We start from the raw sequence: 57671 nt of genomic DNA on the forward strand, positions 1-57671 counted from the left end.
TCGCCCATCTCGCGGAAGATGGCCGGGTCGGTCTTCTCGTGGCGGAAGGCCTCGGTCACGCGGGGCAGCAGCTTTTCCTGGCAGTAGGCGCGGGCGGCGTCCTGCACCTGGCGCTCGTCGTCGGTCAGCTGGGCGCTCAGGTGGAACGGGTCTTCCCAGTTGAAGGTGTTTTTGCTGGTGGCCATGGGGTGTCTCCGGGGCGGGTTGGAAGAGGGGATGGTGCGCGATTGTCGGCGGCCCATGAATAGCTGTCTAATATTGATTGCCGATTGATCAATACAAACCCTGTATTCATGGAATTCCGTCACCTGCGCTGTTTCACCGTGCTCGCCGAGGAGCTGCACTTTGGCCGCGCCGCCCAGCGGCTGGCCATGACGCAGCCGCCGCTCTCGCTCAACATCCAGCAGCTCGAAGCCTCGGTGGGCGCGCGCCTGTTTGAACGCAACAGCCGCGGCGTGGCGCTCACGGCCGCCGGGCTGACCTTTCTGCCGCGCGCGCAGGCGCTCTTGGAACAGGCGGCCACGGCCGCCCGCGAGGCGCGCGACGTGGGGCAGGGCCTGGCGGGGCAGCTGCAGATCGGCTTTGCCGGCACGGTGCTCTACCGCGGCCTGCCGCAGGTGCTGCGCGACTTCGCCGCGGCGCACCCCAAGCTGCGGCTGGCGCTGCGCGAACTCAGCAGCAGCGAACAGCTGGTGGAGCTGGTGCACGACCGGCTGGACCTGGGCTTCGTGCACACCACGCGCGTGCCAGCGGGCTTCTCTCAGATTCTCGTGTCCAGCCAGCCGTTCATGGCCTGCCTGCCTTCAAGCCATCCGCTGGCGGGCGAGGCGGTGTTGTCGCTGCAGCAGTTGAAGGGCGAGGCCTTCGCCATCGTGATGCGCGCCGTCTCGCCCGACTACCACGACCGCATCCTCGCCGCCTGTGCGGACGCGGGGTTTGAACCGGCGCTGGCGTTTGAACTGCGGCACTGGCTGAGCGTGGTCTCTGTCATCGCTCAGGGCCTGGGCGTGGGCCTGGTGCCGGCCGCGCTGCAGCAGGCGGGCCTGCCCGGCGTGGCCTTCGTGCCACTGGCCCAGCCGCTCGCGCCCTACGACACGCACTGCCTCTGGCGCACCGGGCGCGATGAAGCGGCGCTGGGGGCGTTCCTGGCGGCGGTGCGTGAGGTGGCTGCGCGCTGAGAACCCACGGCTCCGGCGCGAAAGCCCTGGCCCAGGATGCGGCGGAACCGGCTCCGCCGGGCCGCACCGCATCGCCCCCTGGAGGGGGTCGCGCACAGCGCGGCGGGGGTGCTCACTTCAAGCCGGCACAGGCTCCTGCCACCGGAAATCGGCCACGTCTTTCGACGGCGGGGCGCCGAACGAGCGCCGGTACTCTCGGCTGAACTGGGACGGGCTTTCGTAGCCCACGCGAAACGCCGCGGTGGACGCTTCCATGCCTTCGGAGAGCATGAGGCGGCGCGCTTCGGTCAGGCGCAGCTGCTTCTGGTACTGCAGCGGGCTCATGGCCGTCAAGGTCTTGAAATGGTGGTGGAAGGTCGAAAGGCTCATGCCCGATTCGCGGGCGAGCGTCTCGACCCGCAGCGGCTCGGTGAAGCGGGCGTTCAGGCTGGCGATGGCGCGCGCGACCTGGTGGCTCTGGGTGTCCACCGTGGCGATCTGGCGCAGGCGCGCGCCGGCCTCGCCCGTGAGCAGGCGGTAGTGGATCTCGCGTTTGATCAGCGGCGCCAGCGCCGGGATGTGTTCGGGCTGGTCCAGCAGGGCGAGCAGGCGGTCGAAGGCTTCGAGCAGGGGCGCGGTGAGGGCGCCGGTGGTCATGGCGCGGCTGTCGCGGGCCACGGCGCCTGCGGGCGCCGCGGGCGACTCCAGCATCAGCGAGGCGATCTCGCGCCAGTCCAGGCGCAGGGCCACCCCGAGGTACGGCCGCTCGGCGCTGGCTTCGATCACCGCCGACCTCACCGGGATGTCCATCGAGGTGATCAGGTAACGGTCTTCGCCGTAACACAGGGTCTCGTCGCCCAGCTTGAGGCGTTTGCTGCCTTGCACGATCACGGCCACGCAGGGCTCGTAGATGCTGCAGGTGTTCAGGTAGGGCTGCTCGATGCGCATCAGCATCAGCCCCGGAATCTCCGGCGTCTGCTGCGGCGGGCCGTCGATCACCCGCTCCATCAAACGCCGGATGATGGAGGCGCGCGCGGCGGTGGCGGGTGGGTGAGAGGAAGGATCGGGCATGGTGGGGTGCTGGTGTCTGGGCTGCGGGCCATGGTATCGGCCCTTGCCCGTTTGTGCAGCGCGCTCGCAGGATTGGGCAAGCATGGCGCAGGTTCAGGCTAACGCCGGGCGGGTGCCCTGGCCGACACTGGCGCCCATCCCGGGGCTCTGGCCGCGGGAACCCCCGCATTCCCGCCACCCCGTTTCCAGGAACCCCCCATGACCACCTTGCAAGTCAACGGCCGCGCACAGCAGCTGGACGTCGATCCCTCCACGCCCGTGCTCTGGGCGCTGCGCGATTCGCTGGGCCTGACCGGCACCAAGTTCGGCTGCGGCGCGGCCCTGTGCGGCGCCTGCACCGTGCACCTCGATGGCCAGGCGATCCGCTCCTGCGTCACGCCGATCTCGGCCGCCGAAGGCAAGAAGATCACGACGGTGGAAGCCATCACCGGCGGCACCGACCGCGTCGGCAAGGCGGTGCACGCGGCCTGGGTGAAGCACGACGTGGCCCAGTGCGGCTACTGCCAGAGCGGCCAGATCATGAGCGCCACCGCGTTCCTGAAATCGCTGCCGCGCGGCAAGCAACCCAGTGCCGACGACATCGACGGTGCCATGGCCGGCAACGTCTGCCGCTGTGGCACCTACGCCCGCATCCGCGCCGCCGTGGCCGACGCCGCCCGCACCCTGGCCTGAAGGAGCACACCATGTTCAACGCCTCCACACACGAACTTCCGCGCGCCCTGCAACTGATGCTGGCGCGCGACCAGGACCCGGCGCCCGTGGCCGAACTGCCGCGCCGCGCCTTCCTCAAGCTCGGCGCCGCCAGCGGCTTTGCGCTGGGCGTGTTTCCGCTGCTGTCGCAGGCGCAGGGCGCTGCCGCCGCGCCCGTCGCGCTCAAGCCCACGCAGATGCCTGGCGCCTTCGTCGCCATCGCGGCCGATGGCACCGTGACCGTGACCGTCAACCGCCTCGAATTCGGCCAGGGCGTGCAGACCGCGCTGCCCATGATCCTGGCCGAGGAGCTGGACGCCGACTGGTCCAAGGTGCGCGGCCAGCTGGGCACCAACGACATGGCTTACGCCGACCCGCTGTTCGGCATGCACATCACCGGCGGTTCCAACTCCATCAAGAACAGCTTCGCGCAGTACCGCGAGCTGGGCGCCCGCGCCCGGGCCATGCTGGTGCAGGCCGCGGCCACGCGCTGGGGGGTGGACGCCGCCGGCCTGCGCACCGAGAACGGCGTGGTCATCGGCGCCGGTGGCCGGCGCGCCACTTACGGCGAACTGGCCGAGGCCGCGATGGCCCTGCCCGTGCCCGCCAGCGTCACGCTCAAGGACCCGAAGCAGTTCCGCCTGATCGGCAAGCCCACCACGCGGCTGGACGCCGCCGCCAAGAGCAGCGGCCGGCAGGACTTTGGCATCGACGTGCGCCGCCCCGGGCAGCTCACGGCTGTCATCGCGCGGCCGCCGGTGTTCGGTGCGAAGCTGAAGTCGGTGGACGACGCCGCGGCGCGCGCCGTCAAGGGTGTGAAGGCGGTGCTGCGCGTGCCGCTGGACCGTGGCGCCGAAGGCGTGGCGGTGATCGCCGACGGCTACTGGCCCGCCAAGACCGCGCGCGACGCGCTCAAACTGGAATGGGACACCGCCGCAGCCGAGAAGGTGGACAGCGCCCGCCAGCTGCTGCAGTACCGCGAGCTGGCCGGCCAGCCCGGTGCGAAACACTTCGACGCCGACATGGCGCCGCTGGAAGATCCGCAGAAGAGGGCCCCGAAAAAGATCGAAGCCGAGTTCGTCTTCCCCTACCTGGCGCACGCGCCCATGGAGCCGCTGAACTGCACGGTGGAACTGAGCGAACAGGGCGCCACGCTGTGGGTCGGCTCGCAGATGCCCGGCCTGGACGGCATGGCCGCCGCGCGCACGCTCGGCCTCAAGCCCGAGCAGGTGAAGGTGCTGGTGCAGTCCGCCGGCGGCGGGTTTGGCCGCCGTGCCATCCCCACCAGCGACTACGTGGTGGAGGCCTGCACCATCGCCAAGGCGGCCCAGGCCGCCGGCCTGCGCGCGCCGGTGCGCACGCTGTGGAGCCGCGAGGACGACATCAAGGGCGGCTACTACCGCCCCATGCACCTGCACCGCGCGCAGGTGGGGTTTGATGCACAAGGCAAGGTGCTGGCCTGGGACCACGTGATCGTCGGCCAGTCCATCCTCGCCGGTTCACCCTTCGAACCCATGATGGTCAAGAACGGCATCGACGCCACCGCGGTGGAAGGCATGCGCACGCCGTACCCGCTGCCCATGCGGCTGACGGTGCACCACCCCAAGGTCAACGTGCCGGTGCTGTGGTGGCGCAGCGTGGGCAGCACGCACACCGCCTTCGTCATGGAAACGCTGATCGACCAGATCACCCGCGAAACCAACCAGGACCCGGTGGCCTACCGCATGAAGCTCTTTGGCGCCGAGCACCCGCGTCACCGCGCGGCCCTGCAGCTGGCAGTCGACAAGAGCGGCTACGGCAAAAAGAAGCTGCCCGCTGGCCGCGCCTGGGGCGTGGCGGTGCACGAGTCCTTCGAGTCGGTGGTGGCCTACGTGGTTGAAGCCTCCGTCAAGGACGGCCAGCCCGTGCTGCACCAGGTCACGGCCGGTGTGCACTGCAACCTGGCGGTCAACCCGCGCACGGTGGAGGCGCAGGTGCAGGGCGCCGCGCTGATGGGCCTGGGCATGTGCCTGCCGGGCGCGGCCATCACCTTCAAGGACGGCGTGGTCGAGCAGCAGAACTTTGGCGACTACACCGTGGCCCGCATGACCGACATGCCGGCCATCGGCGTGCACATCGTGCCCAGCGCCGAGCCGCCCACCGGCATGGGCGAACCCGGCCTGCCGGCGCTGGCCCCGGCGTTCGCCAACGCCATCAGCCGCCTGACGGGCAAGCCGCTGCGCGAGCTGCCGTTCAAGCTGGCCTGAGGAGCCCCGCCATGGAAGACCTGGACACCCAAGTCCTGCGCGGTGCGCAGGCCTGGCACGCGGCGGGCCTGTCGGTGCTGCTGGTGACGGTGATGCGCACCTGGGGCTCGTCGCCGCGGCCGCCGGGCTCGCTCATGGCCATCAACGGCCGGGGCGAGACGGTGGGCTCGGTCTCGGGCGGTTGCATCGAGGACGACCTCATCCGCCGCGTGCGCGACGAAGGCCTGGACACGGTCTGCGCCCAGGGCCGGCCCGCCACGCTGCGCTACGGCATCTCGGCCGACCAGGCGCACCGCTTCGGCCTGCCCTGCGGCGGCACGGTGGAGCTGGTGCTGGAGCCGGTGGCCGACCACACGCGCCTGCCCGAACTGCTGCAGGCCAACCTGGAACGCCGCAGCACACAGCGCCGGCTGGACCTGCGCAGCGGCGCGGTGGAGCTGCAGCCGGGCCGGCGCGACGGCGTGCCGGAGCTGAGCGATGACGCGCTGGTGACCCACTTCGGGCCGCGCCACCGGCTGATCCTCATCGGCGCGGGCGACCTTTCGCGCTTCCTGAGCCAGATGGCGCTGAGCCTGAACTTCGAGGTCTTCGTCTGCGATCCGCGCGAAGAGCAGCGCGCCAGCTGGTCGCTGGACGGCGTGACCCTCAGCCACGAGATGCCGGACGACCTGGTGCTGCGCCTGCGGCCCGACGCGCGCACGGCGGTGGTGGCGCTCACGCACGACCCCAAGCTCGACGACCTGGCGCTGATCGACGCGCTGCAGTCCGAGGCCTTCTATGTCGGCGCCATCGGCTCGCGCCGCCACACCGCGCTGCGGCGCGACCGCCTGCGCGAACACTTCGGCCTGGGCGAGGCCGCGCTGGACGCACTGCACGGGCCGGCCGGCCTGTACATCGGCAGCAAGACGCCGGCCGAGATCGCGCTGTCCATCATGGCCGAGGTGGTGGCGGCGAAGAACGGCCTTCAGCGGGCCGCGCTGGTGCCGGTGGCGGAGGGCAAGGCGGCGCAGCCGGGCGGCGGCGCATCGCCGGTGGAGCTGCCCGCGAGTTGCGCGGTGTGAAGCAGGTGTGAGGGGGCGGGCGGCGGGTCGCGCCGCCGAAACCGACCCCGCCCGGCGTGGGTGCTTGCCATGGCCTGCATACTGCGGGCCAAGGAGTCCACCATGAACCCATCAACCATCGTGCTCGGGGGCGGCTGCTTCTGGTGCACCGAGAGCGTGTACAAGGAAGTGCGCGGCGTGACGGACGTCGAGTCCGGCTACAGCAACGGCCAGGCGCCCCAGCCCAGCTACGAAGACGTGTGCACCGGCGAGACCGGCTGCAACGAGGTGGTGAAGCTGACCTACGACCCGGCGGTCATCAGCACCCGCGAGATCCTCGAAATCTTCTTCGTGGTCCACGACCCGACCACGCTGAACCGGCAGGGCAACGACAGCGGCACCCAGTACCGCAGCGGCATCTACGTCACCAACGAAGAACAGCAGCAGACCGCGCAGGCGCTGATTCACGAGTTGACGGCCGAGAACGCGTTCGGCCGGCCCATCGTGACCGAGCTGCTGCCGCTGGCGAACTACTGGCCCGCCGAGGACTACCACCAGGACTTCTTCGAGCGCAACCCGCACCAGGGCTACTGCATGGCCGTGGCCGCACCCAAGGTGGCGAAGTTCAGGAAGACGTTCGCGCGCCTGGCGAAGTAGGGCCCCCACGCTCCGCCGCTGCGCGGGTCGCTGCCCCCCAAGGGGGCTGATCCGCCTTGGGGCGGCCCGGCGGCGGATCGTGTGGGTGCTCAGGTGCTCAGGCGGGCTCGCAACCTCGGCCAGAGGACGATCACGGCCAGGCCACCGAGCACCAGCGCCGCCGCGCCCAGCTTCCAGCCCGGCAGGCTTTCGCCCAGCGACAGCGCCGACGCCCCCATGCCGAAGACCGGCACCAGCAGCGCCAGCGGTGCCACGGTGGCGGCCGGGTGGCGGGCGAGCAGCCAGTTCCACACGCCGTAGCCAAAGAGGGTGTTGCCCAGCGCCTGCCAGAGCACGCTGGCCCAGACCAGCGGCGTGGCATGGACGACCGCGCTCTGCATCAGCGCAGGGCCCTCGACCAGCCATGAAATCGCCAGCAGCGGCGGCACCGCGAACACGCTGCTCCAGACCATGAAGTGCAGCATGTTCACCGGCCCGAGCGACTTCACCACCAGGTTGGCGCCGGCCCAGAAGAAGGCGGCCGACATCACCAGGCCCAGCCCCAGCCAGGTGACCACGGCGGCATCGAGGTGCAAGGCGATCACGCCCAGTCCGGCCAGGGCCAGCACCAGACCCACCACCTGAAAGCCGCGCACGCGCTCGCCCATGAGCGCGAGCGACAGGCCGATGGTGAAAAACACCTGGATCTGCACCACCAGCGACGCCAGCCCGGGCGAGATGTGGCCCTGCATGGCCAGGAACAGCAGGCCGAACTGGCCCACCCCCAGCAGCACCCCGAACGCGGCCATCTTGCGCCACGGCGCGGTGGGCCGCGGCACGAACAGCAGCCAGGGCAGGGCGGACAACGCGAACCGCAGCGTGGCAAAGAGAAAGGGCGGCAGGCCGTCCAGGCCCCAGCGGATGACCACGAAGTTGGTGCCCCAGACAAACACCACCGCGAGGGCGAGAAACAGGTGGGTGATCGGCAATCGGGGCTCCGGTGGGACAGGGCGTTCAGTGTACCGAGCGGCTGCCGATGGACCCGTGTCACCCGTTTCGGGCGGGTGTCCCGCATGCCCGGTCAGTCAAGAGGTTTCATCCGGCGGCGGCAAGTTGTAACCAAAGCATTCACTCTTGTTTTTATTGGGTTTTTTCCCCTCGCAATCGTTCAAGACGGGGCGTGATCTGCCGAAGTGAGGTGTGTACCGGGGCTTTATCCAACGATCTGCAATGAGCAGTGTCGGGCACCGGCGCAGAGGACCTGGGCATGAACAAGACTCACCGATCGATCTGGAACGCCAGCCTGGGTTGTTATGTGGCGGCGCCCGAATGCGCCTCGTCCCACCGCTCAGGCACGTCGTCCACGCGCGTGGCCCGTTGCCGTGAACCGCTGCGTTCGGGCATCCCGATGGTGCTCGAATCGCGCGTGCTGTTTGACGGTGCCATGGTGACCACCGCGATCGAACAGGACAGCGCCAGCGACGCGCCGGTGGTTGACGAGGCCGAGCCGGCAGCGGCCACAGAAGCCGCTGCCGAAGCGCCCGCCGCCACCGAACCGGCCGAGGTGCCGGAAGAGGCCGCGGCGAGCGAGGGCGAAGCCGAAGCGCCTGTGCCGCCGGCCACCGCCGGAGACGACGAGCCCGCCGCGGACACCGCCACCGAAGACACCGCGGCCGCAGACGCGGTGGCCGACGGCACCACCGCCGAAGAACCCGACACCCTTGCCAATCCTGAACCCGCCGAGGCACCCAGCGTGGAGGTGGTGTTTGTCGACGCGCGCGTGCCCGATGTGGCCTCCTTCGAAGCCCCCGGCCGCGAAGTGATCGTGCTGTCGATGGACCAGGACGGCATCGCCCAGATCGCCACCGCGCTCAACGGCCGCACCGGCATTGACGCCATCCACATCGTCAGCCACGGTGGCGACGGCTACCTGTCGCTGGGCAGCAGCCAGGTCACAGCCGACTCCATCCAGACCACGCAGTTGCAGTATTTGCAGGCCATCGGCCAATCGCTCAGCGCCGACGGCGACCTCCTGATCTACGCCTGCGACTACGCCTCGGGCGCGTCGGGCCTGGAGGCCATGAACCTGCTGGCCGACATCACCGGCGCCGATGTGGCGGCCTCTGTCGATGCCACGGGCGATGCCTCCTTGGGTGCCGACTGGTCGCTGGAGAGCACCGTGGGCACGGTAGAGGCGGCCGCACTGGCCCCCACTGGCTGGGTCCATGCGCTGGACTTCGCCTTCACGCCCGTGGGGTCCACCGGCGCCATCGGCCTGGCCGAAACCATCATGGGCGCGGGCATCACCGTGACCTCGGCCACCTACCAGGGCGGCTCCAACCAGTCGGGCACCTTCACGGCTGGTTCTGGCGTGACCTTCGGCAGCAACGTGCTGGGTTTCAGCTCGGGCGCCTTGTTGTCCACCTCCGAGAACGCCGTGGGCGTGGCCGGTCCGAACACCATCACGGGGTTTGGCGAAGATGCCGCTTCCGGGGTGGATGGCAACGCCGATCTGAATGCCATGTCCGGTGGTTTCAACACCTTTGATGCCGCGATCCTGGACATCACCTTCGTGCCAGACGTTCCGCCCGGTGCCCAGGTGGGTGACGTGGTGCGCATGACGATCGAGGTGGTGTTCGGCTCCGAGGAGTACCTGGAGTATGTGAACGGTGGCTTCAACGACGTGATGGCCATCATGGTCAACGGCGTCAACCAGTCGCTGGTGCCCAACGCCTCGGGCGGCGAGTCGGCCATCAGCATCGACAGCGTCAACAACCTGCAGAACCAGTCGCTGTTCGTGGACAACACGGGTGTCGAGGACTTGAACACAGGGACGACCACTGGCGCCCCCTACAACACCCAGATGGATGGCTTCACCATCACCATCCCGCTGGTGTTCGACGTGATCATCGGTCAGCAGAACACGCTGCGTCTGGCGATTGCCGACACCGGCGACGCCACCTACGACTCCTGGCTCTTCGTGCGTGCCGACTCCGCCCAGACCGCGATCGTGGCGGAAAACGACACCATCACCACCGCCACCAACCTGCCCGCCACGGTGGACCTGACGGCCAACGACTACAACCTGGCGGCAGCGCCCATCACGCTGACCCACATTCAGGGTCAGGCCGTGACCCAGGGGCAGGTCATCACCCTGGATTCGGGCGTTCAACTCACGGTTGGTGCGGGTGGCGAAGTCACCGTCACGGGCGATGGCAGCAGCGCCGTTCACGACACCTTCACCTACCAGATCTCCAACGGGCTGGGCGGTGTGGCGTCGGCCACGGTGGACGTGGACATCTTGGCACCCAACCTCAATCCGCCGGTGGCCCAGAACGACAGCGAGGCGGTGTCGGCCAACGGCACGCTGAGCGACAACGTGCTGCTCAACAACGGCAACGGCGCCGACAGCGACCCCAATGGCAACCCCATGACGGTGACGCAGGTCAACCTGACCTCGTTCGAACCGGGTGTGCCCGTGGCATTGTCTTCTGGCGCCCTGCTGACCATGAACAGCGACGGCAGTTATGTCTACAACCCCAACGGGCAATTTCAGTTCCTTGCCGCCGGGGACACCGCGGTCGATACCTTCAGCTACACCGTCAGCGACGGGCAGGGCGGCAACGACACCGCCACCGTCTCGGTGACCGTCACCGGCGTCAACGACGCGCCTGTTGGCGTGGACGACCACTACGAGACCTCGGAGGACACGGCCATCTTTCTGGGCCTGGTGACCCAGAATGACTGGGACATCGACGGCGAGGTCACGGGCTACGACTACTACCGCGGTGGCGCACTGGATCCCGCCGACTTCCCCATCCTGTCTTCCGGTCAGGTGCTGGCCAACTGGTCGTCCAATTCAGGTGACGGCGCCCCAGGCGGCACGGAGGCCCGCCAAGTCGACAGTGGGGTGGTGCAGGGTGTGTCGTCTCTCACCGCAGGCAGCGGCCTCACGATCACGGGCAACACCCTTCGCCAGGCGGTCGATGTGTCGGGCCTGACCTCCGCATCACTTTCCGAGGCCCGAAACAACAACGACTACATCGACGTGTCGTTCACAACCCTCAATTCGGTCATCGATATCTCCAGCATGGCTTTCGGGGTGCTCGACTCGAACGGTCTGGGCGGTGGCTACACCGTGACGATCGAGCTGCTGCCCGAAGGCGATTCCGCCCAGGCACTGACGCTGACGGCCAGCCACACATTGCCCGGCAGCCCCGCCCCCGGCGGCTACATCTGGGACCAGTTTGAAGCGGACAGCCACCTTCTGAGCCCCCAGACCAGCTACACGGTGCGCATCTACATCTATGGCAACCCCTCGGATGCCACCGCCGAGTTCAACGACCTTCACTTTTTCTACAACGATCGTGGCGAACAAGACGTGAACGATCTGGGGGCGGGCGACCAGGGCGGGTTCTTCGGTTTCGACGACTCGGGCGGCTTGATCTTCAACCCCAACGGTGATTTCGATGATCTCTCTGCGGGCGAGAGCCGCGACACCCGCTTCACCTACACGCTCAATGACTCGCAAGGCGCGAGTTCCACCGCCACCGTGACGGTGACGGTCAACGGCGCCAACGACAACCCGGTGGCCGTGGGCGACAGCTTCGTGGGCGACGAAGACAGTGTCATGTCCCTGGGCAACCTGCTGGGCAACGACAGCGATGTCGACAGCGATGGCCTCTACCTGGACATGAACAGCAGCGCCGGCAGCAACGGCGGCCTGTTCAGCCTGGACGACGGTGGCTCGGTGGTCTTCAACCCCAACGGCGATTTCAACGATCTGGCCGTGGGCGAGAGCCGCGACACCAGCTTCAACTACACGGTCCACGACGACCAGGGCGGCAGCGCCTCGACCACCGTCACGGTGACCGTCCATGGTCTCAACGACAACCCGACCGGCGTGAACGACCACTTCTTCGCCAGCGAAGACGGGCTCACGACCCTGGGCGGCTTGCTGGACAACGACAGCGACCTGGAGGGCGACGGCATCCTCCTGAACCTCGACAGCACGCCCGGCGGCAACGGCGGCCTGTTCAGCGTGGACGACGGTGGCGCGGTGGTCTTCAACCCCAACGGCGATTTCAACGATCTGGCCGTGGGCGAGAGCCGCGACACCAGCTTCAACTACACGGTGTATGACGAACACGGCGCGCAATCGTCCGCGACCGTGACGGTCACCGTCTTCGGCGCCAACGACAACCCGCTGGGTGTCGATGACGAGGCCCATGTGCTTGAGGACGGTGCCTCGCCACTGGGCAGCCTGCTGGGCAACGACAGCGACGCGGAAGGCGATGAGCTGTTCGTGGAGCTGCAAGACCCGCAGGGCAACAACGGCGGCGCGCTCAGCACGGGCGATGCCGGCGAGCTGAGCTTCAACCCCGGCAGCGACTTTGACGATCTGGCCGCCGGCGAGAGCCGCACCACCACCTTCACCTACGCCGTGCACGACAGCGAGGGCAGCAGTGCCGTGGCCACGGTGACCGTGACCGTGCACGGCGTCAACGACGCCCCATTGGCTGGCGACGATGCCTTCACCGTGCAGGCGGACACCGGCACCTTGCTCGGCAGCCTGCTGAACAACGACAGCGACGTGGAAAACGACGCCCTCCAGGTCGAGACCATCGACGGCGAGGCGGGCAGCAACGGCGGCATCTTCACCCTGAACGCGCTGGGGGAGTTGCACTTCAATCCCAACGGCGAGTTCGACGACCTGATCGTGGGCCAGAGCCGCGACACCACCATCACCTACACCCTGCTCGACGCGCTCGGTGGCAGCACCACGGGCACCGTGACGGTGACGGTCGAGGGGGTGAACCCGGAGCCGGTGGTTCCGGGCGACACCGGTTCCGGTGAAACCCCGGTGGACCGCAGCCACGAGATCGTGTTCGTGGACCCGCGGGTGTCCGATCCCGACGCCTTCCAGGCCGGCGGCCGCGAGGTGATCATGCTAACGCTGGACGACGACGGTCTGGCGCAGATCGCCGCGGCGCTGTACGGCCGCACGGACATCGAAGCCATCCACGTCATCAGCCACGGCGCCGAGGGAACCCTCATCCTGGGCAACGGCGTGGTCGACGCGGCGTCGATGCAGGGCGGGCAACTGCAGTCGCTGCAGGCCATCGGTCAATCGCTGACGCTCAACGGCGACATCCTGATCTATGCCTGCGACTTCGCCGCCGGCGAGATGGGGCTGGACACCATGCGCCTGCTGGCCGACATCACCGTGGCCGATGTGGCCGCGTCGCTGTACACGACCGGGCACGAAACCCTGGGGGCCGACTGGTCGCTGGAGGCCCAGGTCGGCACGGTGGAAGCCGACGAGGTGGTGCCCAACAACTGGGTGTACGCCCTGAACCAGGGCTCGCTGGAGAGCGACCCTGTGAACAGCCCGGTGGCCGACACCAGCGCCTCCGACGCGCCGGTGAATGCGGTGGTGGTGGCCCCGGAGGCGATGACCCCGGTGCTTGCGCCAGTGTCGCCGGTGGTGGTGAGCCACGCGACCGCCGCGGGCGGCGGCGCTGTGGCGCTCACCGGGACCCCGGCCCGTGGGGCCACCGCGACCGTGCAACTCGGCGAGCCGGTCGCCGACACGGTGGCGGTCGGCGTCGGGCCCGAGGGCCAGCCGCCGCTCCAGGGCGTCAGGATGTTCGATCTGGAGGCCGCCTTCCGGCTGTCGCTGACCAGCGCGACCCTGGCGGCGCCGGTGCCTGCCGATGCGCTGATCACCGCGGGTGTCGAAACGACCACCGACTGGACCCAGGACCACGTGGGCGGCGAAACGTCAGGTGCGCAGGCCGCGCACTGGAGCACCCCCATGGCGTCGACCGACGTGTTCGACCTGCTGTCCCTGGAGGCAGAGACACCGGACGAGGGCGACGACGAGGGTGACGACGAGGGCAGCGAGGTGGCCGTCCTGCCCCACGCCGCCATGGGCTTCAAGGCCCAGCTGGCCAAGTGGGCCCAGTGGCCCGCACAGCGGCCGATCACGCGGGCCGCGGCGCGCGGCTGACGGTGGGCCGCTCACCGGCGGAGGCTGAGACCGCTGCCGGACAGCGCCCTGTGGGCTCAGAGCCCCCGGACGGCCTGGGTGAGCGCGGTGGTGTTGAACCGCATCATGGCCAGGTAGCTGGGGGCCGGGCCTTTGGCGTCCGACAGGGCGTCTGAAAACAGCTCGCCCGCCGGTCGCACCCCCGTCTCACGGCCGATCTGCGCGATCAAGCGCGGGTCTGAAATGCTCTCCACAAACAGCGCCTTGATTTGTTCTTTCCTGATCTGGCGCACCAGTTGCGCCACGCCCTTGGCCGAGGCTTCGCTCTCGGTGCTCACGCCCTGCGGCGCGAGGAACGTCACCCCATAGGCCTTGGCGTAGTAGCCGAACGCGTCGTGCGAGGTGATGACCTTGCGTTGCGCCGCCGGGATGGCGGCCCACTGCGCGCGGATGTCGGCGTCCAGCGCCCTGAGCTCGGCGCTGAAGGTGGCGGCGTTGCGCTGGTAGGTGTCGCAGCCGGCCGCATCGGTCTCGCACAGCCCCCTGGCGATGTTGCCCACGTAGACCATCACGTTGGACACGCTCTGCCAGGCGTGCGGGTCGGCCGCTTCGTGGTGGTGTCCGCCCTTGGCCTGGTGGTCGTGCCCGCCTTCGGCGTGCAGGGGCTGGATGCCGCGGCTGGCGACCACATGGCGCCCCTTGTGGCCGGCGGTGCCCAGCAGGCGGCCCATCCAGCCCTCGAAGCCCAGGCCGTTGGAGAACACGATCTGCGCCTGGCCGACCCGTCTGGCCTGCGATGGCGTGGGCTGGAACACGTGGGCGTCGCTGCCGGGGCCCACCAGCACATCGACCGCGACGCGGTCCCCGCCGACCTGCTTCACCAGGTCGCCGAGGATGCTGAAGCTGGCCACGGCCTGGACGGGGGCCGTGGTCTGGGCCCGCAGCGCGGGGCTGAGGGCCAGGGTGGCCAGGCCGATGGCGGTGGCCAGGAAGTGGTGGCGCAATGAGGGGTTCATGAAAGCTCCTTGAGGTTCAGGCGTTGAGATGGGAAGCGGCGGGACGCTGGTGCCGCAGCGCGCCGTGCGGCGCGAGCCACATCGACAGCAGGTAGGCCGCGCCCAGGCCGAGCACGATCACCGGGCTGGTGGGCAGGTCGGCGTGGTACGAGAGCAGCAGGCCGCCGACGCTGGCGGCCAGGGCCAGCGCGGTGGCGAGCAGCAGCAGGGGGCCGAGGCGGCGCACCCAGAGGCGCGCGGTGGCGGCGGGCAGCACCATGATGCCCACGGCCATGAGCGTGCCCAGCGCGTGAAAGCCGGCCACGAGGTTGATGACCAGCAGGCCCAGAAACCCGTGGTGCGCGACCGGGCTCCAGCGGCTGACCTGGCGCAGGAAGCCCGGGTCCAGGCACTCGAGCACCAGCGGGCGGTGGAGCAGGGCGAGCGTGGCCAGCGTGACCGCGCTGATGCCGCCCAGCAGCCCCAGCGCCGCGTCGTCCAGCGCGAGCACGGTGCCGAACAGCACGTGCAGCAGGTCCACGCTGTTGCCGCGCACCGAGACGATGAGCACGCCCAGCGCCAGCGAGAGCAGGTAGAAGGCGGCGAGGCTGGTGTCTTCGCGCAGCACGGTGTTGCGCGTCACCAGCCCGGAGCCCACGGCCACCGCCAGACCGGCCACGATGCCGCCGATGGTCATGGCGGTGAGCGAGAGCCCGGCCACCAGGTAGCCGATGGCCGCGCCGGGCAGGATGGCGTGGGCCATGGCGTCGCCGGTCAGGCTCATGCGCCGCAGCATCAGGAACACGCCCACGGGCGCGGCGCTCAGCGAGAGCGCCACGGCGCCGAGCAGCGCGTGGCGCATGAAGCCGAACTCGACCAGGGGGCCGAGCAGCGGGTTGGCCAGCAGCCAGGCGGTGAGGGGGGCCGCGGCGATGTCGCTCACGCGAGCGCCTCCGCGACGGCGGTGGGGGCGTGCGGGTCCGGCGGGGCCGTGCACCGCGGCGCGTGCTCGTCAAACGGCTCCCGCATGCGCTGCGCGCGCGCCCAGTGGGCGTCGGTGAGCGCCTCGGCGGTGGGGCCGAACGCCACCAGCTCGCGTGCCAGCAGCAGGGTGAGCGGGAAGTGCGCGCGCACCTGCGCCAGGTCGTGCAGCACCACGATCACCGTCTTGCCCTGGTGCTGCCAGCGCTGCAGCAGGGCCAGCAGGTCGGTGCTGGTGCGGTGGTCCACGGCGGCAAAAGGCTCGTCGAGCAGCATCACCGGCGCGTCCTGCAGGATCAGCCGGGCAAACAGGGCGCGCTGCAGCTGGCCGCCCGAGAGCGTGTCCAGCCCGCGTGCTTCGAAGCCGGTGAGGCCGACCGTGGCCAGTGCGGCGTCGCAGCGGTGGCGGTGCTCGGCGGTGAACCAGCCGAGCGCGCCGACGCGGTGCCACAGGCCCATGGACACCATGCCGCGCACGTCGATGGGGAAGCTTGTGTCCAGCCCGCTGTGCTGCGGCAGCCAGGCGATGCGCTGCCCGGCCAGACCGCTCACCGCGCCGCTGAGGGGGCGCAGCGCGCCCGCCAGCGCCTGGATGAGCGTGGACTTGCCCGCGCCATTGGGGCCGACCAGCGCCACCAGCGACCCCGGCGGAATGCGCAGGCTCAGGTGGTGCACGGCGGGGTGGCGGTCGTGGCCGAGGGTGAGGTCGTGCAGCTCGATGCCCGGGGTTGTGGGGGTTGATTGGGATGGGGGCATGTCGATGGGCCGTTTACACTGTTGCAACTGAATTGCATTAGCTTGCAAGGATGGCGATGTTAACGCAACTTTGTTGCAATAATGGAGGCGCGCCCATGTCCACCCGTCCCACCAAAGAACCCATTGCCGTGCCGCCGGAGATCCAGACCCGTCTGGAAGCCGCGGGCCTGCGCCGCACCCTGGCGACGCGCGCGGTGCTCGGCCTGTTCCTCGCGAACCCGCAGGGCACGCTGAGCCACGCGCAGGCGCTGGTCTCCCTCACCGCGCGGGGGCTGGACATCAACCGCGTCACGCTCTACCGCCTGCTCGACCGCCTGGCCGCCTGCGGCGTGTTGCAGCGCCACGCCGACGACGGCGCGCGCACCTGGCGCTATGGCCTGGCCGACGCCAGCGAGGGGACGGTGCCGCGGTTCGAATGCGACGCCTGCCACCGCCAGTTCCGCCTCACCGAGGCCAGCGCGCCGACCCAGGCCGCGACGAACGACCTGTTCCGCACGCTGGCCGGGCTGGGCCACCAGGGCCTGCGCGTCGATGTGTCGATCCACGGCACCTGTGCCAGCTGCGTGCCGTCCGCAGAGACCGGCGGGAAGCCGTTGCCTTGATCGAGACGCGGGGTTTGGGCCACGCCTACCCGGGTGGTCCGTCGCTGCCGTTTGGCGATGTGGTGGTGCCGCAGGGTGGCACGTTGCTGCTGCGCGGCCCCTCGGGCAGTGGCAAGTCCACCTGGCTGGCACTGGCCGCCGGCCTGCTCACGCCACAGGCGGGCGAGATGCTCGTGGCGGGGCAGTCGGTGGCGGCGCTCAGGGCGGGCGAGCGCGACCGCTGGCGAGCTCGCTGCATCGGCTTCCTGCCGCAGAAGCTGTTCCTGAGCGAGGCGCTCAGCGTGGCCGAGAACCTCGCACTGGTGCACTTCGCCAGCGGCCTGCCCGCGGACCGTGCAGCGATTGCCCATGCCCTGGAGGCGCTGAACGTGGGCGCGCTCGCCGCGCGAAAGCCTTCACAACTGTCGGGCGGTCAGGCGCAGCGCGTGGCCCTGGCGCGGGCCTTGTTGCTGCGCCCACCGGTGCTGCTGGTGGACGAGCCCACGGCCAGCCTCGACGACGCGTCCTGCGCCGACGCGCTGGCCCTGTTGCGGCAGGGGGCGGCCCAGACCGGCGCCACGCTGGTGATCGCCACCCACGACGCGCGGGTGCTTCAGGCATTGCCGGAGACCCAGATGCTGGCCTTCCGGGCAAGCACGGCGGAGGCCACCGCATGAACGTGCTCGGCCTGTCCTGGCGCTACCTCTGGTCGCGGCCGCTGGCCACGGCGCTCAACCTGCTGCTGCTCACGCTGGGACTGGCCTCGATGGCCTTTGTGCTGATCGCCCGGGACCAGATCGACCGTGCTTTCGAGCGCGACCTGCAGGGCATCGACGCGGTGGTGGGCGCCAAGGGCAGCCCCATGCAGTTGATCCTCTCGGGCGTGTTCCACCTGGACGTGCCGCCGGGCAACATCGCGCTGGACGATCTGACGCAGCTGCGGTCGCACCCGCAGGTGGCGCAGGTGATTCCGCTCAGCCTGGGCGACAACCTGCAGGGCTTTCGCATCGTCGGCACCACCCACGATTACCCCGCTCACTATGGCGCTGCGCTGGCGCAGGGCGCGCTCTGGACCCAGCCGATGGAGGCGGTGCTGGGCGCTCAGGTCGCCCGCGCCACGGGGCTGGTTGTCGGACAGGATTTCGCGGGGGCCCACGGCCTGGGCCAAGGCGGCGCCGAGCACGGCGAGGCGCGCTACCGGGTGACCGGCGTGCTCGCACCCTGCGGCTGTGTGCTCGACCGGCTGGTGCTGACCGCGACCGAGTCGGTCTGGAAGCTGCACGACGACATGCACGCCACCGACGACATGGACGAAGAAGACCGCGCCGCCATCGCGGCCGACCGCGAGGTCACGATGGCGCTGATCCGCTACAACAGCCCGCTCGCGGCCATGGCTTTTCCGCGCTTCATCAACGACAACACCCCCATGCAGGCCGCGTCGCCCGCGCTCGAAATCACGCGCCTCTTGAGCATGGTCGGGGTGGGCACGCGCGTGCTGCAGGGGCTGGGCGCGGTGTTGCTCGGCGTGGCCGGCCTGTCGGTCTTCATCGCGCTGTGGGGCGCGGTGCGCGAGCGCCGCGCCGACCTCGCGATGCTGCGCATGCTGGGCGCGCCGCCGCTGAAGGTGGGGGCGCTGCTGCTGTGCGAGTCGCTCTGGCTGGCCGCGCTGGCCTGTGCACTGGGCCTGCTGGCCGCACACGGGCTCACGGCCCTGATGGGCTCGATGTTGGTGGCCGAGCAGTCGCTCGCCATCTCGGGCTGGCAATGGGTGTCCGCCGAAGGGTGGGTGCCGGTGCTGGCCTTTGTCGTGGCGGTGGTGGCGGCGCTGGTGCCCGCCGTCAGCGCCTACCGGGTCGATGTGACCCAGCTGTTGAACACGAGGTGATGCATGAAGAAAAGGTTTGTTTTGTTGGCGATGACCGCCGTCCTGGCCACGACCGCCATGGCCCAGCACTCCGGCCAGGAGATCAAGGAAGACGTCGCGCGCCACCGCGCCATGGCCGCCGCACACGAAGCCGCCGCCAAATGCATGGAGTCGGGCAAAGGTGAAAAGCTGTGTCTGGCGGAACTCCAGACCGCCTGCAAGGGTCTGGCGATCGGGAAATACTGCGGGATGAAACACGGGCATTGAGGGCCCCCCCGCGCCGCCTTCGGCGTCACCCCCTCAAGGGGGCAACGCGATGCGGCCCGGCAAAGCCGGTTCCGCCGCGTTTTGGCAGTGAACTTCCTCTCTTCTGATATGAATCATTTCTTTCGTGGCGCCTTGTTGCTGTTGGCTTGTTCTTCCGGGCTGGCTGGCGCTCAGCTGTCTTCGCCGCTGGGTACCGCTCCGGCCAGCAAGCCGTCATCGGAGTCGGGTTCGGGCGCAACGCCTCCTGTGCCGCATGTGGCGGGGCAGGGGCCGGGGGTGCACAGCCCGCTGTCGCCGTTTGCGCCGCTCGCCGCCCGTGCCGATGTGGTGGCCTGGTCGGTGCTGACCGACATCAAGACCCAGATCCAGAACCGGCGCATCGTGCCGGTGTACACGCCGGCCGTGGCGGCACTGAACCAGAAGACGCAGCGCCTTCAGGGCTTCATGGTGCCGCTCGGCCCGGGCGAGCAGCAGCGCCATTTCCTGCTGGCCTCGGTGCCGCCGACCTGCGCGTTCTGCACGCCCGGGGGGCCTGAAAGCATGGTCGAGGTGCGCACGCGCGAGCCGGTGAAATACAGCCTCAATGCGGTCGTGGTCGAGGGCAAGTTCCATGTGCTGCAAAACGATCCTTACGGTCTGTACTACCGGATCACCGAAGCTGTTGGCGTGAAGTGAGGCGCCACCGCTGCCGCGCGCAGGGTGGTGCCGGTCCGTCCTCCACAGAGGTCAAAGCGTCAGGCCCTCAAGGTACGATCCCAGGGTGAACTTCAGCACCCACCCCGTCGTCGTCTCCCTCACCCCGGTGTTCCTGCTCATCGCGCTCGGCTACCTGGCCGGGCGGCTGAACTGGATCCGCGATGTCGCCGTCAAGGACCTGTCCAACCTGGTCTTCCTGCTGCTGATCCCGGCGCTGCTGTTCCGCACCATGAGCGCGGTGCATGTGGAGACGCTGGACCTGCGCCCGCTGCTGGCGTATTTCCCGGCGGCCTTGCTGCTGTTGTTCGCCTCGATTGTCTGGCGCGGCTTCAACCGCAGCAGCGTGGTGATGGCTCTCGGTGGCGTGTTCTCCAACATGGTGATGATCGGCATCACGCTGGTGGAACTGGCCTATGGCAAGGACGCGCTGGTCACGCTGCTCACGCTCGTGTCCGTGCACGCGCTGATCCTGCTGACCGTGGGCTCGGTGGTGCTGGAACTGGTGGTGGCGCGCGAGGCGCGGGAGGGCGGTGAGCGCGCCCCGCACGTGCTGGACACCGCGTGGTCCGCGTTCAAGGGCGCGCTGATCCACCCCATTCCCCTGCCCATCATCAGTGGCCTGCTGTTCGCCCAGACCGGGCTGGCGCTGCCCACTGTGGTGGACAAGCCGCTGCAGCTGCTCGGCAGCGCCTTCGGACCGATCGCGCTGGTGCTGGTGGGCGTCACGCTGGCGCGCACGCCGCTGGGCGGGCACCTCAAGCCTGCCTTGTTGATCACCGTATCGAAGAACCTGGTGCTGCCCTTGCTGGTGGGTGCCTCGGCCTGGGCCTGGGGCATCACCGGCCTGCCGTTGACCGTGATGGTCGTGGCCGCCGCGTTGCCGATGGGCGCCAACGTGTTCCTGTTCGCGCAGCGCTACGAGGTGGACCAGGGGCTGACGACGGCCGCCATGGGGCTGTCCACGGCGCTGGCGCTGTTCACACTGACCCTCGTGATGCTGGTCATGAACCACTTGGGCTGACCGTCAGAGCGAGGTGCACCCAGCCCAGAACGCGGCGGAACCGGCTTTGCCGGGCCGCATCGCGTTGCCCCCTTGAGGGGGTGACGCACCGCAGGTGCGGCGCGGGGGTGGACCTCTACTGGCTGATCTTCTTGGCTTCTTCGATCTGGTATTCGAAGTAATGCTGGATGCCAAAGGCCAGGCTGCCCATGAAGGCGGTGGTGCCGACGAGCAGCGCCAGCACCAGGGCGCCGATGGTGAGCCAGTTCGTGCCGCCCGCGGCCGCTTCGCTGTCCAGGCCGGGATTGAACCAGCCATTCCACTTCGCACGGTCGCTCAGGGCGTAGACGATGGCCGCCAGGCAAGCCACAGCGATGCTCGCACCGAGGAACGGGATCAGCACCCAGGACAGCTGGTCGTCCTGTCCGTAGGTCTGCACCCGCTCCACACCCCACCATCCCAGCGCTGCCGCGATCGGGTGCAGCCAGCCGAGCCAGTCGCCCAGCCCGCGCAGGTAAAAACGGTGCAGGCCCATGCTGCCGCCCAGCAACGCAAGCCAGACGGTCAGGGTCTTGTTCCTGGGGCGGCTCATAAGAAAACCTCCGCTCTTCGAGCTGCGGTGCGAGCTTGCTTGGGGCGGCCCGGCGCTGCGCTCATGCGACGCGCCCGCTGTCTTCAGGCGGGGTGCTGTCGCCAGCCCCCAGGCTGCGTTGCATGAGCACAATGTCCAGCCAGCGGCCAAACTTCCAGCCGCAGGAGGGCACCACACCCACCTGTTCAAAGCCCAGCGCGCGGTGCACACCGATCGAGCCGGCGTTGGCGGAGTCGCCAATCACCGCCATCACCTTGCGCACACCGCTGCGCTCCAGTTGGGCCATCAGCTCCGCGAGCAGTGCCCTGCCCAAGCCTTTGCCGGCGGTCTCCGGCGCCAGGTAGATCGAATCCTCCACCGAAAAACGGTACGCCGGGCGCGGCTTGAACCAGTTGCCATAGGCAAAGCCCAGCACCTGCCCGCCTTCTTCGATCACCAGCCAGGGCAGGCCTTTGCCCAGCACGTCGCCGCGCCGCGCCGCCATGTCGGCCACGCTGGGCGGGGTGGTTTCGAAGGTGCCGGTGCCGTGCAGCACGTGGTGGCCGTAAATGTGGGTGATGGCGTCGAGGTCGTCTTCGCGGCTGGGGCGGATCAGGGGCATGTGAGGCAAGGGGATGAATTGAAAAGGTGGCGCTGCGGGGTGTGCCACACGGGCTATAATCGCGGGTTTTGTGGCGTTTCGCTGGCCGGGTGGTCAGTCGTGTGTCTCAGGCGCCGCAATGAATCGGGTTTATTCAGCCAAAAAAACCCACTGAAGCTCCGATCTTGGGGCTTCTCCACCCGAAGGATAAATCATGGTCGTCATTCGACTCTCCCGCGGCGGCTCCAAGTCGCGCCCGTTCTACAACATCGTGGTCGCTGACAAGCGCAACCGTCGCGATGGCCGTTTCATCGAACGCATCGGCTTCTACAACCCGCTGGCCCGCGGTGGTGAAGAGCCCCTGCGCATCGCCCAGGACCGCCTGACCTACTGGACCGGCGTGGGCGCCGAGCCGTCGGACACCGTGGTCCGCCTGGTCAAGCAAAACGCCGCCAAGGCCGTCGCCGCCTGATCGGCCTGGCCGGCCCCACAGGGCCGGCCGGTTTGTCCTCTTTCTGCATGTCCAACAGCCCATTTGCCGCCGCGTCCTTGCCGGACGATGCCATCGAACTGGGCCGGATTCAGGAGGCCTGGGGCATCAAAGGCTGGGTTCGCGTCCTGCCGCACAGCGCCGACACCTCGGCGCTGTTTGAAACTTCCGAATGGTTTCTCCAGCCGCCCGAAGCCCGCTTCGCTCGCGGCTTTTCGGCGTTTTCGGGTGTCGTTCGCATCGGTGTGGCCGAGATCAAGGCCCATTCCGATGGCATCGTGGCCCGCCTCGAAGGCCTGGACGACCGCACCGGCGCTGAAGCCCTGAAGGGGGTGCGCATCAACGTCCCGCGCAGCGCCTTCCCCGCCACCCCCGACGGTGAGTACTACTGGGTCGATCTGATCGGTCTGGACGTGGTCAACCGCGAGGGCCTGCACATGGGCGTCGTGCGCGACCTCATGCCCACCGGGCCGAACTCGGTGCTGGTGATGGAATACACCGACACCGTCGACGGTCAGGAGCAGACCGTCGAACGCATGATTCCTTTTGTCGGCGCCTACGTGGACGACGTGGACCTCAAGGCCCGCCGCATCACGGTCGACTGGCAGCCAGACTACTGACGGAGCGCGTCTTGCGCTTTGACGTCATCACGCTGTTTCCGGAGTTGTTCGAGCCGTTTTTCAAGAGCGGCATCACCCGGAGAGCTTTCGAATCCAGACAGGTGGACGTGCGGCTGTGGACCCCGCGCGATTTCGCCGAAGGCCACTACCGCCGGGTGGACGACCGGCCGTTTGGTGGTGGTCCTGGCATGGTGATGATGGCCGAGCCGATGTGGCAGTGCCTCCAGGCCATCCGCGCCGACCGAGAAGAGCCCGAAGACGCCCAAGCTCCGGTGGTGCTCTTTTCGCCCATCGGTCAGCGACTGGACCATGCCAGTGCCACACAGTGGTCCGCCAGCACTGGCGCGGTGTTGGTGTGTGGCCGCTACGAGGGCATCGACCAGCGCTTCATCGACACCTGTGTGGACCGGCAGATCAGCCTGGGTGATTTTGTGCTGTCGGGCGGCGAGATCGCTGCGCTGGCCTTGCTGGATTCGGTGGCCCGCCTGATGCCCGGTGTGCTCAGCGACGAGGGCAGCCATCAGCAGGACAGCTTCAACCCGGCGCTCGATGGCCTGCTCGACAGCCCGCACCACACCCGCCCCGAGGTCTGGCAGGGCCCACAGGGGCCGATGGCCGTGCCGGAGGTGCTGCTGGGCGGGCACCACGAACGCATCGCGCGCTACCGCCGCGAGCAGAGCCTGGCGCTGACCGAGCGCCAGCGTCCGGACCTGCTGGCACAGGCCCGGGAGGCTGGCAGGCTCACCAAAGCCGACGAGGCTTTTCTGCGCCAGTCAAAAAAGCTATAATCCAAGGCTTTTCGATCCTCTGACCGGCCGCCGTGACCGGGCCAGCCCGCAGCAAGCGCCGATCCGTCGGCCTCCGCTGGACAGGGCCCCTGCCGGATTCGTGGCCTTTAGTGCAGCGCGGGCATGATCGTGAAATCAGGAAACCATGAACCTCATCCAGACCCTTGAGCAAGAAGAAATTGCTCGCTTGAACAAAACCATCCCGGCGTTTGCCCCTGGCGACACCGTGATCGTCAGCGTGAACGTGATCGAAGGCACCCGCAAGCGCGTGCAGGCCTACGAAGGTGTGGTGGTGGCCCGCCGCAACCGTGGCCTGAACTCCAGCTTCATCGTGCGCAAGATCTCCAACGGCGAAGGTGTGGAGCGCACGTTCCCGCTGTACAGCCCGCTGATCTCCGCCATTGAAGTCAAGCGCCGTGGTGCCGTGCGCCGCGCCAAGCTGTACTACCTGCGCGAGCGCAGCGGCAAGTCGGCCCGCATCAAGGAAAAGCTGGGCGCGTAAGCGAACGGCCAACAGTGGGGCGCCTGATCGCTCCCGTTGCCTTGAAAGAAAGCCGCTCCCTGGAGCGGCTTTTTTGTGTCCGGTCGCTGCGCGTTGTGGCGTGCCCTATGCTTGGAAACCATGTCCGATCCTGTGCCTCAGCGTTTCCCCCCGTCGTTTGATCCGCGCCAGGTGCCGGTGTTGAACAACCTCGGTGATGAAGGGTTGCGTCCCCCCGAGCCACAACGCCTGACGGAGCCGGGATTGCGCGCGTTGTTTCACCGCCCGCCGGTCTGGACGCCGGAATTGGTCATGGAGCGGAAGTTTGCCGACCGTGCGCCAGCGCAGGCCGCCGTGTTGTTGCCACTGGTCATGCACGAACGCCCGACCTTGTTGTTGACCCAGCGCACGGCCCACCTCTCCACCCACTCCGGGCAGATCGCTTTTCCGGGTGGCAAGCTCGATGACACCGACGCCAGCGCGACCGCCGCGGCCCTGCGGGAGACGCAGGAGGAAATTGGCCTGTCGGCCGACTGGATCGAGGTTCTGGGGCATCTGCCCGAGTACGTGACCGGGACCTCGTTCACCGTCACACCGGTGGTGGCCCTGGTGCGGCCGGGCTTCGTGCTCCGGCCGAACCCGCACGAGGTGGACGACGTGTTTGAGGTGCCGCTGGACTTCCTCATGAACCCGGCCAATCACCACAAGCACGGTTTTGAGTGGGACGGTGTGATGCGGGAGTGGTACGCCATGCCTTACCGGGATGGCACCCGCGAACGCTTCATCTGGGGTGCCACCGCCGGCATGCTGCGCAACTTCTACCGCCTGCTGGTCGCCTGAGGCGCCACGCCCCGTCGCTATGATGGCGCCATGAGTTTTTTCGCCATCCTCATCGCTTTGCTGATCGAGCAGACCCGCCCGCTGGGGTTTGACAACCCGGTGCACGCCGGGCTGCGTGGCTGGGCCCGGATGGTCCGGCGCAACCTCGACACCGGACAGCCGGGACACGGCTGGCTGGCCTGGGCGCTGGCGGCGGGCGCGCCCGCGCTGGGCGCCGCGCTGGTGTATTGGGGCTTGTGGCAGTTCAGCAGCGTGTTGGCGTTCGTGTGGCTGGTGATCGTCCTGTACGTGACGTTGGGGTTCCGGCAGTTCAGCCACCACTTCACCGACATTCGCCAGGCGCTGGAGGAGGGCGACGATGCCCGGGCGCGCGAGAAGCTGGCGCAGTGGTTGCATGTGGACACAGGCAGCTTGCCTCGTACCGAGTTGCTGAGGCAGGTGATCGAACAGTCGGTGCTGGCCGCCCACCGCCATGTGTTCGGGGTGCTGGCGGCCTTCGTGGTGTTTTGGTTGCTGGGGTTGGGGCCTGCGGGTGCGGTGCTGTACCGCATGGCGGAGTACCTGTCTCGCAACTGGAAGGCCCGGTCCGACGGGTCACCCAGCGTGCCGCTCCAGAAGGCCAGTGCGCGAGGCTGGGAGTGGGTGGACCACCTGCCTGCTCGGGCCACCGCACTCGGTTTCGCGGTGGTCGGCAACTTTGAGGAGGCGGTGGCGAGCTGGCGCGGCGAGGCCGAGCTGTTTGCGCCGGGCAGCGACGGTGTCGTGCTCGCGGCCACCTCGGGCGCGCTCAACGTGCGACTGAGTTCACGCGAAGGGGTCGTTGAGGAAGCGGACGGTGTCGCTGCACGCCCCGAGCCGCAGCTGGCGCACCTCGCGAGCGCGGTGGGCCTGGTGTGGCGCAGCGTGGTGCTCTGGATGCTGTTGCTGGCGCTGCTGACGCTGGCGCGCCTGCTCGGCTGAGCCTGGGCTCAGTAGGCCCTGCGCGCCGAGAGTTCGGCAAACAGTTCCTGATAGATGCGGTATCGGTTGTCGGAGATGGAACCGCTGCCCTCGACGCCGGATCGCTCCGCAGCTTCCTGCACGTGTGTCAGGACCGAACAACCCGGCTCGTGCAGGTGCGTGCAGTTGTAGAAACGACAGTGGCCCAGCGTGGCACGCAGATCGGGCATCAGGTGCGCGAGCTGCATCGGCTCGATGTGGTTCAAACCAAATTCCTGAAAACCGGGCGAGTCGATCAGCGCCGTGCGCCGTGTGTCGTTCACCCAGTACCAGGTGGTGCTGGTGGTCGTGTGCTTGCCCGAATTGAGCGCGCGGGAGATTTCGCCTGTGAGGGCCTTGGCATGCGGCACCAACCGGTTCACCAGCGTGCTCTTGCCCACACCCGACGGGCCCAGCACCAGGGTGGTCTTGCCGGCCAGGCGCTCCTGGAGCGCATCCAGACCGGCTTCGGTGCTGGCGGCGGTGTCGCCCTTGAGGCGCAACGGCAGCACGTCGGTGCCCATGCGACGGTAAGGTTCCAGCCGCGCCCATGCGTGGTCGAACGCGGGCTGCAGATCGCTCTTGTTGAGCACGATCAAAACCGGAATGCCTTCGGCTTCGGCCGCGATCAGTGAACGCGCCAACTGGCGTTCGGAAAACTCCGGATCGGCCGCGACCAGCACCAGGATCTGGTCCAGGTTGGCGGCGAACGACTTGGTGCGCAGTTCGTCCTGGCGGTAAAACAGGTTGCGCCGTGTTTCCACGCGCTCGATGCTGCCTTCATCGCCGGTGGGCATCCAGCGCACCCGGTCGCCGACGACGGACTGGCTCTTCTTGCCGCGCGGGTGGCAGATGCGTCGTTGCCCGTCTGGGCTCTCCACGAGGCAATGGCGCCCGTAGGCCGCCACCACCAGCCCCTCATCAAGACCACCGGATGTCCCCGTGGTGTCCACGCCATGGGCGCCACGGGTCCGGGACTGACTCATGCCGCAGCGCCTTGCAGCCGAGCAATGCGCTCACTGGCGGGCGGATGCGAGTAATAAAAGCGCGCGTAGACCGGGTCGGGCGTGAGCGTGCTGGCGTTGTCCTTGTAGAGCTTGAGCAGCGCGCTGGCCAGGTCGTTGCCGTCGGTGTGGGCGGTGGCGTAGGCATCGGCCTCGAACTCGTGGCGGCGCGAGAGCTGAGCCATGAGGGGCGAGAGGAAATAGGTGAACAAAGGCACCACCATCAGAAACAACAGCAGCGCGAGGGCGTCGTTGGGGGTGTCCATCGAGGGCAGGACGCCCAGGCCGTTGTAGAACCAGGCCTGGCGCGACACCCAGCCGAGAAGGGCAAAGCCCAGAAGGCTCAGGCCGAACATCATCACGGTGCGCTGGAGGATGTGGCGGCGTTTGTAGTGACCCAGCTCGTGCGCGAGCACGGCATCGATCTCGGGCGGGCTCAGCTGCCGCAGCAAGGTGTCGAAAAACACCACGCGCTTGGCGGCACCAAAACCGGTGAAATACGCGTTGGCGTGGGCACTGCGTTTGCTGCCGTCCATCACGAACAGGCCCTTGGCGGCAAAACCACAACGCTTCATGAGCGCGTTCACCCGGTTCTTCAGCATCTCGTCCTGCAAGGGCTCGAACTTGTTGAACAGCGGGGCGATGACGGTGGGGTAGAACACCAGCAGCAGCAGGTTGAACGCCATCCACGCGCCCCAGGCCCAGAGCCACCAGGCGGGGCCCGCCGCCCCCATGAGCCAGAGCACCAGCGAGGCGATCGGCAAGCCGATGAGCGCACCCACCAGCCCGCCCTTGACCATGTCGGTCAGCCACAGACCCAGGCTCATCTTGTTGAAGCCGAACCGTTCCTCCAGCCGGAAGGTAGCCCACCAGCCCATCGGCAGCGTGAGCAGGGCACCGATCAGGGTGAAGCTGCCCAGCAGGGCGAGCTGCTGCCACATGCCGGACCCCATCCAGGCGAGCAGGGTCTGGTTGAGCCAGTGCAGGCCACCCAGCAGCGTCCAGCCCAGCAGCAAGCAGGCCTCCAGCGCCGCTTCCAGCATGCCGAAGCGGGCCTTGGCCACGGTGTAGTCCGCCGCCTTCCGGTGGGCGTCCGGGTCGATCGTGGTGGCGAACGGTTCGGGCACACGGTCCCGGTGGCGCACCACGTGACGAATCTGCCGGCTGGAGAGCACGGTGCGCACGACGAGGCCGAGCACGAGCGCGGCACAGAAGACCGCGGTGAAAGAAAAGGCGCTTGCATCCATGGGGAGGAGTCTATCGAAGTGTCGGCTGCGCCCACAAGGCAAGGTCTTGGCGATGAGGGGAGGCGAGTGCGGCCGGCGCATCGGTGAAAATCGGGCCATGAGTCTTCAACACACCCACCTGCCGACCGAGGCCACGCCCGCTGACCCATCCCTGCTGACCAAGAGCGACCAGAACCTGATCTGGCTCGACTGCGAGATGAGCGGCCTCGACCCCGAGAAAGAGCGACTGCTGGAAATAGCCGTGGTGATCACCGGCCCCCAACTGGAGCCCCGGGTGGAAGGGCCCGTGCTGGTCATTCACCAGAGTGACGCGGTGCTGAACGCCATGGACAACTGGAACAAGGGCACACACGGCAAGAGCGGTCTGATCGACAAGGTCAAGGCCAGCACCCTGACCGAGGCCGATGCGGCCACCGAGTTGCTGGCCTTCATCGCCAAGTACGTGCCGAAGAACGGCTCGCCGATGTGCGGCAACAGCATCGGGCAGGACCGGCGCTTTCTGGTGAAGTACATGCCCAAGCTGGAGGCTTATTTCCACTACCGCAACCTGGACGTGAGCACGCTCAAGGAGCTGGCCAAACGCTGGCGCCCGGAGGTGTACGACAGTTTCAAGAAGCACCAGAAGCACACGGCGCTGGCCGATGTGCACGAGTCCATCGACGAGCTGGTGCACTACCGCACCCACTTTTTGCGTTGAAACGCGGGCGACGGAGCCAGGTCCCTCGTCCGCTCGCACCATCTTGCTGCGCCATTTCGCGCCCATGGCCGTGTCAAAATCGTGACGTCCACGAGAAGCCCCAATGACAAAAAAGACCCGCTCCAGCTTTGTATCCCGTCACATGGACGCCCTGCAGTTGGGCGCCTCGGTTGTTTTTCTTTTGCTGGTGGGTCTTTACGCCTCCCTGACCGGGGCCAACGTGGCGGGCTTGTCGAGTTCGGCCATCTGGCTGTTGATCGTGGCGGCCGTGGTCGGTGGCTATATGGCGATGAACATCGGTGCCAACGATGTGGCCAACAACATGGGACCGGCGGTGGGTTCGGGGGCCATGACCATGGGGTGGGCCATTCTGGCGGCCGCGGTGTTCGAGGCCCTGGGTGCCATCATCGCCGGCGGTGATGTGGTCGGCACCATCAAGGGCGGCATCATCGACATTCAGCAGATCAACGATGCGGCGCAGTTTGCCTGGCTGATGTTCGCGGCCCTGCTGGCCGGCGCGCTCTGGTTGCACCTGGCCACCGCCATTGGCGCGCCGGTGTCCACCACCCACTCGATCATTGGCGCCGTCATGGGCGCCGGCATTGCTGCCGGTGGCTGGGATCTGGTGAACTGGGTCACCATCGGCAACATCGTCATCAGCTGGGTGGTCTCGCCCATCTCGGGGGGGCTGGTGGCCGCCGGCTTTCTGTATCTCATCAAGCGCAGCATCACCTACCGCAGCGACATGACCGAGGCTGCCACCCGTGTCGTTCCCTGGCTGATCGCGGCCATGGCGTGGGCCTTTGGCACCTACATGTTGCTCAAGGGGCTGGGGCAGCTGGTGAAGGTGTCATTCTGGGTGGCCATCGCGGCAGGCGCTGTGCTGGGGCTGATCGCCTGGATGCTGGTGCGTGGGCCGATTGCGCGCAAGGCGCTGCTGCTGCACAACAGCAAAGATGGCGTCAACCGCCTGTTCACCTGGCCGCTGGTGTGTTCGGCCGCGCTGTTGAGCTTTGCGCACGGTGCCAACGATGTGGCCAACGCAGTCGGGCCGCTGGCTGCGATCTATGAAGCGGTGAAAGAGGGGGCTGTGGCGAGCAAGGCCTCCACGCCGCTGTGGATCATGGTGTTGGGGGCCATTGGCCTGGCTGCCGGTCTGGCCCTGTATGGCGCCAAGCTGATCCGGACCGTAGGCAAAGAAATTACCGAGCTGGACAACATGAGGGCCTACGCCATCGCGATGTCGGCCACGCTGACGGTGATCGTGGCATCGCAGATGGGCATGCCGGTCTCGACCACCCACATCTCCATCGGTGCCGTGTTTGGCGTGGGCTTCTTGCGTGAGTTGCTCAAAGTCAACTACGCCAAGATGGAGGCGGTGGTGTTCGCCGGCCATCAAGGTGCGGATCGCGCGGAGGTCGAGGCCTATCTTCAGCGCTTCGAAGCCGCAGAGGTGAGCGAGAAGAAGCGCATGCTCTCAGAGATGAAGAAGCGGGCGAAGGCACGCGAACTGGCCGTGGGCACCGTGCTGGCCAAGAACGAGCAGAAGGCACTGAAAAAGGCCTACAAGAAAGAGATCGTGAAGCGCTCTGCGGTGCTGCGCATCGTGGCGGCCTGGATCGTCACCGTGCCGGCCACTGCGGCCCTGGCGGCCGTTCTGTACCAGGTCGTTGCGGCCCTTTTGTCGGTCTGAGGTGGCCGGATCAAAAATAATTCTAGGGTTTTCCCTGAAACCCTGCGATAATCGCAGGCTGCACAGAAAACTGTGCTGATTTGTGCATCTGCCTCACACACCAGGCCTCCCGGTATTTGCGCTGTGCTCCTGCAAGGAGCTTCAGCCCACCGCAGTTTCACTGCGGTGCAACGGATGAGGCCGATCGTTCCGGGTGTCTTCGTTTCTTGAAGGCCCCACGGCGCGTTGACCGTTTGATGGTTGATGTTTTGTAACCACGAACGGATCAAGCGCCAGGAGCGCACGCCCCACGTTGGGCGCAGCTTTTCCTGACCGTTTTGCTTCGATCAATTGCGCTGTAGCGCAAGGACGAACATGAGCGACTCTTTTGAAGCCCGCGGCGAATTCACGCCCGACACCCTGCCCGTTGACGCTGTCGCGGACGAATCCATCACCATCGTCGAGCCGTCGGCTCCCAACGGCTTCGCGCTGCTGGGTCTGGCGCCCGAGCTGGTGCAAGCCTGTGTGGACCTCGGCTACACCAGCCCGACCCAGGTGCAGAACAACGTGGTGCCCAAAGCCATGCTCGGCGAAGGCGAAAAGCGTTTTGCCGACCTGATGGTGTCCAGCCAGACCGGCAGCGGCAAGACCGCTGCCTTCCTGCTGCCCGTGCTGCACACCCTGCTGCAACAGCAGGCCCAGGCCGAAGCCAACGAAAAGGCCGAGTTCGAACAGAGCGTTGCCGACGCCCTGGCCCGCGGCGAAGTCGCTCCCAAGCGCGCCAAGCGCAAGGACCCGACCAACCCGCGCAACTTCAAGGCCGCCACCCCCGGCGCCCTGATCCTGTGCCCGACGCGCGAACTCGCCCAGCAGGTGGCCAACGACGCCATCGACCTGGTGCGCCATTGCCGCGGCCTGCGCATCGCCAACGTGGTGGGCGGCATGCCCTACCAGTTGCAGATCGCCAAACTGCAGAACGCCGACCTCGTGGTCGCCACGCCCGGCCGCCTGCTCGACCTGCAGCGCTCGCAGCAGCTCAAGCTCGACCAGGTGCAGTTCCTCGTGGTCGACGAAGCCGACCGCATGCTCGACCTCGGCTTTGCCGACGACCTGGCCGATGTCAACGACATGACCAGCCAGCGCCGCCAGACCATGATGTTCAGCGCCACGTTTGCGCCGCGCATCCAGCAGCTCGCCATGCGCGTGATGCACGACAGTGGCAAGCACGTGCAGAAGGTGCAGATCGACAGCCCGCAAGAGCAGCACGCCAACATCAAGCAGGTGCTGTTCTGGGCCGACAACGCCGACCACAAGCGCAAGCTGCTCGACCACTGGCTGCGCGACACCAGCATCAACCAGGCCATCGTGTTCGCCAGCACCCAGATCGAGTGCGACGGCCTCGCCAACGACCTGCAGCAAGAGGGCTTCTCGGCCGTCGCGCTGCACGGCGCGCTGAGCCAGGGCATCCGCAACCGCCGCCTGATGGCGCTGCGCGCCGGCCAGGTGCAGATCCTGGTGGCCACCGACGTCGCCGCCCGCGGCATCGACGTGCCCACCATCACCCACGTCTTCAACTTCGGCCTGCCGATGAAGGCCGAGGACTACACGCACCGCATCGGCCGCACCGGCCGTGCCGGCCGCGACGGCTTGGCCGTGACCTTTGCCGAGCTGCGCGACCGCCGCAAGATCGGTGACATCGAGGCCTACACGCGTCAGCGCATCGCGGTGGAGACCGTGCCCGGCCTGGAGCCGCGCCAACGCGCCCCGATGGCCGAGCCGTTCGGTCGTGGTGGCCCTGGCGGCCGTCCGCAAGGCCGTGGTGGCAACGACCGTTTTGCCGACCGCCGTGGCGCACCCGCTCCGCGCGGCCCGCGTTTTGAAGGCCGTGGCGATGCGCCGCGCTTTGAAGGTCGCGGTGATGCCCCTCGCTTCGAAGGCAACCGTTTCGACAACCGGGGCGACGCTCCGCGTGGCGACGGCCGCTTCGAAGGCCGTCCTGCACCCCGCAGCGAGGCGCGTTTTGACAGCCGCCCCGACAACCGCTTTGAGCGTGATACCCGTCCTGCTGGCGGTCCTGGCCGTGGTTTTGGTGATCGTCCGCAGGCACCGCGTCCTGGTGCCAAGCCGCAGGGTTTCTCCAGCTTTGGCCGCAGCGACAACGGTGGTGACCGTGGTGGCGACCGCTTCAGCGACCGTGGCAACTCCGAGCGTGCCGCCCTGCGCGGTGGCGAGTTCCCCCAGCGCCGCACCGAAGGCGGCCCGGCCCGTCCAGTCGCTCGCCGCCAGCCGCGCTGATTGAAAAGGGGCTTCGCAGAGGCACTTGGGTGCCTCCTGCGCCACCCGCAAAAAAGCCGCTCCTCGGAGCGGCTTTTTCATGTCTGCTGTTTCTCTCTTCTCTCGCTGGCATCAACCCGGCGAGCGGTGCGTCAGGGCTGTCTGAAGATCAGAGGGGCCAACTGTTCCACGTAGTGGACCATGGCACCGGTGGAGAGGTGACCGTAGTCGTAGGACAGCGGTTGAACCGCGTCGTCGGTCATGCGGGTGAGGCAGCCCTGCGCATTGCAGAAGAAGTCCATGCCGGAAATGAACTCGATGCCCATCTGCTGGGCGCGGGTACGCATCCGGGCGGTCGCTGCTCTGACTTCGGGGTCCAGGAACGCTTCGGGCAAACGCAACGGAGGGCGGGCCTGCACTGGGCCCTTTTTCCATTCTTCCAGCAGGATCTGCGGCAGGTGCTTTTTCCAGTACGGCACGGCGCCCAGCATGATGATGCGGGGCACGCCAGCCTTCTTGATCTCCTGCACCGTGGCTTCGAGGTTGCGAAGGTCGTAGCGCTTGTTGTGCCACCACGAATAGAGGATCACGACGTCGGGCCTGGCATCGCGGATCGCCTGGATCGTGTCGTCGTTGAGGCTCTTGCACAGCGGTCGCGGTTCGATGCCCAGGACCGACGGGCAGATCGCGGCAGTGCGCTCCCCCAGGCCGAACGTGTACTTGCCTGATTCCTGCAATGCTTTGAAACCTGGGTACAGCGAGCCTGCGTGGGAGTCGCCCCAGATGAACACCAGCGGACGCTTCTTTTCGATGCAGAAGGCCTTGTAGTTCGACGGCGGCAGCTTGTAGTCCAGCATGCAGTCCTTGTCGCGCCAGCCTTCAATGATGGCCGTGCGCCCGCCCTTGGACATCATGTTGCGCACGATGTCGGGGAAACGGTGGTCAAAGCCATCGTTGCGGTAGGTGGCGTATCCCGAAGCTGCCGCCAGGGTCATGGCGACGCACAGTGACGCCGTCATGGTCTTGCGGTTCAGGCGACCGAACCGGATCGGTTTTTCCACCAGCTGGTAGGTCAACCAGGCCAGGGCCACCGCGAGCAAGACCCAGCCCGTCTGGTGTTCCCAGCGGGGCAGGTCACCGGTTTCGATGTGGGCAAACGACAGCAGAGGCCAGTGCCAGAGGTAGAGCGGGTAGCTGATGAGCCCGATCCACACGAACGGCTTGCTGGCCAGCACGTGGCGGTTGAACCAGGCGTGTGGACCCGCCGCGATGAGGAACACCGATCCGAGGGTGGGCAGCAACGCCCACCAGCCCGGAAAGCGCCGCTCCGGGGTGATGGTGAGCAGCACCAGCAGCAGCAGACCGGCGCCGGTCCATGCCAGCAGGTTGCTGCGGTTTGGGGTGGACGCGGGCAACGGCGGCCGATCGGTCCAGAGCCCCCGTTTGAACACGGCACCCAGACCGACGCGGTGCACGTGCATGGCCGCCAGCATGGCGCCGACCAGCAGTTCCCAGAAACGCGATGCGGGGTTGTAGAACGCGGCCGTGATCTGCCCGCGCACGAGGTAGAGGTTGATCAGGAAAGAGACCAGCATCAACACGGCGATCCAGCGCATGGCGTTCAGGCGCCAGCGGTGGACCGCCCACAGCGTCAGGGGCCAGAACATGTAGAACTGCTCCTCGATCGCCAGCGACCAGAGATGCAGCAGGGGCTTGTTGGCCGACGCGGCGTCGAAGTAGCCCGCTTCGTTCCAGAACGCGAAGTTGGAGACAAACGCACTGCCCGCCAAGATGTGTTTGCCGACCTGCTTGTAGTCCACCGGGAGCAGCTGGAACCAGCCCATCACGATGACGGTGGTCAGCACCAGGAGCAGGGCGGGGAAGATGCGTTTGATGCGGCGCGCGTAGAAGTCGATGAAGCTGAAGCGCTGCTTCTGAAGGCCCGCCAGGATGATCGAGCTGATCAGGTAGCCGGAGATGACGAAGAAGATGTCGACGCCGACGAAGCCGCCCTGGATCTGCTCGGGAAACGCGTGGTGCAGCACCACCGACACCACCGCGATCGCGCGCAGGCCGTCGATGTCGGGGCGGTAGTGGGAGTGCGTGGAATCGGTGGACATGGGTGGACAGAGGGACGCCAGACAGCCCGATGGGGTGCGTCAGGCGATCGAAAGACCGGAACTGGGCACCCGGTGCCCCGTGGGTGTTCCGGCTCAGGCGTAGAGTTCGCGCGCGATGCGCAATGCCAGCGTGTCCGGCAAATCAACGTCATCGAACGTCAGTGTTTGTCCAGCACTGACCGGGCGCGTGATGACGGCGTCCTGGATCATGCCGATCGGCACGTGTCCGCGCACATCGCTGATGCGGGCCGCTTCGCCGCGCACCTGAAACCCACCAATCGCACGGTTGATGCGTGTTCCCACCGGCAGGTCGGTCTTGGCAATGCCGACGATGGACACCGTGGGCTGGCGGGAGTTGTTCAGCAGCACACCGCCGCCATGGAGCACACGGCGCACCGTCTTGATGATCTCGTACTGGCACAGGTGGAACGGGCGGACCAGCACGTAGTAAGGGCCGTCGCCCAGCTTGAGGTAGTTCAGCGCCTTCCACTCCGATTGGTCGTGGGTGCCGACCACGAACACACCGGCGTTGCCGGGGGACAGCACATAGTCGGAAATGGCCTGCCCAAGCCCGGTCGCCGTGCGGGCGAGCTCGATGGCCGCCTTGGTCACATCGGTCGCCTTGGGGCCTTCCATGCCCTGGCGGGTGATGGTGCCGCCAAAGCCGTTGGCAACCAGTGCCTGCTCGATCTGGATCTTGGTGCCGTCGGTGAAGGAAGTCGTTTGCTCGACACTGATGCCCTGCTTTCCCGCCCAGTAGGCCATCTCTTCGGGCTTCGGAAGGTGGTTCAGAAAGCCCTTCATGTTGCCGTAGACCAGTGGCTTGAAGCCCATCATCACGGCTTCTTCGCGCAAGGCGGCGATGGAGCCGGGCTGATCGCCCTCGGCTTCGGTGAGCAAGCCCTTGTCGGTGAACCAGGAGCCGGTCGTGACGTGAAACTCCGAATTCATGGTCACCACCGGCTTGCCGGCGCGCAGGGCGGCGTCGATCACGCTGGTGGCGTGCAGCACGTCGCCGCTGCATTCCACGATGAGGTCCGACTTGTCCAGCAGTTCCTGGACCGAGTGCGTGAGTTGTTCGGGGAATGGAAATCCGTCCGGTTGTCCCAGAGGGCGGCGCGTGAGCACCGCGCTCAGGGTGAGATCGGGTGCGTGGTTGTGCACCAGGCGGGCGAAACCGCTGGCGATGAAGCCGGTGCCCACCAGGCCAATGCGTTGCTTGTTCGAACTGTTCATGTCTGTCTGACCTTTGATCGGTAAGGAGGGGGAAGGGCCTGTGGCGATCGGCGAATGGCCTGGAGCGATCACGCCCCGCCAACAGGACCTGCGGGGATGGCTACACGCTGTAGCGCAGACGGCTGTCGGGGCCGGCGGCTTCCAGGCCCTGATCGGTGGGTGAATAGCCCGCCACCAGCTCGATCAGGAGCTCCTTGGTGCCTTCGACATCACGCCGGTCCAGCAGGGCTTCGAGTTGTTGCAGCTTGTCCTGCAGCACAGGCCAGGCGAGGAACTCCTCATGGGCCTTCATGATGCGGGGGTGCGAGGTGGGCCGCGGGTTGTTGCCGATGAGCAGCTCTTCGAACAGCTTCTCGCCGGGGCGCAAGCCGGTGATCTCGATTTCGATGTCACCGTCAGGGTTGTTCTCGCTGCGCACACACAGACCCGAGAGCTCGATCATGCGCGTGGCGAGGTCGAAGATCTTGACCGGGTCGCCCATGTCCAGCACAAACACGTCGCCGCCCTTGGCCATGGCGCCCGCCTGGATGACCAGTTGAGCGGCTTCCGGGATGGTCATGAAGTACCGGGTCATGTCCGGGTGGGTCACCGTGATGGGACCCCCGTCGCGGATCTGGCGTCGGAACTTGGGCACCACCGAACCCGAGGAGCCCAGCACATTGCCGAACCGCACCATGGAAAAACGGGTCTTGGGCGACGTGGCGGCGAGCGCCTGCAACGCCATTTCGGCCAGCCGCTTGCTTGCCCCCATGATGTTGGTCGGTCGCACGGCCTTGTCGGTGCTGATCAGCACGAAATCGGTCACGCCTTCTTCGGCGGCGATGCGGGCGGCGGTCAGGGTGCCGAGCGTGTTGTTCCGGATGCCTTCGATCGGGTTGTGTTCGACCAGTGGCACGTGCTTGTAGGCTGCGGCGTGATAGACCGTGTCTGGCCTCCAGTCGGACATGATGTCGCGCAGGCGCTGGGCGTCGCGCACCGAAGCGAGCACAGGGACCAGCAGCGTGCGGTCGTTGTCGGTTCTTTCGGCCAGTTCCTGGTGGATTTCGTACAGCGCGAATTCGCTTTGTTCCACCAGCACCAGCGTGGTGGGAGCCACCGCCAGGATCTGGCGACACAGCTCGCTGCCGATGGAGCCACCGGCGCCCGTCACCAGCACCACTTTGTCGGAGATGTTTTTGCCCAGCAGGATGTGGTTGGGGCTCACCGGCTCACGGCCCAGCAGATCGTCGATGTCCAGTTCGCGCAAATCGGAGGTGCTGACCATGCCCTGAGCGAGTTCGCTCACGGCCGGCAGGGTGCGCACCTGCACGTGGGCGCGCAGCATCTGCGCGATCATCTCGTTGCGGCGGTGCCGGCTCACCGAGGGAATGGCCAACAACACCGTGCTGACCTGCAGCGAATTCACCAGGCCCGGCAGATCGGCGGGGCTGTAGATCGACAGCCCGTTGAGCACGTGGCCGTGCAGGCGGTCGTCGTCGTCCAGAAAACCGACCACCCGCATCTCGTGGCTGTTGGCCATGGCGCCCGCCAGCTGCCGTCCCGCATTGCCCGCGCCGTAGATCAGCACGCGGGGCAGTGCCACCATCTTGAGCTGGTTGCGGTACAACCCGCCCAGCCAGAAGCGAGCCAGCATGCGCGATGCGCCCACCGTGAGCAACAACAGCATCGGCTGGATCAGGCCCACGGTGCGGGGCACGCCATCGACGCCAAAGGCCGTGAACACCGACGCGAAGAGCAGGGCGTACACGGCAATGGCCTTCATCACCGTCATCAAGGCGGACAGCCCCGAGTACCGGAAGATGGCGCGGTAAAAGCCGTTGACCACGAAGATGGGCAAGGCGACCGCCAGCGACACCACCACCGCCCACAGTGGTTGCCAGTAGCTGTCGCCCGCGAGCCTCACCCACTCACCGAGCCGCAGGTAGAACGCCAGCCAGACCGTCAACACGCACAGCGCGGCATCGACGGACACCACCACCACACGCTTGGCGGGCCTTGGCATGGCCAGGATGGGCAGGGCAAATCGGTTCAGCATGGGGTCTTTTTCGATTTCTGTCGGTGATTCAATGGTTGACACCATCGCGGCGCAGCACCCGCCACACCGTGAGGACAATGATCTTCAGGTCAAACCCAAAGGATTGGCGCCGGAGGTACTCGGCATCCAGGCGGACTTTGTCCGGGATCGGCAACTCGTCGCGTCCGTTGATCTGGGCCCAGCCCGTCAGGCCGGGCACCAGCCGTTCCACACCCGCCTCCGTGCGCAGCTGGATCAGGTCGTGCTGATTGAACAGCGCGGGGCGGGGGCCCACCAGACTCATGTCGCCCCTGAAGATGCTCCAGAGTTGCGGCAGTTCGTCCAGACTCGTCCGGCGCAAAAACGGCCCCACCGGCGTCAGGTATTGGTCGGGTTCCGACAGCAGGTGGGTGGCCACGGCGGGCGTGTCCAGTCGCATGCTTCGAAATTTGGGCATCTTGAAAATGCGGTTGTTCCGACCCACCCGATCACTCCAGTAAAGCGCTGGCCCGGGGGAGGTCCAGCGGACGAGCAGGGCAATCAGCCCGATGGGCAACAGCAGCAGCAAGCCGGCACAGACCACAAGAAGGAGATCGAAAGCGCGCTTCATCCCCTGAGATCCTGTACCGCGAGCTTCAGAGCCTGTTGCACCGTCCATGGGGGCGTCCAGCTCAAAACTTCCCGAGTATGCCCGATGTCGACCTGCAGCGACCCGGTCAGCCGCTCGATTTGAGGGGTCTGACCGGTCAGACGGCCGGCCAGACGCAGCCAAGAGACCGGCACCGGCAGCAGTCTCGCAGGACGTCCCATGGCCGTCGCCAACCCCCGGATCAGTTCGGGGGTGGACATGTCGTGGTCGTCGGACGCGAGAAGGGTTTGACCGGCCGCAGCAGGGTGGTCGATGCAGATCTGGAGCAAGTCGGTGAGATTGTCCAGGGCCAGCAGGGACCGCCGGTTGTGAATGCCCCCGAGCGGCAGCGGAAGGCCTCTGGCCACCCACTGCATCAGCCGCAGGAAATTGGCTTTGGCGCCGGGGCCGTAGACCAGCGGGGGGCGCACGACCACGATCTCCAGCCCCGTGGTCGCCGACACCGCCCACAGGGCCTGCTCGGCTTCCCATTTGGATTGCCCATACGCATCTTGAGGGGCGGGCGTGGACCTCGCGTGAAATGGGGCACCGGGAAGCGTCTGCTCGCCATGCACTTTCAGCGAGCTCACGAACACCAGGCGCCTGACGCCGGCGGCTGCCGCGGCCATGGCCAGTGCCCGCGTTCCATCGACGTTGACCCGGCGAAACGCGCCCAGTGGATCCGGGTGTTCATCGTGCACCACATGCACCCGCGCCGCGCAATGCACCACGCAGTCCACACCTCGCAGCGCGTGGGTCCAGTCGGTGTCCGGTCCGATGTCACCGATTGCGCGGGCGCCGGCCGGATGGGTCTGGTCGGCGGTGCGCACCAATGGCACCACGGTGCGCCCTTGCGTTCGCATGCTCGCGCACAGGGCCCGACCCACGAAGCCGCTGGCGCCGGTGACGGCGATGACTCCAGCCATTTACCGCTTCTGGTCCCGGTTTTCGAGGGTCAGCGAGCGGATTTCCTCCATCAGCTTGCGGTTGGCCGAGAGCAGATCGGCGACGAACGCGATCAGGATGGTGTGGAAGCCCATGATGAGCAGCGAACTGGCCAGGATCAGCGACTGCACATGACCGTCGTAGTCCTCGGTCAGCCATTTGTAGAGGAAGCGCAGGCCAATGAGAAAACCCAGCGCAAAGAGGGTCAACCCGATGGACGCAAAAAACCGGAACGGCCGGTAGATCACGAACACGCGGATGATGGTGATGATGCTGCGGCGGATGTACGAAGAGATGCTCTTGACCAGGCGCGAGGGTCGCAGGTCGCCATTGACCCGGATCGGCACCGAGGTGATGGCCATGTTTTTCTGTCCCGCCTGGATGATGGTCTCCAGGGTGTAGGTGTAGTCGCTGAACACGGCCAAACGGCGCGCGGCCGAGCGGCTCATCGCGCGAAAGCCGCTCGGGGCGTCGGGGATGTTGGTCTTGCTGGCCACCCGGACCACCCAGCTGCCGAGCTTCTGCAGCAGCTTCTTGACGGGGCTGAAGTGTTCAATGGCCTCGATGGGGCGGGCGCCCACCACGATGTCGGCCTTGCCGTCCAGAATGGGCCGGGTCAGCGCGGGGATGTCGTCGGCGTTGTACTGGTTGTCGGCGTCGGTGTTGACGATCACGTCTGCGCCATGCTCAAGGCAGGCCTGCAGACCGTTCATGAAGCCGCGTGCGAGACCCTGGTTGGTGGTGTGGCGAACCACGTGGTCCACGCCGTGCGCCAGGGCCACCTCGACCGTGTTGTCGGTGCAGCCGTCGTCGATGATCAGCCACTCCACCTGGTCGAATCCGGGCACCTGGCGTGGCAATGCGGCCAGGGCGATGCCCAGGGTGGCTGCTTCGTTGTAGCAGGGGATCTGGATGATGAGTTTCAAACTGGACTCCGTTGGATGGTGATCTTGTGTAGGGGGAGCTTCAGCAGCCGCGACTGTTGAGCACGTTCATGGGGCACACCCGTCGGCCATGAACTGGCCAAAACTGCCGTCCCGGAACTCCGCCATCAGCCGGATGTCGCAGGCGACCAGCGAGCTGGGGAGGCGGCGGGCGGTGAAAGCGAAGCCTGCGTTCATGGCCTGTGGGGTCCCCAGGGCCGCGGCGACGTCCTCGCGCTTCACCTGCACCGGCGTCGAGGCGATGAATTGATTCTTCGCGAGAATCCAGAGGCGAGGCACCTTGTCGCCGCGCTGTGCATCGAACACCCAGCCTTTGGCTCGCAACTCGCCGTTCGTGAGGGTCAGTGTTTCGAGGCGTCCGGTCACGGTTTCGCGCAAGGGCATCTGCAGCGGCTGGGTCTGGAGGTTGCTGCGGTCGGTGTAGGCGAGGTTCTGTGGCAGGTCCTGCAGCGCCTGTTGCTGCTTGAGCAGGACGACCGGCGACGAGACCCAGAAGACCCCGAGCGCACTGGCCGCAAACACGGTGGTCACCGTCTGCTTGAACCAGCCCGGTTGGCACAACACGAAGAACGGGAACCAGATCACCGGCAGCAGGTATGCGTAATAGCGGGGCTGCAAACCGGACAGCATGCCGTTACCCAGGTAGGCCCGGTAACCGAACACCAGGTGCAAGGTCAGGGTGGCCAGCGTGGCCAGTGCCAGCGCATCGAAAAAACGGATCGCCGTGCGGTCCGCGGTCAGCAACGGTGTGCTGAACCTCACCACCAGCCAGCCCACCAGGGGCAGGCAGACCATGGTGTAGAAAACCGGCAACCACCGCTCTTCGATGGGCGCCACGCTCAGGTGCGACAGGATGCCCGGCAAACGCCGCCACATGGTGTAGACGTATTCCTGGCTGTAGCCCAGAAAATCCAGCGGTGCCTTAGGTGGCACGAGCACGTAGAGATCAGAGGGTTTGGGGAAAAACGAGCCATGCGTCAGCCGGATGGCGACGTAGTACCCGCCCACAACGGCCGCGAACACCGCGCCATGGCGCCAGGTGCTCTGCAGCAGCATGACGGGGTGGAGACGGCGCAGGTTCAGCACCGCCAGGGCGCCGAAGAAGAACACCATGAAGGCCAGCCCGGTGGCTTTGGTCAGAAAGACGATCACCAGACCCACCAACAAGGCCGTGTACGACCCGGTGTGGCGCCCATGGCGAGCCGGGTTCATGGCACGCGCGAGACCGTAGAACCCCATGGCCATGCCCGTGTACAACAGGGTGTCGTTGGTGACACTGCCCGCGAGGTAGGCGAACATGGGAATGCCCGCGCAGGCAAACAGCGTGAGCGCGACCGCACCGGGCTGCATCTTGAATTCGCGCGCGGTCAGCACCGTGAAGACCAGGCCCAGGCCCACAAATCCCACACCGAACAGGCGGAACACCAGGTAGTTTGCTTTGGGGTTGAGGACAAACACCTTGCCCACCACACCCAGGGCGCTGTAGTACAGCGGCGGATGCGCCAGGTAGTTGGGGGACTGTCCGAAGCCCATGAGCTTGCCGGTCTTGAAATCGGGCAGGGCGGCGGGCGACTGGATGCTGTCCCGGATGTAAGACAGGTGCGGCACCTCGTCCGGCGGGTAGCTGTAAGGCGTGTTGTAGGCCATCACCACGCTCTGCAGGACGATGAACACGAGCATGAACAGCGCCAGCGGCATGTGGGCCCAGGTGCGGTAGCCCTGAGCACAGGCTGAAAGCAGGCGCTTGATCATGCTCGGTCGGTCCGGTGGTGGCGTGGGCACACGTCAGACGGGCTCGGCATGCCGGACGCGGGGTGGCCACGCGAGACCGAAGTCCTCGTGGTCCAGCGATAGGTAGGGGCTGTACGCTGGGTCACGGGCCATGAGTTCTGGCCAGCGCTTCCACATGTGGTCCACTTCCTTCTGGTAGCGGGCTTTCTTCTCCGGGGTGTCCTCGTAGCCACGGGTGGCCGATTCATGGTGAAACAGGAGGGCGTGGGGTGTAAAGAGATTGCGGAGCCCGAGTTCCAAGAGCTTCAGGCAAAGGTCCACATCGTTGCAGGCGACCTTGAGGTTGACGGCATCGAATCCGCCCACCTGATCAAAGTGGCTCTTCTGCACGGCCATGCAAGCGCCAGTGACAGCACTGAAGTTGCTGGCCAGAGTCGCCCTGCCAACATAGCCATGTGCATACAAGGAAAAGCCTTTGTGGGCGTGGCCTGCCCAGCCGCCGATCCCCAGGACAACACCCGCGTGCTGGATGGTGGTGTTGGGATACAGCAGCTTGGCTCCGACCGCGCCAATGCCTGGCCGGCAAGCTTGACTCACCAGCTCTTCCATCCAGTCGTGTGCGATGACCTCAATGTCGTTATTGAGGAAGCACAGCACATCCCCGGACGCCTGCGAAGCCCCGAGATTGTTGATGGCCGAATAACTGAAGGGTGAGTCGTCGCGGATGACACGGAAGTTGTCTGTCATGGCCAGCTCGGCAAAGTAAGCCATCGCTTCGGGATCGTCCGATCCGTTGTCCATCAGCAGGATCTCGTAGTTTTTGTAGGTGGACTTTTCCCGAATACTTTCCACGCACATCCGAACAAGCTCGGCCTTGTTGCGTGTCGGAATGATGATGCTGAGCTTCGGTGCCGGTTTGGGCAGGCGGTAACGCACCCGGTAACCATGGCCCACAAACTGAGCCCTCGCGTTGACCCCGGTGCGCTTGAAGTGGTCGTTGAGGGCTCGCTCGCCCGCCAGCATGGCGTAGGGCTTGATCGTGAGGTCGGCCGTGGCGGTGCTGCCGGCGTGGGCGCGCCAGTGGTAGAGGATGAAGGGCACGTGCACGATCTGGGCGGGCGTGACGTGCTCGATCACACGCAGCACCAGGTCGTAGTCCTGCGCTCCGGCATAGGCTTCCCGCAGGCCGCCCACCTGGTTCATCAGGTCGCGCCGGTAGAAGGCGAGGTGCGTGACGAGGTTGTGCGAATAGAACAGGTCAAGGTTCCAGTCGCATTTGAAGTAGGGGTCGTAGCGTTTGCCGTCGTCGCCGATCTTGTCTTCGTCCGAGTACAGCAGGCGGGCGTCCGGGTGCTGGGCGATGGCCTTGACCATGTACAGCAGGGCGTGCGCGGGCAGCACGTCGTCGTGGTCGAGGAAGCTGATCCAGTCGCCGGTGGCCAGTGCCAGCGCGCTGTTGGTCGCGGCGGAGATGTGGCCGTTCTTCTCGCGGAACACGAGCTTGATGCGGGGGTCGCTCGCTGCGAGCTTTTCCAGAAAGGGGCGCACCTCGGGATCGGGCGATGCGTCGTCGGCAATGCACAGCTCCCAGTTCGGGTACAGCTGGTTCTTGACCGACTGGACCGCCTGGTCGAGCCAGTCGAAGTTGGCGTTGTAGGTGGGCATGATGACCGACACCAGGGGTCCCTCACGCATGGCGTCCGCGTCCATTTTCAGTCGCTTGAGCGCGTCGCCGTCCAGCGTGTCGTAGCGCCGGACCCACTCCTTGTAGTCTCTGGGGTCGAGCGTCTTGGGGGCGTGATCCGCTGCATCTGCGGGCGCCGCCGCCCCCTCAGCTGCGTTTGCGTGCATGGCCTGCCTGATGGCCAGCGGCAAGCCCTTGCCTGCCGCTAGTGCTTCGCGAAACACGCGGACCGAGTACTTGACGTCTTGCGCCAGCACGCTGATTCGCCTGAGCGGCGCTGTCACGCGCCAGCTGGTGGACTGGTACAGGTTATGGATGTGGGCCGTATGCGCCTTGGCCGCTTCTTCGTGCGCCAGAACCCGTTGGGTCAGCGTCATCACCTGGTGCTGTGCCGACACAAGTTGCAGGTTTCGATCGGTGTAGTCCTGAAGCAAATCCACGAGCTGCTGTTCGCGGTCTTTGAGCTCTTCGGCCAGTTGCGCAAGTTCGTCTTCAGCGGGCAAAGCGCTGGGGGTGAAGAGGGCGGCGGTGTCGGTGCTTTGCATGTTGTGCGATCAGATCAGGTCGGCTGTGCGCAGCTCGCGCAGGCGGCTGCGGTACGCCGTTGCCACGGCTTCGATGGAGAAATGTGTCCGGATGTTTTGGCGCGCGGCCTTGGCCACCGCAATGGCTTCGTCCCGGTGCTCGAACACGCGGCGCAACTGCTGGCGAGCTTGCGCCACATCGGGGTCACACCAGTACTGGCCTTCGTGCAGGATGTAGTCGTTCGCTGTCAATGACACCAGGGGACCGTCGACGAGGAAGCTGGTCAGTGGCGTGCAGAAGTCCACGTTGCCGGAGAAGTTGGTGGTCACCGTGGGCAGGCCCAGCAGCATGGCCTCGGCAATGATGCGGCCGAAGCCCTCGGAGCGGTGCAGCGAGACATAGGCGTCGCACGAGGCCATGAGCTGGGTCAGCTCGACACGGCCCATCGTGCGGTCGATCACCACCACGCGGTCATCGCCGTTGAGCTCGGCCTCCAGTGCCTGCCAGGTGGCCGACGTGCGGTCCAGGCTGATGGCCTTGATCACCAGCCCGACGCCGCGCTCGGCACCAAAGGCTGCCTTGAACGCACGCACGGCCGCGATCGGGTTCTTGCGCGACAGCCAGGAGTTGCCGTCAAACATCACGAGGAAGTGGAAGCGGTTGGCCGGCAACCCGAACTGCGCACGGTTGGCGCCGGTCGGTGCGGGCACTTCCACCGCCAGGGGCATTTTGCGCACCGGCTTGTCGGTGCGCCCGGCAAAAACGTTGCGAACGAATTCGCTGAACACCCAGATTTCGTCCACAGAGCCAATGACGCCCATCAGGTGCTCGGGCCAGACGGGCAGCTCCCAGTGCCAGGCTCCAACGTTGTAGGTGCCCGAGTTCAGCAACTGACGCCCGCCCTCCATGCCCAGGCGGATGATTTCCATGGGGGGCAGGCAGTAGAGCGAAACCGGCCAGCGAGGCTGCTCGACGATCAGCGCTTCGAGCGAGTGGTCCAGCTTGTCGGGCCCTGGGATCGGCACGTCGATCACGGCGTGTGGAACGCCCGCGAGTTGCGCCGAACGCGCGGCCATGCGCACGTCTTCCGCGATGCCGATCACGCTGCGGGCGTAGCCGACGATGTTGATGCCAGGCGGCTCCGCAGACGGGTCGGTGAAGAGCTGGGACACACCAGCGTACTCGGTGTTGCCGTACTGTGCCCACCAGGCCAGCAACTGCTCGCAGCCCGCCTTCTGACGCAGGTCAAAGGCCTGCTGCAGGTCGCCGCGGGTGGACCACACCATGTAGACCGGGTAGGGCAGGGGCACGGCGCAACCACCGCCCGGCGCCTGCAGGGCGTTGAATGCGGCGGCCCTCTGGTGCAGCTGCCGGCGCAGGCCGGTGTGGTTCATCAGCGACCACGCCGGCACCGCGAATTCCGCGCAGCCGCTGCGGTGCCACCACAGCAGACCGTTGAACCAGTTCCTCTCGGACACTGGGGCGAACTGCGACGGGTCCAGGTCGCTGCGCCCTTCGACAATCAGCGAAAGTACATGGGACCAGGGCCATGGGCCGTCGCCGTGCGCATCGACGGCCAACAGCTCAGGCGCCAGCCGCCAGTCGACACGCAGGTGCTCCTTGTGACCGAAGTTGAACCACCAGCGCAGGAAACCGATGCGGCCTTCCGCACTGCCGATGTCGTGTGAGCTTTGCAGATCGGGGCGGTCGCCCCAGATCAGGCGCAGCGGCTGGGGCAGGTCCACGGTGAAAGCCTCATGGCCGATGACGGCTTCACGGCTGTGTTCCCGGAAACCGGGCATCAGGTCGAGTACGGTGGGCCAGTTGCCCCTCAGCGGGAAGGACAGACCGGTACCTTGTTCTTCCAGGAAGCGGGAAACGCTGTAGCTGGCGAGGAAAGCACGGTCGGCTTCACTCAGGCGCCACTCAATTTCAGGGTAGTCAAGATTCAATTGACCTTCCCACCGGGCATAAAGCCCGACACGGTCCTGAACGCGAAGGAGGTCAAAGTGCTTCAATTCCGGGCGAATCGCCACCACGACCTGGATGCCCGCCGGCACGCCCATGGGCCAGTCGGTCTGGCCAATGGGCGCCTGAGCAGACCAAGCGGTATGTGATGTCACCAGTGTTCCTGTCTTCGAGCGCCCGGCGGGGGCAGGTCAAGTCCGTGGACGAAGACCCCAGCCGGCGCTCCGGCAGCCCGTCCCGGGCAACCCGCAATTATAAGTTCGCGGTTTCCCGGCCTCCCGGGGCTGGTGAGCGTTACGCGGCAGCGGCGTCGAGCATGCTCTGAAGGGTGTCGCCCAGCGTGTACGGCGCGAGCTCCCCCACGCAGCCCAACAGCTTGTCCGGGCTGCCACACAGGCGGTGCACCTCGCTGGCCCGAACGAACGCGGGATTGACGGCGACCGCCATCTGATGCCCAGTCAGTCGTTCCAGCCGATCCATCACACCTTGCAAGCTGTGGGTTTGTCCCGAGCAGATGTTGTAGGTTTCGCCGGGTTGCCCTTTGTTCAACAGGGCCAGATAGGCTTCACAAACCATGCGCACATCGTTGAACTCCCGCTCCACGTGCAGGTTTCCCAGTTCGATTTGGGGCGCTCGGCGGGCGAAATGGTCCACCAGCTTGGGAATCAGGAAGCTGGGTGACTGACCCGGCCCGGTGTAGTTGAAGGGCCGGGCAATGACAACGGACAGGCGGTCGGCGTGGGTGAGCGCCATGTGCTCCATGGCCAGTTTGCTGGCGGCGTAATGGTTCACCGGTGCCGGCGCCTGCTCTTCGGAGATCGGCGAACGCTCGCAGTTGCCGTACACGTTGGCACTGCTCGCGATCAGCACCCTGGGCCGCCTGGCCGCGGCCGTCTCGGACACCAGGCACTGCAGCAGGTTGGTGGTGCCCACCGTGTTGACCGCGTAGAACGCGGCATTGTCGGCATGGCCGACAAACGCAATCCCCGCCAGGTGAAGCACGGCGTCCAGAGGGCCACAGGCCGACAGTGCCAACCTGATGGCGTTGACATCGGTGAGATTGGCCTCCAGGACCGAGACGCTGTGTCCGGCCGCCTGCGCCAACGAAATCAAATGGCGCCCGGTGAAGCCCGATGCACCTGTGACCAGCAGTCTCAAAATGAGCCCCCACCCTGGTTGCGACGCAGATCGGCCTCGACCATCATCTGGCAGAGTTGCTCTAGGGTCGTGGACGGTGCCCACCCCAGTTTGGCCTTGGCCTTGGCTGGGTTGCCGATCAACAGCTCCACCTCGGCCGGGCGGTAGAACTTGGGGTTGATGCGCATCACGGTCTTGCCCGAGGCGGTGTCGATGGCGGTTTCGTCCTCGGCCGCGCCCCGGAAATCGACCTCGATGCCGGCGCCCTTGAACGCCATGCGGACAAAATCCCGGACCGTTTCGGTGCGGTTGGTCGCGAGCACAAAAGTGTCGGGCTCATCGGCCTGCAGCATCAGCCACATCCCCTCCACGTACTCCTTGGCGAAACCCCAGTCCCGCTTTGCATCCAGGTTGCCCAGTTCCAGGCAGTCGAGCTGGCCCAGCTGGATCTTGGCCACGGCATCGGTGATCTTGCGGGTCACGAACTCGCGGCCACGCAGCGGGCTCTCGTGGTTGAAGAGGATGCCGCTGCTGCCAAAGATGTCGTAGCTCTCGCGGTAATTCACCGTCATCCAGTGCGCGTAGAGCTTAGCCACACCATACGGGCTACGGGGATAGAACGGGGTGTCTTCGACCTGCGGCACCGCCTGCACCTTGCCAAACATCTCGGAGGTGCTGGCCTGGTAGAAGCGGATCTTGCGGTTCACCAGACGGATCGCTTCGAGCAGGTTCAGGGCTCCAATGCCGGTGATCTGCGCTGTGGTGCTGGGCTGATCGAAGCTCACGCCAACAAAGCTCTGCGCGGCCAGGTTGTATATCTCGTCCGGCTGGACCTTCTGCACCAGCGCGATGCTCGAACCCAGGTCGGTCAGGTCGTACTCGACCAGGTGCAGGTTCGGGTGGTTCTGGATGCCCAACTCTTCAATGCGCCAGAAATTGACGGAGCTAGTGCGGCGGTAGGTGCCGTAGACGGTGTAACCCTTGCCCAGCAGCAGTTCTGCCAGATAGGCACCGTCTTGGCCTGTGATTCCGGTGATGATGGCAGTTTTCATATGGACAGCATAAAGATTGATGGATTAATGTGATTGAAGTTTAGACATCTTTTCTGCCAGGTCACGTTCGTAGATCCAAATCTGATAGCCGTTGGAAGGAATGATTTTTTTAGCCCGCCCAAATTGCCCCTCAATGAATGCCCTGAAGGCAGTTGCTTCTCCATCGGTCAATAAAAGAAATGATGGACCTGCTTCTTGTCTATACCAGTCATGGCTGATCATCACTGGATATGGACGAAACGTATTGGACGCTATTTCAATTGGGCGCACTTTGACGGCCTCTGATGTAAGGATTGTGACCGAGGATGCGTTCCAATACGTGGCATAACCTTTGCTGGTATTCAACTTTATAAGTTCACGTGCAACTCGAATCGTGTTGGTCTCTGTGATCGATGCTGCAGCCTGGACCTTATAGCGAATGTATGAAATCCAGCAAATGCAAGTCAATAAAAATGCAATGAGCAGTAAGTCAAGCCTACGTTTGTTAGAAAACCAATTTCCAATGCAAATGGAAGAAACAAGAAAAAGAATCGATACTGGTGTGGTGAAGTACCTAGTAGTCCATGGGTTCACAGCCAGCGGTACGAAAAACACGTAGAGAACTATTACAGGAATAAATGAGGCAATGAACGCAATGCCCATTGCCCGATAGAAATCAAATTGTGTGTCTTCCGTGCTGTCTTCTCCAATCCACCAGATGAAGGCGGCCACAGAAAACAATACAACCAAGCTCCCAGATATGGCGAGATATAAACCTGCCAAAGCTGTTCCACTAAAGGCAGCTGGATCAAGACCTAAATATTCCACCCAGCCATTTAAGAATATGGAAAAATTTGAATGAATTTGCTTGATGTTTGCTAGCTGCAGTGCGGAAGCATGATCTACGGTTTTTGAAAAACCAAACCTAAAAGAATTGTAATAGATTGCAGATGCGATCAACCAGCCGATCAATACGGCTCCAATTCGCCAAGCCGCAGGTGCAAGGGTGGGGGCGGTGAAAGGGATGCGCCAGTGGTATGCCGCCAAGAAAGCTAGAGCTGGCAAGGCATACATGAGCATGGATCGGCTAGGATTGCTGAGGCTAACTGCGGCAGAAATCAACACCGCAAGCAATATTTCTCTAGAGCGAGGACGTGTAAAGCGATTTTTGGCAAAAACAGCAATGGTCAAAAAAAATGCACACACCCACCAAAAGTACGTGGTTTGTAAGAGAACCATCTGGGTGTACTTAAAGGAAATGCCACTGGCGAATAGTGCCATTGGCAAAAAATAGGAATTATGGGAATGAGTTTTCAGCGTCCAGTGAACTGAAAAAAGAAAGACCCCCGTCAATATTACGCTGACGACAGCATGCAATTCAAAGCTATTGGGGAAGAAGTGTAGCAGAGGTGCAATGATGAGTGTTCCAGAGGGAAGCATTAAATCCCCATTGGCGGTAACCCAATTTTCTGGAAACAGTCTGCCATGCTGATATACTTCGCGAGCGAGCAAGTTAAGCACGGCATCATCGGAAGTGAAGTTCTGTCTCGACTGGAATGCCAGATACTTGAACAGGAGGGCGCACAAGAACAACAAGGATGCTGCACCAAAGGCATTTAGCGCTAATTCAGATCTTTTGCTGAAAAATGATTGAAATGTCATTGTGATGTATTTATTTGATCTGAAGAGCCAAATAATACTGCGCACCAAGCGGCAACCATCCGAGAAATTTCTCAAGCGGAGCAAGAAATCTAAGTGAGCCAGGGAAGAAGAGAGTGTATTTAGAAGAGCGACTCCCAAACCCAGCTTTCTTGGCCAGTTCTAAGAAGTTGGCTTGACCAATCATTGTGGCATCTTGGTCAAAAATGCAGCGTTTAAAGACAATGCGAGTTAGCGGGTTAATTGGGTTGTGCTCAAAGATTACAACAGTGCCGCCCGGATTCAAAGCTGTCTTAAGTCTGCCCAGCCATAGGAGCTGCTCACCTGGATTAATGTGATGAAATACATTGGATGTAAATATCAGATCAAACTTCTTGACGCGAGCCTCGTTCCAATCATTCGTGAACTTCGCCTGGGGAACGCTTGACCGCGCGATATTCAATGAATCTTCTGAAACGTCAAATCCAATGATTTCCGATTGTGGGAATTCTTTCGCTAGATGAAGTGAGCATTGTCCGATGCCGCATCCAAAATCTAACACCCGTGCAGGTGGGGTGTCGGCTATGCGTCTGGCTAGTTTGACTTTGTAAGTCGAAAAATACTCAATGGTTTTAAATCCAACGGGGATAGACCTCTCTAGGTCATCAGAGTAAGATCTGGCATGCTTGTCAAAATCCATGTTGCTAGTCCCCGCTCGACTTTGTAAATCCGGCAATTTCCCGAATGACGTACTGAGGCTTCTTGTTGGAGCTCAAGTAAAGGCGGCCAATATATTCTCCAATTAGTCCTAAAAATAGTATTTGCACGCCTGAAACGGCTAGGATGATGGCTACGATGGAGGTCCAGCCTGGTTGAACTGATGGGTTGGACAGTTTTTCCATGACCACATAAATCAATGTTAATAAACTCAGCAGGCCAAGTCCAACTCCCATCATGATGGCCAAGCGCAGTGGTGCGACCGAAAATCCCGTCGCCATTTTCAAGAGTAGCGAGATAGAGCGTTTGAAGTTATAGTTTCCTTCGCCGGCAAAACGTTCATGGTGAACTGCATCAATGACTGCAATTCGATTGGTACTGCGTAAAATTAATCCGTCAATGTAGGGATATGGTCCCTCGTATTGTACTATGGCATTAAGAATGTGCTTTCGAAATGCTTTGAACGAAGATAGGTACAGCTTTCTTGGCTTATCTACCAAATGGCTTGCTAGCAGGTTGTTGAAATTGCTTCCAGCTACCTTCCATCCTGGGTGTTGTCGTTTTTCAAAGCGAACGAAACAAACGTCAGCTTCCTTTAATGTATCAATCAACTTGCCGATGTACGTTGGGGAGTGCTGCAAATCGTCATCCATTAAAACGATATTATCGCCACTGGCCAATCGAAGTCCCGCCATAATCGCATTGTGCTGTCCAAAGTTTTTCGCCAAGTTTACTGCTTTAAGGTTGGCATGCAAGTTGGTCAGGGATTGCAGTACCTCCCAGCTGCCATCTGGACTCGCGTCATTGACCAAGATCAGCTCTGACTGATTTCTGAGACCAATTCTTTCAAGTTCGGTGTTCAATTGCTCCAACAGTTCTGGCAATATATCTTTGCTGTTATAGACGGGTATGACGATTGAGCACTTCATGATCTATTTTGCGATGTTATTGCTTGACACAGGTCATCACTATGCCTGTGTAAGGAATTCTTAAAGGGCTTTCTTCAATCAGTACCCGCGAAACTTTGAATTGATTCTCTGCTATTTTGAAGTAGGCGTCATCTGTTCGCACAGCTTGCCCCCTGTCTTTGCTTACAATGTATTTGGCTGCCAGTGATTGATTTTTTGTGTATACAGGATCTAGCGTCAAAAGCATTCCACCGGGAGTTAGCGCATCGTATGCAGTTTCAAACAGTTCTTGTGCAGTGGCGTCGTCTAAATGATGGAGTATGCCAATTGCCAATACGATTTCGAAACTACCATGTCTCGAGATGGAGTTCTTGTTTACGTCTTCGCAGATGAATTTGGCATCCCTGTTTGTGAAGCGCTTATTTGCGGAGTTGATGTAATCCTGATTTCGATCAAATCCAAAATATTGAACTTGAGGTGGAAGGTATGTCAGGATTTCTCCGGTGCCGCAACCGATGTCCAGTATCCGTGTGGCCTTCGAGCACAGCGGAATAATATGCTTCTCAATTACGCGTCTACGCCATTGATATGCGCCAACCGCATGTTGAAATGAATCATAGAATTTTGATAATGCAAGGAGATGACGAATGCCATTCCTTATTTCAGACTCATGACGATTAGTGTGCATGCGCTGTGCTTAGGTGCTTTTTTTAAAAATGTAATGCCGCATAAGAATATACATCACTACAACATATGTTGTTATCGATATGGTCTGTGCGATTGCATCGTGCATGCGGTCTTTTATGAGTAGCAGCACAAGGATATTTAGGCCGTATGCGAGTGCAAAAGAGAGTGCATACCGTTTGATTTGTATTTGGGTATTGTTGCGCTTCTTGAAAACAAAAAACTTTGCTAACGTAAAGCTGAACAGCATCCCAATTGAAAATCCGATTATATTGCTAATGACAGGGTTTGCATTCAATGCCGTCAATAGGGCGATGGTGCCAAGGCCAGTAGCGGCGTTGACCATGCCAGCACCAAAATAGCGGAGCAGATATCCCTTTTCGGAGCCGGTTTGGCTTGCTTCTATCATGGTTTTTTTGAATAGTATTTTCTTAGGGTGTCTTCGAGATAGCTATCTTTAAATGTCAGACCAATTTCCCTGTAAATTTCTTTGGTGTGATCCAGTGGGATATCGTAAAAACTACCGCCCTCAATATAATTGACGCGGGCGCTTTTACCTTTTATTTTTTCCAGCATTCTGACGATGTCCAGAATCTTTGTCGGGCATGGATTGCAAACGTTGGCGATAATGTTTTTATTTTTATGGTTCTTGATATAGTGGATGACCGTTCGGGTTGCATCTTCTACATCAATGATGTTGCGTTCTGCCTTGGACCAAATATTGATTGGAGAGCTGCTTTCAATGCTGTTGCTGAGGAAGTTTAGCAGCGTGGTGGTGTTTTTGCTATTGCCGGCGAGCTGTGGCAAGCGGAAAATATGGGAGTTTTTCCGCTGCAGAATCATAAGCTCAATTTTTTGCTTGTGTTTGATATATGCAGAGTGTTTTAGAGTGGGGTCGTAAACGCTGCAAGTGCTGAAGTAAGCGAACGACTCATTTAAGCTCAATCCCTCAAATGTATCTTTCAATAAATTCAGTTCCCGCGCAAATTCTGCTTCATCTGTGCATGATGAATTGGAGACGCCTGAGGCAAAAATACAGATGCCCTGCAATTTATTTATATGTTTCTCAAATGACGACGCGAGCAGTCCTGTCCCAATGATCATGCCGTCTTTCATTGTATGCTCCATTGATTCAAACTATTTTTTTCTTTGCCTGTTAATATAGTCTTTACGTCTTCCCAAAAGTAGTTCGCAAGGTGGACGCCGTTTTGGCTGGTGGTGCCGGTGATGATGTTTTTTTTTCATGCTATTGATCCCACCCCCTTCCCCAACTGATAGCGCCGGTCTTTAACTTAGGTGACTCTGTCGAAAATAACCTGTAGGAGTTGATTCGAGCTTTGGTTCCAGCTAAGCCAAGGCATGTTGTCTGACTTGGGTTGCTTATGTTCCTGATAAAGAGTTAACCAATTGCTAATGAATTGTGTCAATTGTTCTGAGGTGATTGCATTGAAATAAAACGCATGCTTGCCCGCGACCTCCCGAAACACAGGGATATCTCTTGCAATGATCGGCAGGTTGTGCTGGGCTGCTTCAATTAGAGGTAGGCCAAACCCTTCGCCGTAGGATCCAGCAATGAGGCAGGTGCTTGATACATAGACATGTTCCAAATATTCGTCGCTAATGCCCTCAAGCCAGATCAGACGTCTCTCTCGTTCGTTGTGACTGCGCAGCTTTTCCGCAAGTGGTTCGACCATCCATCCTTGTTTTCCGACGATCACAAGATTCACGTCGACGCCGCTTTGCCAAAGAAGCTCGAATGCACCAAGCGCTTGGGCGTGGCCCTTGCGTGGTTCCAGCGTTCCGACCATCAGGAAGCTGGGGCGCTGCTTGATGGTTGCAAGAACATGATCTGCATCTGAGGGCAGACCTCGACTCGGCGCAGAGCCGCTGAAGTCAGCGCCTAGCGGGTTCGAGGTCAGTTGGAATGAACGAAGGCGTTTCCATGTCTTGGCCCTCATCCAGTCCTGAAGCTCTAAGGCAACCGCTTTCGAGATGCAGATGGCGCCATCGCTTTCACCTACAACCTGCAACCAGTCGGATAAGACCTCTGCCGCGCCGGGTTGGAAGTGTTGGGACTGAAGAATGCAGAGCAGATCGTAAACATGGAATTTGACGGTTACGCCTTGGGCGCGCAGATGTTGGTAGAAGCTGGCCTGTGCCGCTTGCACTTGGGGCTGAAAATCCAACACAAAAAAGATATCGCCAGGCGAGAAGTCGATCACTTCGTCGGCTAACCCTGCACTTGGTATGCTGAGAAAGGTGGTTGTGTACTGCCTTGCATATCGATAAGGTTCTGAGGCTGTGGCATAGACCGGTTCCACTCGCCAGCCGGCCGGCGGGTTAAGCAACCAGTGCTTCAATATGCTGCGCACCACACGCTGGATGCCAGTTTTGGCGTCACGCTGCACAAGCTCTGAGATGTCAACCAGCAAGCTCTTCCCTGCTCGCGCGGGTGGAAACGTGGTTGCCATTGAGTACGCAAGTTGCTCTAGCTCGCATTCAGGCATAGGTGCAGTCGGAATAGCGCTGATCGCGGTTATCAGGTTTTTCAGCGTACCTTGGTTTTTGTAGAAGCCTTCGATAGCAACTTTATATTGCTGGGCACAGCGAATGGGGTCATGGTTCTCGAGAATGACGCTTCTTGCTTTTGTGCCGATCTGCTTACGCCTGCCTCGATCACGCCACAAGGTTTCCAAAGCATCAATGAGTGCTTGGTCGTCAAACTCATCAGGAAGTTTCCAAACAGCGTCATCGTCCAAATCTGCCATACTGCCGTTTGCGTTGACTATAGTAGCCAAGCCATAATTCATGCAGTCGAGTGCGGCAGCTGACGTTTCGCCTCGTGAAAACGATCGGAGTTGTACGCCAAGATCCGCTGCATTGAGGTATTTTTGAAATGTCTCTTTTTCAACCCAGCCGGTGATATCAACAGATGAGCCGTTCGGGTGTCGTTTGATCAAGGCAAGAAGTTCGGTTCCATAGTCATCAGCGTGGTTTTCGCCAACAAAGACGAGATGGCAGGTGGCTAACTTTGCAAGGGAGGAATCTAACCAGGCTTGCAATAAACGATGATTGAGCTTGCTTGGGCCAAGAATACCGAACGAACAGACAAGAAAGTCGTTGTCTGAAAAACCTAAGGCATTGCGCGCCGCAGAAGCCTTATTTGAACGTTCTTGAACACGCAGCAGCGGAATCACTGAGTACGCCTGTACATCGTGACCATACCAGCGCTGAGCCAATTGAATAGAATTTTCTGAATGAACGATCGTTCCAATGCCACTTTCGATGACATCTCGGCTGCAGGGATATTCCCAGATGACGTCCGTCTCATTGGTGGCGTGAGCACGGTCCAGTAGAGCGGCATACCCGTGTGACCGATACAGCTGCTCCGTAAAGCAACCTGGAGAGCGACCCGTGGCATCCATATGGTGGAGTATCCCGGACAGGTAAAAGTCATGAAGTACCACGACACCTGGGGCGGCGCTTAGCAGCCCAAACATATGCTGGTGAAATGCAGAGTTGCCGAAATGGTAGAGAACACGGTCGAAGCGTTTGCTGTTTTCCGCGAACCACTGCAACGACCGAATTGGGCAATTCGCCTTGATCCACGCGTCAGTGACGCTGTCCTGAGCAACCACCACTTCAATCTCGTAGTGTTGCGCCAATGCGGGTAGCAGCTCAGTGCTGTAGTCGGAAATGCCGGATCGTTCGGGAGGAAGGGGCGACACGTAGGCGAGCCGGAGCCGATTTGGCGGCGCAGCTTTGGACGCCCGCTGAGCAGTCCTGTCGATGACCAATCTTTCCATCGCATCAATTGCGCGTCGAGCGGTCATGTCCCACGAAAACTTGACTGACTGCATTTGTCCATGAGCAATCAACTGCGCACGAAACGCCGCGTCTGTGAGAGCGCGTTCTACCGCACGCGTGATTGCCTCATCAGAATGGGGGTCAAATAGTGCATCAGCCCACCCAACGACCTCGGGCAAACTGGATGTGTCTGCTGCGATCACAGGAGCGCCGCAACGCATTGCCTCCAGAGCAGGCAGACCGAAACCTTCGTGCCAAGATGGAAAAACGAACAGTGTACAAAGGTTGTAGAGGGCAAGAAGGTCATCTTCAGGGACGAATCCGGTGAGCACCATTTCATCTTTACCTAACCCCACTTGCGCAGCCAGTCGTTCCAATAGTTGCTTTCTTCCTGGCTGCATGGAGCAAACGATGGCCAACTGATGGGCGTTGCGCAGTACGGTTGGCAACTTCGAAAATGCGCGAATAAGACCTTCGATGTTCTTCCGATGATCGATGCCGCCGGTGTACATCAGAAAGGGGCGGTGCAAACCATACTGTTGCCGAAGTGTTTTTTCTGATTCAGCTGAAATTTCGATCCGCTGAAAGGTAGCATCGGCATCGGTAGAGATATTGACCGATCGATCATGCGGTAAACCGAGGTGGTCGATGCCTTCCCTTCGGGATGATTCCGAGATGGTCAGCCAGAGATCGGCACGGCGCAGATGCTCTATTTTTCCC

49 protein-coding genes (1 of these 49 running past the window's edge) are annotated in these 57671 nt (G+C 63.8%); 21 read left to right on the top strand and 28 right to left on the bottom strand.

The window, feature by feature from the left end; all coding sequences use genetic code 11:
- On the bottom strand, positions 1-185 hold a 185-nt coding region (locus tag IV088_RS10075; protein ID WP_367171579.1), incomplete at its 3' end, for an acyl-CoA dehydrogenase family protein.
- A 108-nt stretch (positions 186-293) separates the two neighbouring features.
- On the opposite strand from IV088_RS10075, the gene IV088_RS10080 reads away from it, so the two are divergent.
- On the top strand, positions 294-1178 hold the full coding sequence (locus IV088_RS10080) for a LysR family transcriptional regulator (protein WP_291101357.1): 885 nt from the start codon (positions 294-296) through the stop codon (positions 1176-1178).
- Between the two features lie 117 nt (positions 1179-1295).
- On the opposite strand, the gene IV088_RS10085 is transcribed toward IV088_RS10080, so the two are convergent.
- Positions 1296-2228 carry an AraC family transcriptional regulator gene (locus tag IV088_RS10085; RefSeq protein ID WP_291101360.1) on the bottom strand — a complete coding sequence of 311 codons (933 nt, stop codon included), beginning with the start codon at positions 2226-2228 and terminating at the stop codon, positions 1296-1298.
- A gap of 198 nt (positions 2229-2426) precedes the next feature.
- On the opposite strand from IV088_RS10085, the gene IV088_RS10090 reads away from it, so the two are divergent.
- From IV088_RS10090 to msrA, 4 genes are all read left to right on the top strand, one after another.
- A complete protein-coding gene (locus IV088_RS10090; RefSeq protein ID WP_291101363.1) occupies positions 2427-2900 on the top strand; it encodes a (2Fe-2S)-binding protein in 474 nt (157 codons plus the stop codon).
- 56 nt (positions 2901-2956) lie between these two features.
- Entirely contained in the window at positions 2957-5164 is a 2208-nt protein-coding gene (locus IV088_RS10095) for a xanthine dehydrogenase family protein molybdopterin-binding subunit (RefSeq protein WP_291101525.1), read from the top strand.
- Between the two features lie 11 nt (positions 5165-5175).
- Positions 5176-6225, top strand: a complete 1050-nt coding sequence (locus IV088_RS10100) for an XdhC family protein (protein ID WP_291101367.1) — start codon at positions 5176-5178, stop codon at positions 6223-6225.
- Positions 6226-6327: 102 nt separating this feature from the next.
- Positions 6328-6861, top strand: a complete 534-nt coding sequence (gene msrA, locus IV088_RS10105) for a peptide-methionine (S)-S-oxide reductase MsrA (RefSeq protein ID WP_291101369.1) — start codon at positions 6328-6330, stop codon at positions 6859-6861.
- 89 nt (positions 6862-6950) lie between these two features.
- On the opposite strand, the gene IV088_RS10110 is transcribed toward msrA, so the two are convergent.
- Positions 6951-7829, bottom strand: a complete 879-nt coding sequence (locus tag IV088_RS10110; protein ID WP_291101372.1) for an EamA family transporter — start codon at positions 7827-7829, stop codon at positions 6951-6953.
- A 278-nt stretch (positions 7830-8107) separates the two neighbouring features.
- Here IV088_RS10110 and IV088_RS10115 point away from each other — a divergent pair, with 278 nt between their 5' ends.
- Positions 8108-13852: a DUF4347 domain-containing protein gene (locus IV088_RS10115; protein WP_291101375.1), complete on the top strand. Its 5745-nt coding sequence runs from the start codon at positions 8108-8110 to the stop codon at positions 13850-13852.
- A 56-nt stretch (positions 13853-13908) separates the two neighbouring features.
- Here IV088_RS10115 and IV088_RS10120 read toward each other — a convergent pair whose 3' ends face one another.
- The 3 genes from IV088_RS10120 to aztA form a co-directional block, all read right to left on the bottom strand.
- Complete coding sequence (locus IV088_RS10120) at positions 13909-14847, bottom strand: metal ABC transporter substrate-binding protein (protein WP_291101378.1); 939 nt, start codon at positions 14845-14847, stop codon at positions 13909-13911.
- Positions 14848-14863: 16 nt separating this feature from the next.
- Positions 14864-15688: a metal ABC transporter permease gene (locus tag IV088_RS10125; RefSeq protein WP_291101527.1), complete on the bottom strand. Its 825-nt coding sequence runs from the start codon at positions 15686-15688 to the stop codon at positions 14864-14866.
- 77 nt (positions 15689-15765) lie between these two features.
- Positions 15766-16563 (bottom strand): zinc ABC transporter ATP-binding protein AztA, encoded by a 798-nt coding sequence (aztA, locus tag IV088_RS10130; RefSeq protein WP_291101381.1) that lies wholly within the window; start codon positions 16561-16563, stop codon positions 15766-15768.
- A 95-nt stretch (positions 16564-16658) separates the two neighbouring features.
- On the opposite strand from aztA, the gene IV088_RS10135 reads away from it, so the two are divergent.
- The 6 genes from IV088_RS10135 to IV088_RS10160 all read left to right on the top strand — a co-directional run bounded on the left by IV088_RS10135 (position 16659) and on the right by IV088_RS10160 (position 20992).
- The gene (locus IV088_RS10135) at positions 16659-17165 is read left to right on the top strand and encodes a Fur family transcriptional regulator (RefSeq protein WP_291101384.1); all 507 of its coding nucleotides are present in this window, start codon (positions 16659-16661) and stop codon (positions 17163-17165) included.
- Complete coding sequence (locus IV088_RS10140; RefSeq protein ID WP_291101387.1) at positions 17162-17821, top strand: ABC transporter ATP-binding protein; 660 nt, start codon at positions 17162-17164, stop codon at positions 17819-17821. The genes IV088_RS10135 and IV088_RS10140 overlap by 4 nt, the downstream gene beginning before the upstream one ends.
- Complete coding sequence (locus tag IV088_RS10145; RefSeq protein WP_291101389.1) at positions 17818-19029, top strand: FtsX-like permease family protein; 1212 nt, start codon at positions 17818-17820, stop codon at positions 19027-19029. Before IV088_RS10140 ends, IV088_RS10145 begins: the two co-directional genes overlap by 4 nt.
- A 30-nt stretch (positions 19030-19059) precedes the next feature.
- Positions 19060-19275 carry a hypothetical protein gene (locus tag IV088_RS10150; RefSeq protein ID WP_367171580.1) on the top strand — a complete coding sequence of 72 codons (216 nt, stop codon included), beginning with the start codon at positions 19060-19062 and terminating at the stop codon, positions 19273-19275.
- Between the two features lie 108 nt (positions 19276-19383).
- On the top strand, positions 19384-19950 hold the full coding sequence (locus tag IV088_RS10155) for a DUF3299 domain-containing protein (RefSeq protein ID WP_291101395.1): 567 nt from the start codon (positions 19384-19386) through the stop codon (positions 19948-19950).
- Between the two features lie 85 nt (positions 19951-20035).
- Positions 20036-20992, top strand: coding sequence for an AEC family transporter (locus IV088_RS10160; protein WP_291101398.1), 957 nt, complete (start codon positions 20036-20038; stop codon positions 20990-20992).
- A 115-nt stretch (positions 20993-21107) separates the two neighbouring features.
- Here IV088_RS10160 and IV088_RS10165 read toward each other — a convergent pair whose 3' ends face one another.
- Both IV088_RS10165 and IV088_RS10170 read right to left on the bottom strand, forming a co-directional pair.
- Positions 21108-21563 carry a hypothetical protein gene (locus tag IV088_RS10165; RefSeq protein WP_291101401.1) on the bottom strand — a complete coding sequence of 152 codons (456 nt, stop codon included), beginning with the start codon at positions 21561-21563 and terminating at the stop codon, positions 21108-21110.
- 61 nt (positions 21564-21624) lie between these two features.
- Complete coding sequence (locus IV088_RS10170) at positions 21625-22164, bottom strand: GNAT family N-acetyltransferase (protein WP_291101404.1); 540 nt, start codon at positions 22162-22164, stop codon at positions 21625-21627.
- Between the two features lie 193 nt (positions 22165-22357).
- Between IV088_RS10170 and rpsP the strand changes: the two genes are divergently transcribed.
- From rpsP to IV088_RS10200, 6 genes are all read left to right on the top strand, one after another.
- The gene (gene rpsP, locus IV088_RS10175; protein WP_291101407.1) at positions 22358-22615 is read left to right on the top strand and encodes a 30S ribosomal protein S16; all 258 of its coding nucleotides are present in this window, start codon (positions 22358-22360) and stop codon (positions 22613-22615) included.
- Positions 22616-22662: 47 nt separating this feature from the next.
- Positions 22663-23253 carry a ribosome maturation factor RimM gene (rimM, locus tag IV088_RS10180; protein ID WP_291101410.1) on the top strand — a complete coding sequence of 197 codons (591 nt, stop codon included), beginning with the start codon at positions 22663-22665 and terminating at the stop codon, positions 23251-23253.
- An 11-nt stretch (positions 23254-23264) separates the two neighbouring features.
- On the top strand, positions 23265-24041 hold the full coding sequence (trmD, locus tag IV088_RS10185; protein ID WP_291101413.1) for a tRNA (guanosine(37)-N1)-methyltransferase TrmD: 777 nt from the start codon (positions 23265-23267) through the stop codon (positions 24039-24041).
- A 145-nt stretch (positions 24042-24186) separates the two neighbouring features.
- Positions 24187-24543: a 50S ribosomal protein L19 gene (gene rplS, locus IV088_RS10190; RefSeq protein WP_077334306.1), complete on the top strand. Its 357-nt coding sequence runs from the start codon at positions 24187-24189 to the stop codon at positions 24541-24543.
- A gap of 120 nt (positions 24544-24663) precedes the next feature.
- Positions 24664-25362: a CoA pyrophosphatase gene (locus IV088_RS10195; RefSeq protein ID WP_291101418.1), complete on the top strand. Its 699-nt coding sequence runs from the start codon at positions 24664-24666 to the stop codon at positions 25360-25362.
- 30 nt (positions 25363-25392) lie between these two features.
- Entirely contained in the window at positions 25393-26322 is a 930-nt protein-coding gene (locus IV088_RS10200; RefSeq protein ID WP_291101421.1) for a CobD/CbiB family protein, read from the top strand.
- A gap of 8 nt (positions 26323-26330) precedes the next feature.
- Here IV088_RS10200 and rsgA read toward each other — a convergent pair whose 3' ends face one another.
- Entirely contained in the window at positions 26331-27326 is a 996-nt protein-coding gene (gene rsgA, locus IV088_RS10205; RefSeq protein ID WP_291101423.1) for a ribosome small subunit-dependent GTPase A, read from the bottom strand.
- Positions 27323-28591, bottom strand: coding sequence for a M48 family metallopeptidase (locus IV088_RS10210; RefSeq protein ID WP_291101426.1), 1269 nt, complete (start codon positions 28589-28591; stop codon positions 27323-27325). Before IV088_RS10210 ends, rsgA begins: the two co-directional genes overlap by 4 nt.
- A 97-nt stretch (positions 28592-28688) precedes the next feature.
- Here IV088_RS10210 and orn point away from each other — a divergent pair, with 97 nt between their 5' ends.
- The 3 genes from orn (at position 28689) to IV088_RS10225 (ending at position 33255) form a co-directional block, all read left to right on the top strand.
- Positions 28689-29288: an oligoribonuclease gene (orn, locus tag IV088_RS10215; RefSeq protein WP_291101429.1), complete on the top strand. Its 600-nt coding sequence runs from the start codon at positions 28689-28691 to the stop codon at positions 29286-29288.
- Between the two features lie 103 nt (positions 29289-29391).
- Complete coding sequence (locus tag IV088_RS10220; RefSeq protein ID WP_291101432.1) at positions 29392-30981, top strand: inorganic phosphate transporter; 1590 nt, start codon at positions 29392-29394, stop codon at positions 30979-30981.
- Positions 30982-31335: 354 nt separating this feature from the next.
- Positions 31336-33255: a DEAD/DEAH box helicase gene (locus IV088_RS10225; RefSeq protein WP_291101435.1), complete on the top strand. Its 1920-nt coding sequence runs from the start codon at positions 31336-31338 to the stop codon at positions 33253-33255.
- A 131-nt stretch (positions 33256-33386) separates the two neighbouring features.
- On the opposite strand, the gene IV088_RS10230 is transcribed toward IV088_RS10225, so the two are convergent.
- The 18 genes from IV088_RS10230 to IV088_RS10315 form a co-directional block, all read right to left on the bottom strand.
- On the bottom strand, positions 33387-35354 hold the full coding sequence (locus tag IV088_RS10230) for an acyltransferase family protein (RefSeq protein WP_291101437.1): 1968 nt from the start codon (positions 35352-35354) through the stop codon (positions 33387-33389).
- Between the two features lie 93 nt (positions 35355-35447).
- The gene (locus IV088_RS10235; RefSeq protein WP_291101439.1) at positions 35448-36590 is read right to left on the bottom strand and encodes a hypothetical protein; all 1143 of its coding nucleotides are present in this window, start codon (positions 36588-36590) and stop codon (positions 35448-35450) included.
- Between the two features lie 100 nt (positions 36591-36690).
- Positions 36691-38625 (bottom strand): nucleoside-diphosphate sugar epimerase/dehydratase, encoded by a 1935-nt coding sequence (locus IV088_RS10240; RefSeq protein ID WP_291101442.1) that lies wholly within the window; start codon positions 38623-38625, stop codon positions 36691-36693.
- A 28-nt stretch (positions 38626-38653) separates the two neighbouring features.
- Positions 38654-39214 (bottom strand): sugar transferase, encoded by a 561-nt coding sequence (locus tag IV088_RS10245; protein ID WP_291101529.1) that lies wholly within the window; start codon positions 39212-39214, stop codon positions 38654-38656.
- On the bottom strand, positions 39211-40158 hold the full coding sequence (locus IV088_RS10250; RefSeq protein WP_291101446.1) for an SDR family oxidoreductase: 948 nt from the start codon (positions 40156-40158) through the stop codon (positions 39211-39213). Before IV088_RS10250 ends, IV088_RS10245 begins: the two co-directional genes overlap by 4 nt.
- Positions 40159-41103: a glycosyltransferase family 2 protein gene (locus IV088_RS10255; RefSeq protein WP_291101448.1), complete on the bottom strand. Its 945-nt coding sequence runs from the start codon at positions 41101-41103 to the stop codon at positions 40159-40161.
- Between the two features lie 66 nt (positions 41104-41169).
- Positions 41170-42873 (bottom strand): glycosyltransferase family 39 protein, encoded by a 1704-nt coding sequence (locus tag IV088_RS10260; protein ID WP_291101452.1) that lies wholly within the window; start codon positions 42871-42873, stop codon positions 41170-41172.
- Positions 42874-42906: 33 nt separating this feature from the next.
- A complete protein-coding gene (locus tag IV088_RS10265) occupies positions 42907-45081 on the bottom strand; it encodes a glycosyltransferase (RefSeq protein ID WP_291101455.1) in 2175 nt (724 codons plus the stop codon).
- A 9-nt stretch (positions 45082-45090) separates the two neighbouring features.
- Positions 45091-47184, bottom strand: a complete 2094-nt coding sequence (locus IV088_RS10270) for a glycosyltransferase family 4 protein (protein WP_291101458.1) — start codon at positions 47182-47184, stop codon at positions 45091-45093.
- Between the two features lie 139 nt (positions 47185-47323).
- Positions 47324-48187, bottom strand: coding sequence for an NAD-dependent epimerase/dehydratase family protein (locus IV088_RS10275; protein ID WP_291101460.1), 864 nt, complete (start codon positions 48185-48187; stop codon positions 47324-47326).
- A complete protein-coding gene (gmd, locus tag IV088_RS10280) occupies positions 48184-49218 on the bottom strand; it encodes a GDP-mannose 4,6-dehydratase (protein WP_291101463.1) in 1035 nt (344 codons plus the stop codon). Before gmd ends, IV088_RS10275 begins: the two co-directional genes overlap by 4 nt.
- A gap of 24 nt (positions 49219-49242) precedes the next feature.
- Positions 49243-50859 (bottom strand): hypothetical protein, encoded by a 1617-nt coding sequence (locus tag IV088_RS10285; RefSeq protein WP_291101465.1) that lies wholly within the window; start codon positions 50857-50859, stop codon positions 49243-49245.
- A gap of 10 nt (positions 50860-50869) precedes the next feature.
- Positions 50870-51535, bottom strand: coding sequence for a trans-aconitate 2-methyltransferase (locus tag IV088_RS10290; RefSeq protein WP_291101468.1), 666 nt, complete (start codon positions 51533-51535; stop codon positions 50870-50872).
- 4 nt (positions 51536-51539) lie between these two features.
- A complete protein-coding gene (locus IV088_RS10295) occupies positions 51540-52481 on the bottom strand; it encodes a glycosyltransferase family 2 protein (protein ID WP_291101471.1) in 942 nt (313 codons plus the stop codon).
- A 16-nt stretch (positions 52482-52497) separates the two neighbouring features.
- On the bottom strand, positions 52498-53148 hold the full coding sequence (locus IV088_RS10300) for a class I SAM-dependent methyltransferase (RefSeq protein ID WP_291101473.1): 651 nt from the start codon (positions 53146-53148) through the stop codon (positions 52498-52500).
- 9 nt (positions 53149-53157) lie between these two features.
- Positions 53158-53553: a GtrA family protein gene (locus IV088_RS10305; protein WP_291101476.1), complete on the bottom strand. Its 396-nt coding sequence runs from the start codon at positions 53551-53553 to the stop codon at positions 53158-53160.
- Positions 53550-54260: a hypothetical protein gene (locus tag IV088_RS10310; protein WP_291101479.1), complete on the bottom strand. Its 711-nt coding sequence runs from the start codon at positions 54258-54260 to the stop codon at positions 53550-53552. Before IV088_RS10310 ends, IV088_RS10305 begins: the two co-directional genes overlap by 4 nt.
- 176 nt (positions 54261-54436) lie before the next feature.
- A protein-coding gene (locus IV088_RS10315) for a glycosyltransferase (protein WP_291101482.1) crosses the window boundary here: on the bottom strand, positions 54437-57671 show its 3' portion. The gene runs 476 nt beyond the window's last position; only the last 3235 of its 3711 coding nucleotides appear in the window; the start codon falls outside the window, past its right edge; its stop codon occupies positions 54437-54439.

The organism is Hydrogenophaga sp., assembly GCF_018780075.1.
GTDB lineage: Bacteria > Pseudomonadota > Gammaproteobacteria > Burkholderiales > Burkholderiaceae_C > Hydrogenophaga.

Coding starts and splice junctions, on each gene's coding strand:
- IV088_RS10080 (WP_291101357.1), top strand. CDS start 294: ATGGAATTCCGTCACCTGCGCTGTTTCACCGTGCTCGCCGAGGAGCTG.
- IV088_RS10085 (WP_291101360.1), bottom strand. CDS start 2,228: ATGCCCGATCCTTCCTCTCACCCACCCGCCACCGCCGCGCGCGCCTCC.
- IV088_RS10090 (WP_291101363.1), top strand. CDS start 2,427: ATGACCACCTTGCAAGTCAACGGCCGCGCACAGCAGCTGGACGTCGAT.
- IV088_RS10095 (WP_291101525.1), top strand. CDS start 2,957: ATGCTGGCGCGCGACCAGGACCCGGCGCCCGTGGCCGAACTGCCGCGC.
- IV088_RS10100 (WP_291101367.1), top strand. CDS start 5,176: ATGGAAGACCTGGACACCCAAGTCCTGCGCGGTGCGCAGGCCTGGCAC.
- msrA (WP_291101369.1), top strand. CDS start 6,328: ATGAACCCATCAACCATCGTGCTCGGGGGCGGCTGCTTCTGGTGCACC.
- IV088_RS10115 (WP_291101375.1), top strand. CDS start 8,108: ATGAACAAGACTCACCGATCGATCTGGAACGCCAGCCTGGGTTGTTAT.
- IV088_RS10120 (WP_291101378.1), bottom strand. CDS start 14,847: ATGAACCCCTCATTGCGCCACCACTTCCTGGCCACCGCCATCGGCCTG.
- IV088_RS10125 (WP_291101527.1), bottom strand. CDS start 15,688: ATGCGCCACGCGCTGCTCGGCGCCGTGGCGCTCTCGCTGAGCGCCGCG.
- aztA (WP_291101381.1), bottom strand. CDS start 16,563: ATGCCCCCATCCCAATCAACCCCCACAACCCCGGGCATCGAGCTGCAC.
- IV088_RS10135 (WP_291101384.1), top strand. CDS start 16,659: ATGTCCACCCGTCCCACCAAAGAACCCATTGCCGTGCCGCCGGAGATC.
- IV088_RS10145 (WP_291101389.1), top strand. CDS start 17,818: ATGAACGTGCTCGGCCTGTCCTGGCGCTACCTCTGGTCGCGGCCGCTG.
- IV088_RS10150 (WP_367171580.1), top strand. CDS start 19,060: ATGACCGCCGTCCTGGCCACGACCGCCATGGCCCAGCACTCCGGCCAG.
- IV088_RS10155 (WP_291101395.1), top strand. CDS start 19,384: ATGAATCATTTCTTTCGTGGCGCCTTGTTGCTGTTGGCTTGTTCTTCC.
- IV088_RS10165 (WP_291101401.1), bottom strand. CDS start 21,563: ATGAGCCGCCCCAGGAACAAGACCCTGACCGTCTGGCTTGCGTTGCTG.
- IV088_RS10170 (WP_291101404.1), bottom strand. CDS start 22,164: ATGCCCCTGATCCGCCCCAGCCGCGAAGACGACCTCGACGCCATCACC.
- rpsP (WP_291101407.1), top strand. CDS start 22,358: ATGGTCGTCATTCGACTCTCCCGCGGCGGCTCCAAGTCGCGCCCGTTC.
- rimM (WP_291101410.1), top strand. CDS start 22,663: ATGTCCAACAGCCCATTTGCCGCCGCGTCCTTGCCGGACGATGCCATC.
- rplS (WP_077334306.1), top strand. CDS start 24,187: ATGAACCTCATCCAGACCCTTGAGCAAGAAGAAATTGCTCGCTTGAAC.
- IV088_RS10195 (WP_291101418.1), top strand. CDS start 24,664: ATGTCCGATCCTGTGCCTCAGCGTTTCCCCCCGTCGTTTGATCCGCGC.
- IV088_RS10200 (WP_291101421.1), top strand. CDS start 25,393: ATGAGTTTTTTCGCCATCCTCATCGCTTTGCTGATCGAGCAGACCCGC.
- rsgA (WP_291101423.1), bottom strand. CDS start 27,326: ATGAGTCAGTCCCGGACCCGTGGCGCCCATGGCGTGGACACCACGGGG.
- IV088_RS10210 (WP_291101426.1), bottom strand. CDS start 28,591: ATGGATGCAAGCGCCTTTTCTTTCACCGCGGTCTTCTGTGCCGCGCTC.
- orn (WP_291101429.1), top strand. CDS start 28,689: ATGAGTCTTCAACACACCCACCTGCCGACCGAGGCCACGCCCGCTGAC.
- IV088_RS10220 (WP_291101432.1), top strand. CDS start 29,392: ATGACAAAAAAGACCCGCTCCAGCTTTGTATCCCGTCACATGGACGCC.
- IV088_RS10225 (WP_291101435.1), top strand. CDS start 31,336: ATGAGCGACTCTTTTGAAGCCCGCGGCGAATTCACGCCCGACACCCTG.
- IV088_RS10230 (WP_291101437.1), bottom strand. CDS start 35,354: ATGTCCACCGATTCCACGCACTCCCACTACCGCCCCGACATCGACGGC.
- IV088_RS10235 (WP_291101439.1), bottom strand. CDS start 36,590: ATGAACAGTTCGAACAAGCAACGCATTGGCCTGGTGGGCACCGGCTTC.
- IV088_RS10240 (WP_291101442.1), bottom strand. CDS start 38,625: ATGCTGAACCGATTTGCCCTGCCCATCCTGGCCATGCCAAGGCCCGCC.
- IV088_RS10245 (WP_291101529.1), bottom strand. CDS start 39,214: ATGAAGCGCGCTTTCGATCTCCTTCTTGTGGTCTGTGCCGGCTTGCTG.
- IV088_RS10250 (WP_291101446.1), bottom strand. CDS start 40,158: ATGGCTGGAGTCATCGCCGTCACCGGCGCCAGCGGCTTCGTGGGTCGG.
- IV088_RS10260 (WP_291101452.1), bottom strand. CDS start 42,873: ATGATCAAGCGCCTGCTTTCAGCCTGTGCTCAGGGCTACCGCACCTGG.
- IV088_RS10265 (WP_291101455.1), bottom strand. CDS start 45,081: ATGCAAAGCACCGACACCGCCGCCCTCTTCACCCCCAGCGCTTTGCCC.
- gmd (WP_291101463.1), bottom strand. CDS start 49,218: ATGAAAACTGCCATCATCACCGGAATCACAGGCCAAGACGGTGCCTAT.
- IV088_RS10285 (WP_291101465.1), bottom strand. CDS start 50,859: ATGACATTTCAATCATTTTTCAGCAAAAGATCTGAATTAGCGCTAAAT.
- IV088_RS10290 (WP_291101468.1), bottom strand. CDS start 51,535: ATGGATTTTGACAAGCATGCCAGATCTTACTCTGATGACCTAGAGAGG.
- IV088_RS10295 (WP_291101471.1), bottom strand. CDS start 52,481: ATGAAGTGCTCAATCGTCATACCCGTCTATAACAGCAAAGATATATTG.
- IV088_RS10300 (WP_291101473.1), bottom strand. CDS start 53,148: ATGCACACTAATCGTCATGAGTCTGAAATAAGGAATGGCATTCGTCAT.
- IV088_RS10305 (WP_291101476.1), bottom strand. CDS start 53,553: ATGATAGAAGCAAGCCAAACCGGCTCCGAAAAGGGATATCTGCTCCGC.
- IV088_RS10310 (WP_291101479.1), bottom strand. CDS start 54,260: ATGAAAGACGGCATGATCATTGGGACAGGACTGCTCGCGTCGTCATTT.